Below are 57,671 nucleotides of genomic sequence, written 5' to 3' on the forward strand. Positions count from 1 at the left end.
GGAGCGGGTGCCGGGGCGGCCGGAGCGGGTGCCGGAGCGGCCGGGGCGGGGGCAGCGGCGGCGGGCGCCGGAGCCGGGGCGGCGGGGGCCGGGGCAGCCGCCGGAGCGGCACCCGGGGCGCCGATGACGGCCAGCTTGGCGCCGACCTCGGCGGTCTCGTCCTCGCCGACCGTGATCTCCAGCAGCACACCGGAGGTGGGCGCCGGGATCTCGGTGTCGACCTTGTCCGTGGAGACCTCGAGCAGCGGCTCGTCGGCCTCGACGGAGTCGCCGACCGACTTCAGCCAGCGGGTGACGGTGCCCTCGGTGACGGACTCGCCGAGCGCGGGCAGGACCACGTCCGTGCCCTCGGCGGAGCCGCCGCCGGTGGCAGCCTCGGCGGTGGGGGCCGGGGCGGGGGCGGCCTGCTCGGTGGAGGGCTGGGCGGCCGGGGCCGGCTCGGGAGCCGGCGGGGCGACCTGCTCGGCGGCCGGGGCCGGAGCGGCGGCGGGCGCGCCCGTGCCGTCGTCGATGACGGCCAGCTCGGCGCCGACCTCGACGGTCTCGTCCTCGGCGACCTTGATGGAGGCGAGGATGCCGGCGGCGGGGGAGGGGATCTCGGTGTCGACCTTGTCGGTCGAGACCTCGAGCAGCGGCTCGTCGGCCTCGACACGCTCGCCCTCGGCCTTCAGCCAGCGGGTGACAGTGCCCTCGGTGACGCTCTCACCGAGCGCCGGAAGGGTTACGGAAACCGCCATGGTTTCGGTTGCTCCTTACGAATTGCGGAAGTCTGTGTCGTCGTTCGACGTGGTACGACCGAGGGTCAGTCGTGCGCGTGCAGCGGCTTGCCCGCGAGGGCCAGGTGCGCCTCGCCGAGCGCCTCGTTCTGCGTCGGGTGGGCGTGGATGAGCTGGGCGACCTCGGCCGGCAGCGCCTCCCAGTTGTAGATCAGCTGGGCCTCGCCGACCTGCTCGCCCATGCGGTCGCCGACCATGTGGACGCCGACCACGGCACCGTCCTTGACCTGGACGAGCTTGATCTCGCCCGCGGTGTTCAGGATCTTGCTCTTGCCGTTGCCCGCCAGGTTGTACTTCAGAGCGACGACCTTGTCCGCGCCGTAGATCTCCTTGGCCTTGGCCTCGGTGATACCGACGGAGGCGACCTCCGGGTGGCAGTAGGTCACCCGCGGGACACCGTCGTAGTCGATCGGAACGGTCTTGAGGCCGGCCAGACGCTCCGCCACCAGGATGCCCTCGGCGAAGCCGACGTGCGCCAGCTGGAGGGTCGGGACGAGGTCACCGACGGCGGAGATGGTCGGGACGTTGGTGCGCATGTACTCGTCGACGAGGACGTAGCCGCGGTCCATGGCGACGCCCTGCTCCTCGTAGCCGAGACCGGCGGAGACGGGGCCGCGGCCGACGGCGACGAGGAGCACCTCGGCCTCGAACTCCTTGCCGTCGGCGAGGGTGACCTTGACACCGTCGGCGGTGTACTCGGCCTTCTGGAAGAAGGTGCCCAGGTTGAACTTGATGCCGCGCTTGCGGAAGGCGCGCTCAAGAAGCTTGGAGGAGTTCTCGTCCTCGACCGGGACGAGGTGCTTCAGGCCCTCGATGACGGTGACGTCGGCCCCGAAGGACTTCCACGCGGAGGCGAACTCGACGCCGATGACGCCGCCGCCGAGGATGATCGCGGACTTCGGCACGCGGTCCAGGACGAGGGCGTGGTCCGAGGAGATGATGCGGTTGCCGTCGATCTCCAGGCCCGGCAGCGACTTCGGCACGGAGCCGGTCGCGAGGAGGACGTGGCGGCCCTGGACGCGCTGGCCGTTCACATCGACCGAGGTCGGGGAGGACAGGCGGCCCTCACCCTCGATGTACGTCACCTTGCGGGAGGCGACGAGACCCTGGAGGCCCTTGTAGAGGCCGGCGATCACGCCGTCCTTGTACTTGTGGACCCCGGCGATGTCGATGCCCTCGAAGGTGGCCTTGACGCCGAACTGCGCGCTCTCGCGGGCCTGGTCGGCGATCTCGCCCGCGTGCAGCAGGGCCTTGGTGGGGATGCAACCCCGGTGCAGGCAGGTGCCGCCGACCTTGTCCTTCTCGATCAGGGCGACGTCCAGGCCCAGCTGCGCCCCGCGCAGGGCCGCGGCGTAACCACCGCTACCACCGCCGAGGATCACTAGGTCGAAAACGGTGCTGGCGTCGTTCGCCACGTCACGTCCTCCATGCATGTGCGCCACGCCGGTCGTCGCTGACCGGTCGGCGGCTGGTGTCCGGCCGCTGTTGCTTCGGCCCTGTGGTGGGGGCCCTGTCCTGCCGAGCCCCATCTTCGCACTAGTCAGTGGTGAACGAGACGCGGGGCCGGTGTGTGAGACGCCCCACTGCAACGCCGAAAGGGGCGCGGGGGACCGCGTGAGCGGCTCCCCACGCCCCCGCACCCGCCGTAGGACGGACGGAACGGACTCGGTGGGCGGGCGTCAGCCCAGGTCGCCCGCGGCGGTCAGCTCCGCGAGCCGCACCAGCGTCCGCACCGCGGTGCCGGTGCCGCCCTTGGGCGTGTAGCCGAACGGCCCGCCCTCGTTGAACGCCGGTCCGGCGATGTCCAGGTGGGCCCAGGTGATGCCCTCGCCCACGAACTCCTTCAGGAAGAGCCCGGCGACCAGTCCGCCGCCCATCCGCTCGCCCATGTTCGCGATGTCGGCGACGGGCGAGTCCATGCCCTTGCGCAGGTGCTCCGGCAGCGGCATCGGCCACGCGGGCTCGCCCACCTCCTCGGCGGCCTCGTGCACCGCGGAGCGGAACGCGTCGTCGTTGGCCATGATCCCGAACGTCCGGTTGCCCAGCGCCAGCATCATCGCGCCGGTGAGGGTCGCGACGTCCACGATGGCGTCCGGGTTCTCCGCGGAGGCGGCCCACAGCGCGTCGGCGAGGACCAGCCGGCCCTCGGCGTCGGTGTTGAGGACCTCGACCGTCTTGCCGCTGTACATGCGCAGCACGTCACCGGGGCGGGTGGCGGAGCCGGACGGCATGTTCTCGGCCAGCGCCAGCCAGCCGGTGACGTTGACGTCCAGGCCGAGGCGCGCGACGGCGACCACGGCCGCGAAGACCGCCGCCGCGCCGCTCATGTCGCACTTCATCGTCTCGTTGTGACCGGCCGGCTTCAGCGAGATGCCGCCCGAGTCGTAGGTGATGCCCTTGCCGACGAAGGCGAGGTGCTTCTTCGCCTTGGAGGAGGTGTACGACAGCTTCACCAGGCGCGGGGCCGACGCGGAGCCGGAGCCGACGCCCAGGATGCCGCCGTAGCCGCCCTTGGCGAGGGCCTTCTCGTCGAGCACCTGCACCTTGATGCCGTGCTCCTTGGCCGCGGCCTGCGCGATCGCGGCGAAGGCCTCGGGGTTGAGGTCGTTCGGCGGGGTGTTGACCAGGTCGCGGGCGCGGTTGAGCTCGTCGGTGACGGCGGCGGCGCGGGCCAGCGCGGCCTTGTGGGCGGCGTCGCGCGGCTTGCCGCCGAGCAGGGTCGCCTCGGCGAGCGGCGCCTTGCCGTTCTTGGCCTTGGCGTCGGAGCCGGTGCGCGCGGTGCCCTTGTAGGTGTCGAAGGAGTAGGCGCCGAGCGCCACGCCCTCGGCGACCGCGCCGATGTCTCCGGCGTCCGTCAGGGGCAGGGCGAAGGCGGCCTTCTTGGACCCGGTGAGCGCGCGGGCGGCCACGCCGGCGGCCCGGCGCAGGGCCTCGGCGTCGTACGAGGCGTCCTTCTCGGGCTCCCCGCCCAGCCCCACCGCCAGCACGAGCGGCGCCTTGAAGCCGGCCGGGGCGGGCAGCTTCGTCACCTCGCCCTCGGCGCCGGTGGCCCCGAGGGTCTCCAGGATGCCGGCGAGCCGGCCGTCGTAGGCCTTGTCCACGGCCTCGGCGCCCGGGGTGACAACCGGGCCCTGAGCGCCCTTGGCGACACCGATCACGATCGCGTCGGCCCGCAGGCCGGGCGCCGCGGCGGTGCTGAGAGTGAGAGCAGTCACGGTGGTGAAATCTCGCTTCCGATGTGAAGTTGCATGGCCGGAATGTGTGGGTCGACCGGGCCCGACAGCCGACCCTAGATCCGGGCTGGGGGTACGGTCGCTACCGGGGTCGGCCGAACCGGCGCGGCGAACCGGCACGGAGAGACCCCGGGACGAGCGTACGCGTGCCTGTGCGGTCGCTCATGCACGCGGGTTGTTCACCTCTCGGTGGCGTCGTCGCCACTTCTCGATCCTCGCACTCCATGAGGTGCGTCACAGCGGCCGGGTCCCCGCGCGGGCGGCCGGGCGGTGGCGCCGGTGCCTGGTCAGGCGCCGAGGCAGAGCAGGACGAGCGCCGTCGTCGCCGCCGTCTCCGCCAGTCCGCCGAAGACGTCGCCGGTGACGCCGCCGAAGCGGCGGACGCAGTGGCGCAGGAGGAGTTCGGCGGCGCCGAGGGCGAGGACGAGCGCGCCGGCCGCGCGCACGGCGTCCTCCGGTCCGAACGGCAGGCCCGCGGCCGCCGCCAGGAGCGCGCAGAGGGCCGTCACCGCCAGCGCGTTCCGCACCGGGACCGCTCCGGCGACCGCCGCCCCCAGCCCGTCCGGCCGGGCGGGCGGCACCCCCGCGCGGGCGGCCAGGGTGAGCGCCAGCCGGGCCGCGAGGGCCGCGACGACGGCGGCGACCGCGCCCCGCGCCCAGGAGGCGTCGTAGGCCCGCGCCAGCGCGGCGACCTGGGCGAGCAGCACGAAGACCAGGGTGAGCACGCCGAACGGCCCGATGTCCGACTGCTTCATGATCCGCAGCGCGTCCTCGGCGGGCTTCCCGCTGCCCAGCCCGTCCGCGGTGTCGGCCAGCCCGTCCAGGTGCAGGCCACGGGTGAGGACGGCGGGTACGGCGGCGGAGGCGACGGCGGCGAGCAGCGGGCCCGCGCCCAGGAACAGCGCCAGCAGGCCGAGTCCGGCCGCGCAGCCGCCGACGACCAGTCCGACCGCGGGGGCGCTCAGCATGCCGCCGCGCGCGGCCTCACGGTCCCAGCGGGTCACCCGGACGGGGAGCACGGTGAGGGTGCCGAAGGCGAAACGGAGGCCGTCGAGGGGCGAGGGCGAGGGCGTGGACACCGGCGCAGGTTACCGGGCGGTCGGACGGGCGCCCTCGGCAGCCGGGGACGAAAATGCGCATATGGGAGATTGGTGGGAGCGGAACATCGTCGAGCCGGGCAAGCTGCCGCTGCTTCTCGCCCTCACCGCCTTCGTCCTGACCTTCGTGGTCACCCGTGTCGTCACCCGGATGATCCGGGCGGGGAAGGGCCCGTTCGGCAACGTCAGCGCGGGCGGGGTGCACGTCCACCACGTCGTTCCGGGGGTCGTCCTGACCGTCCTCGGCGGCTTCGGCACGGTGGCCAGTTTCCGGCACGGCGTCGGCTCGGCCACCTTCGCGGTCGTCTTCGGCATCGGCGTGGGGCTCGTCCTGGACGAGTTCGCGCTCGTCCTGCACCTCGCTGACGTGTACTGGACGGAGGCCGGGCGCAAGAGCGTCGAGGTCGTCGTCCTCACGGCGGCCCTGGTCGGGCTGGTGCTGGTGGGCTTCTCGCCGTTCGGGGTCGACGACGTGAGCGCGGACGAGCGCCAGGACCGGGGGAGCGTCATCTCGACCGTGGCGGTCAACTTCCTGTTCGCCCTGGCCGTGCTCAGCAAGGGCAAGGCCAGGATGGCGGCCTTCAGCGTGATCGTTCCGCTGGTCGGCCTGATCGGCTTCGTCCGGCTGGCCCGCCCCGGCTCCCCGTGGGCCCGCCGCTTCTACCGCCGCCGGCCCCGCGCCCGGGCGAAGGCCGCCCTGCGCGCCTACCACCACGACCGACGGTGGGCCCGGCCGCGGCGGGTGCTGGGGGACTGGCTCGGCGGCAAGACGGACGCGGAGCTGGACGCGGCGGGCCGGAAGTGACGGAGGTGGCAGAGCGGGGCCGAGGCGGCGGCGCGCCTGCTCCTACGCCTGCTCCTCTTCCTGGCCGCCCTGGTCGCCCTGGCCGCCCTGGCCGCCCTCGTCTTCCCGCTGCTCCGGCTCCCCCTGGTCCTTCTGCTCCTCGGCGGGGGCCTTCTCCGGCAGTTCGGCGGCCAGTGCCGCCGCGGCCTGCACCAGCGGCAGTGCCAGCAGCGCGCCCGCGCCCTCGCCCACGGTCAGTCCCTGGTCCATCAGCGGCTCCAGCGCCATCCGGTCCAGCGCCTTGGCCTGCCCCGGCTCCCCGCTCTTCTGGCCGGCCAGCCACCAATCCGGCGCGCGGAAGGCGATCCGCTGCCCGACGAGCGCGCACGCCGCGACCACGACGCCGTCCAGCAGGACCGGCACCTTCCGCACCGCGCACTGCAACAGGAAACCCGTCATGGCGGCGAGATCGGCCCCGCCCACGGTCGCCAGCAGCTGCAACTGGTCCCCGAGCACCGGCCGCGCCCGCCGCAGCCCGTCGCGGATCGCCGCGCACTTGCGCATCCACGCCAGGTCGTCGATCGCCTCCCCGCCCCGCCCGGTCACCACGGACGCGTCGGTTCCGCACAGCGCCGCGATCAGCACGCCCGCCGCCGTCGTGCCGCCGACGCTGACATCGCCGAGCACGACCAGGTCCGTCCCGGAGTCGGCCTCCTCGTCGGCCACCGCGACACCCGCCCGGAAGGCCGCCTCCGCCTCCTCCAGTGTCAGCGCGTCCTCGATGTCGATACGACCGCTGCCGCGCCGCACCCGATGCCGTACGACGGCCTCCGGGAACGCGTCCGGCTCGCAGTCCAGGGACATGTCCACGACCCGCAGCGGCACCCCGAGCCGACGTGCCAGCACCGACGCCGGACGGCCGCCCTCCAGCACCTCCCGCACCAGCTCCGCCGCGCTGCCGGCGGGCCGCGCCGAGACGCCCAGCTCGGCGACGCCGTGGTCGCCGGCGAAGAGCACCACCCGAGGCCGTACGACCGGCCGCACGGGCACCGAACCCTGCGCCGCCGCCAGCCACTCACCCAGGTCGTCCAGGCGTCCCAGCGCTCCGGGCGGCACGATCTGACGTTCCCGGCGCGCCTCCGCGTCGCGGCGCACCCCACCGTCGGGGCGCTCGATCAGATCGGTGAAGTCGTCGAGATTAAGCGAGCTCATTCGCCGAACAGTACCGGCACCGATCGAACAGTTCCGCGCCACAGTTCCGCGCCACTTCCCCACCACACCCCCACGACGTCTTTGCACCCAAGATCGCGATCCCCTACGTTCCGTTTTGCCATGAATTGCCGCGCTCTGCGTGGCCCCTCCGTACCCCCCACACCGGAGCCGCTCATGCCCCCCAGGCCCATCCACGAGCCGCGCCGTGACGACTGCCCCTGGTGCGGATCGAGACGGCTGCGCACCCGTCTGCGCGCTCCGGACCTGCTGCACCACCACAAGCCCGGGACGTTCGTGGTCGACCAGTGCCGCGACTGCGCCCACGTCTTCCAGAACCCCCGCCTCACCGCGGAGGGGCTCGCGCTCTACCAACGGCACCCGGTGGGGGAGCACGGCCACGACCTCACCGCGCGCATCCTCGCCACCGGCACCCGCCGACGCCGCCTGCGCGCCACCGCCCGCGCGATGCTGCGCCTCCCGGAGCCGGAGAGCTGGCTGGACGTGGGCACCGGCCACGCGCACTTCCCGGAGGTGGCCAAGAAGCTGTTCGTGTACACGTCGTTCGACGGCCTGGACCCCACCGCGCGGGTGGAGCGGGCGCGGGAGGCGGGCCGGGTGGAGGAGGCCCACCGCGGGCACCTCACCCACCCCGCGATCGTGGCCCGGCTGCGCGCCCGCTACGACGTCGTCAGCATGCTCCACCACCTGGAGCACTCCCTCGACCCCCGCGAGGAAATCCGCGCCGCGCTCACCGTCCTGCGGCCCGGCGGCCACCTCCTCGTGGAAGTCCCCGACCCGCGCAGCGCGTTCGCCGCGCTCCTCGGCAAGTGGTGGGTGCCGCACGGCCAGCCCCGCCACCTCCACCTGATGCCCCTGGCCAACCTCCGCACCGAACTGGAGACCCAGGGCTGCACGATCGTCACCGTCGACCGCCAGGCCGCCCACATCCCCTACGACCTGGCGGCGGCCCTCTCCCTGACCCTCGCCCGGAGCATCCCCCCGACCCGCCGGCCGCTCCTGCGCGCCACCGCCCCCCTCGTCACGGCGGCCTCGGCCCTGGACCACACCCTGTCCCCGGTCCTGAGCCGCATCGGCTTCGCCAACGCGTACCGCGTCATCGCCCGCAGGAACTGACCGCCAGACCTCTCGCGGGCCGCCCTGGGCGGCGCGGGCGGGCGCGGGCGGCACCCCGTCAGCGCCGGGCCGCGCCACCCACCCCACGGCCACCCCGGCGCCCCGTCACCCCCGCAACACCACCGCCTGCCCCGCCACCACCAGCACGACCTGCTCGCACTCCGCCCCCACCGCCGCGTTCAACCGCCCCAGCTCGTCCCGGTACCGCCGCCCCGACGCCGTGGCCGGCACGATCCCCGAGCCGACCTCGTTGGAGACCAGCACCACCGTCCGCCGGGCCGCCCGCACCGCGCCCGCCAGCTCCGCGACCCGCGCGCGCAGCGCCCGCTCACCCCCGTCCGCCCACTCCGCGTCGTCCCACGCCCCGACGGAGTCCATCGCGTCCGTCAGCCACAGCGACAGACAGTCGATCAGCAGCGGCGGCCCGTCCACCCCCAGCAACGGCACCAGGTCGCACGTCTCCGCCGTACGCCACGACCCCGGCCGCCGGTCCCGGTGCGCCGCCACCCGCGCCGCCCACTCGGTGTCCCCGCCCCGCGAACCACCCGTCGCCACGTACAGCACGTCCGGGAAGGACTCCAGGCGCCGCTCCGCCTCCACCGACTTCCCCGACCTCGCCCCGCCCAGCACCAGCGTCCGCCGCGGCACGTCCGGCACGTCCTCGTACGCGCCCACCGCCAGCGTCGACCCGTCCGGCACCGCCCGCGCCCCCGCCGCCGCGAGCCGCCGCCGCAACTCCGCCCCCGGCGGCACGTCGTGGTCCAGATGGACGGCGATGACGTCCGTCGTCGGCCCCACCGCCCCCACCTCCCGCAGCCTCGCGAGCGCGTCCGGCCGCCCCACGACATCCGCGAGGACCATGTCGTACCGCTCGGCCGGCTCCGTGCCCTCCTCCAGGCCGGCCGGAGAGCCGCCCGGCGGCAGGTACAGCAGCCGCAGCCCGTCCGGCCCGGTCACCGCGTACCCGGTGCCCGGCGCGTCCATCGCCACCGCCCGCACCCGATGCCCCGTCAGCTGCGTCAACTCCCGTCCGTCCGGCACCCGTCCGGGGTGCGGCAGCCCGGCCGGCACCTCCAGGGCGGGCCCGTCGTGCGGATGCGACAGCAGTACCTGCCCCACCCCGCTCAGCGAATGGCCCGCCCGCGCCGCCGCGAAGGCCGCGCCCGGCGTCAGGTCGAGCAGCAGCGCCCCGTCCACCAGCACCGCGGTCGCCGCCCGCGCGTCCACGCCGAGCGAGGTCGCGCACACCGCGCAGGGGCAGTCGGGGCGGGGGAGTCCCGCGGGGGCACCGGTACCGAGCAGAGTCACTTCCACGGACCCGATTTTCACCTGTCCGCCCTGGTCTTGCGCGCCCGGCTAGGCTCTGAGCAGGAGCCGGACCAAGATCCGGCTCCTGCTCTGCAGGTGCGAACACGTGGGAGGCGTACATGGCGGCATGGACGTGGCGGTTCGAGAAGGCCGACGGGACGGAGGTCCAGCCCGCGGTGCAGCCCGAGGACTTCTCCACGCAGGGAGACGCGGAGTCCTGGATCGGGGAGCACTGGAAGGCCCTGCTCGAAGGCGGCGCGGACCAGGTGCGGCTGTTCGAGGACGCCACCGAGATCTACGGCCCGATGAACCTGCACGCCGAGGAGGCGTAGGCCCACCGGGCGGGGGTGGCCGTCCGCCGGTCACCCCGGCCCGTCCGCCGGTCACCCCGGCCCGCCGGCGGTCACCCCCGGCCCGTCCGGCGGCTTCTACTGCTCGCCCAGCGTCACCCGCGCCGTCCGGCGTGCGCCGTCCCGGGTGAACGTGACCGTCGTGCGCGCCCCGGGCCGTTCCTCGGCCAGCGCCTCCGCCAGTGAGGTGATGGAGGTGACGGCGGTGTCGCCCAGCCCGATGATGACGTCCCCGGCCCGCAGACCGGCCTGGTCGGCCGCGCCGCCGCTCAGTACCTCCACGACGGCGACCCCGGCCGGCTGGAACTCGGCGTCGACGACGGTCCGCCCGGTGATGCCGAGCGCCGCCCGCCCGGAGTCGGTGACCCGGCCCTCCTCGACGATCTGGTCGGCGACCGTGCGCACCGTCGACGCGGGGATCGCGAAGCCGATGCCCGGCGCCGCCGCGCCCTCTCCCAGCCCGGGGTCGATCGCGGCCAGCGTCGGGATGCCGATGACCCGTCCGTCCAGATCGACCAGCGCGCCCCCGCTGTTGCCCGGGTTGATGGCCGCGGACGTCTGCACCATGTTGACGAGCGTCGCGCCCGTCCCGCCGCCGGACCGGCTCTCGCTGACGGTCCGTCCGGTCGCCGAGACGATGCCCTGCGTCACGCTCGACGACAGCCCCAGCGGCGAGCCCATCGCCAGCACGATCTGCCCGACCTCCACCTTCGAGGAGTCCCCGAAGGCCGCCGCCTTCAGCCCGCCCGGCACCCGGTCCAGCCTGATGACGGCGAGGTCCTGCTGCGGGTACGAGTAGACGAGGGTCGCCGGGAGCACGTCCTCGCTGCCCGCGGTCGTCACCCGGAACGACCGGCCGTCCCCCACGACGTGCGCGTTGGTGACGATGTGCCCCTTGCCATCGTACACGACCCCCGACCCCAGCCCGTCGCCGGCCTGGATCTGCACCACCGACGACAGGACGTCCCGGATCACCTTCTGGTAGGCGGCCTGAAGATCATCGGCCTGCGCGACCGCCGCGGGCCGCGCGACCGCCCGGCCCTGCGCCCCCGAACCACCGCCGCCGGTACACCCCGCGACCAGGAAGCACGAAACGACCACCCAGATGCGACCCGCACGAAAAACACCCATACCGCGAGTCTCACCGCGCCCCGGGGCCCCGGCCCCTCCGACTCCGCCGAACGAGCCGCGCCCCGCCGCCGGTCGCGCCCGACGGCGGGGCGCTCAGTCCCGTGGCAGTCCTCGGTTCAGCCGCGTACGCCGCACAGGTGCAGCAGCGCCGCCACGCTCCGGTACGGGTCCGTGCGGCCCGCGCGTTCCTCCACGGCCAGCAGGGGCTCCAGGTCGGCCGGGACCTCCGCGCCGTCCGGGGCGGTGTCCGTGAAGACACGTACGCCGTACCAGGCCTGCAACGGCGCGCCGATGCCCGCCAGGGTCGCGGTCAGGGTCTCCAGACGGTCCGCGCGGACGTCCAGACCGAGCCGGTTGCGGTAGGCGACGGTGTCGAAGGCGGCCAGCGCGCCCGTCCAGTCGCCGGACAGGCCGGGGCGCATGGCCAGCGCGTCGGCGTTGCGGACCAGGAGGGACAGCAGCCCGCCCGGGGCCAGCACGCGCGCGAGACCCGCCAGCAGGGGGTCCGGCTCCTCGACATACATGAGTACGCCGTGGCACAGCACCACGTCGAAGCTGCCCGGCAGGAAGTGCACGCCGGTGTCCCGGCCGTCGCCCTCGATGATCCGCATCCGCTCCCGGATGCCCTCCGGCTCCCCGGACAGCGCCTCACGGGCCGCGGCGATCATCGTCGCGTCCCGTTCGAGCCCGGTCACCTGGTGGCCGAGCCGGGCCAGCCGCAGCGCCTGCGTGCCCTGGCCCATCCCCACGTCGAGCACCCGCAGCCGCTGCCCCACCGGGTACCGCCCGGCTATCTGCTCGTCGAGCTGCCGGGCCACCAGCTCCTGCCGTACGACATCACGCAGCCCGCCCAGCCGGTTCAGCCAGGCCTTCGCCGCACCCCCGGAGAAAGAAGCAGTGCTCAGGGCCGCTCTCCGCGCTTGACCTGCGGCTTGGGCAGCCGGAGCCGACGCATCTGGAGGGAGCGCATCAGCGCGTAGGCCACCGCGCCCCGCCGGTTGTGGTCGGGGAAGCGCTCGGCCAGCCGCTTCTTCAGGCGGAACCCGGAGACGACCGAGTCCAGCACGATGAGCACGATGACGAAGAGCCACAGCAGCAGCGCGGCGTTCTGCAGCGAGGCCACCCGGATCATGCTCATCACGAGGATGATCACGGCCATCGGCAGGAAGAACTCCGCCACGTTGAACCGCGAGTCGACGAAGTCGCGCGCGAACTTGCGGACCGGACCCTTGTCACGGGCCGGCAGGAACCGCTCGTCGCCGCCGGCCAGGGCCTGGCGCTGGCGCTCCAGCTGGGCACGGCGCTCGTCGCGCTGACGCTTGGCGGCCTCCTTGCGCGTCGTCGGCGTGTTGGCCACGCTGCGACGCTGGGACCGGGCCTCACTGCGCTTGGGCGTGGGCCGGCCCTTGGGGGCCTGCGGGTCACGGGGCTGATGGGAGTCGGTCACCGGCGTCTTGTCGACGCTCGGGGCCTTCTCTTCCTTGGCACGGCTACGGAACACAAAACCCAAGGGTAAGCGCTCCCCGGGCATGGACCCCAGTCCCGCGGGGAACGATCCGGCAACACCAGTCGTCTGTAGTGAGGACAGACCCGGGACAGACCGGTGAAGAGGGGACACCCGGTGACCTAGTGCTCACCCTGAGAGTCACCTACTCCTCACGCCGGAGCAAGGCCTTGGTCAGTCGTCCTTGGGGAGGAGCGCATCCCTCCCCGAACAGTGCGTCAATGGATGCAGGGCCCGTACTGTGGGTTCTGTCGCAGAGCTGGAGCCGGAGTCCGTCAGAAGGGGGCGCGCGAAGCCCATGAGCGGTGTCATGAAGCGTATGGGGATGATCTTCCGCGCGAAGGCGAACAAGGCCCTTGACCGGGCCGAGGACCCGCGCGAGACCCTCGATTACTCGTACCAGAAGCAGCTGGAACTCCTCCAGAAGGTCCGCCGCGGCGTCGCGGACGTGGCCACCTCGCGCAAGCGCCTGGAACTCCAGCTCAACCAGTTGCAGTCGCAGTCCTCCAAGCTGGAGGACCAGGGCCGCAAGGCGCTCGCCCTCGGCCGTGAGGACCTCGCCCGCGAGGCGCTCTCCCGCCGCGCCGCCCTCCAGCAGCAGGTCACCGACCTCGAGACGCAGCACGCGACGCTCCAGGGCGAGGAGGAGAAGCTCACCCTCGCGGCCCAGCGCCTCCAGGCCAAGGTCGACGCCTTCCGTACCAAGAAGGAGACCATCAAGGCCACCTACACCGCCGCCCAGGCCCAGACCCGTATCGGCGAGGCCTTCTCCGGCATCTCCGAGGAGATGGGCGACGTCGGCCTGGCCATCCAGCGCGCCGAGGACAAGACCGCGCAGCTCCAGGCCCGCGCCGGCGCCCTCGACGAACTCCTCGCCTCCGGCGCCCTCGACGACCCCACCGGCATGGCCAAGGACGACCTCCAGGCCGAGCTGGACCGGCTCTCCGGTGGTACGGATGTAGAGCTGGAACTGCAGCGCATGAAGGCCGAGCTCGCCGGAGGCGACTCCTCCGGGCAGCAGGCCATCGAAGGCGGCACGAGCCGGCCGCAGAACCAGCAGCAGCCACAGGACACCCCCCGCTTCGACAAGCAGTAGGGCCCACGCCGAGGAGGGCGACATGATCGTACGGATCATGGGGGAGGGGCAGGTGGAGCTGGACGACTCCCACTTCACCGAACTGAACACGCTGGACGACGACCTGCTGGCGGAGATGGAGAGCGGCGACGCCGACGGCTTCCGCCGGACGCTCACCGCCCTGCTGGACGCCGTCCGCCGGCTCGGCACCCCCCTGCCCGACGACAGCCTCGAACCCTCCGAGCTGATCCTGCCGTCGCCGGACGCGACGCTGGAGGAGGTCCGGGAGATGCTCAGCGACGACGGGCTGATCCCGAGCTGACGGCCGAGGCCGGGGAATCAGCCGGTCCGGGGGCGGCAGCCTCCGGCCGACGGCACGGAAAGCGACGGTAACTGGAAGGTGACCCCCCTCGCCCGAGCCCGGTGTCGGCTGCAAGCCCATCCGCTGGCGCTGGACGCCGCCATCGCCGCCGTCGTACTCGTGTGCATGCTGGCCGGCTCCTTCGTCGACCCGCACGGCAAACAGGGCGTCAGCTGGAGCCTGCGCACCCCCGACCCGCTGAGCCTGCTGCTGATGACCCTGGGCGCCGCCGCCCTCGTCTTCCGCCGCAGCGCCCCCATGCGGGTGCTGGTGGTGACCGGCACCGTCGCCCTGGTCGAGTGCCTCACCGGCGACCCCCGCGCCCCCGTCGCGATGGGCGCCGTCGTCGCCCTCTACACGGTCGCCTCCACCACCGACCGCCCCACCACCCTGCGGGCCGGGCTGATCACCATGACGGTCCTCACCGCCGCCGCGATGCTCGCCGGGGAACTGCCCTGGTACGCCCAGGAGAACCTCGCGATCTTCGCGTGGACCGGCATCGGCGCCACCGCGGGCGACGCGGTCCGCAGCCGCCGGGCCGTCGTCCAGGCCATCCGGGAGCGCGCCGAGCGCGCGGAACGCACCCGCGAGGAGGAGGCCCGCCGCCGGGTCGCCGAGGAACGGCTGCGCATCGCCCGCGACCTGCACGACGTGGTCGCCCACCACATCGCTCTGGTCAACGTCCAGGCCGGGGTCGCCGCCCATGTCATGGACAAGCGGCCCGACCAGGCCAAGGAGGCCCTCGCCCACGTCCGCGAGGCCAGCCGCTCCGCGCTCAACGAACTCCGCGCCACCGTCGGCCTGCTGCGCCAGTCCGACGACCCGGAGGCCCCGACCGAGCCCGCCCCCGGCCTCGCCCGCCTCGACGAACTCGCCGACACCTTCCGCAACGCCGGCCTGCACATCGAGGTCGCCCGCGCCGACCACGGCACCGAACTGCCCGCCGCCGTCGACCTCGCCGCCTACCGGGTCATCCAGGAGGCCCTGACCAATGTGCGCAAGCACGCGGGACCGGACGCCAAGGCCGAGGTCAGCGTCGTCCGCGTGGGACCCCACATCGAGGTCACCGTCCTCGACGACGGCACCGGCGAGCACACCGGCCCGCACGACGGCGGCGGCCACGGCCTGCTCGGCATGCGCGAACGCGTCACGGCCCTGCGCGGCACCCTCACCACCGGTCCCCGCTACGGGGGCGGCTTCCGCGTCCATGCGATCCTGCCGGTCGAGAACCGCACCGCCGCACCGGGGGAGAGTGCATGACCATCCGCGTCCTGCTCGCCGACGACCAGGCGCTGCTGCGCAGCGCGTTCCGGGTGCTCGTCGACTCCGAGCCCGACATGGAGGTGGTCGGTGAGGCGTTCGACGGCGCGGAGGCGGTGCGGCTGGCGAAGGAGGAACGCGCCGACGTCGTCCTGATGGACATCCGCATGCCCGGCACCGACGGCCTCGCCGCGACCCGGCTGATCAGCGCCGACCCGGCCCTCGCGCACGTCCGCGTGGTCATCCTGACCACGTTCGAGGTCGACGACTACGTGGTGCAGTCGCTGCGCGCGGGCGCCTCCGGGTTCCTCGGCAAGGGCAGCGAGCCGGAGGAACTGCTGAACGCCATCCGGGTCGCCGCCGGCGGCGAGGCACTGCTCTCCCCGGCCGCCACCAAGGGCCTGATCGCCCGCTTCCTCGCCCAGGGCGGCACGGGCGACGACCGCGACCCCCTCCACGGCGAGCGGCTGGAGGCACTCACCGTGCGCGAGCGCGAGGTCCTCGTCCAGGTCGCCGGCGGCCACTCCAACGACGAGATCGCCGAGCGTCTGGAGGTCAGCCCGCTGACCGTGAAGACACACGTCAACCGGGCCATGGCCAAACTGGGCGCCCGCGACCGCGCCCAACTCGTCGTCATCGCGTACGAGTCCGGGCTGGTCCGCCCAAGGGTGGACTGAACACCACCCGGCCGTACTGCGGCCGGAGTATGCGCCGCATAAGGAAATCGACCTGGGGCCTGGGGATCGGTCCGGTCCGATGGCTCAGGGTGTAGGGGCGGGCGCTCATGTGCCCGGCACGCGCTTCTGCCGCTCACAGAAGAGAGACCCTGAACCCATGTCCTGGCTGTCGAGATTCAGCCTCGCGCAACGGGCCCTGATAGGCCTCATGTCCATCATCGCGCTGGTGTTCGGCGCGATCGCGATCCCCCAGCTCAAACAGCAACTGCTGCCCACCATCGAACTGCCGGTGGTGTCCGTGCTCGCGCCGTACCAGGGCGCCTCCCCGGACGTCGTCGAGAAGCAGGTCGTCGAGCCCATCGAGGACAGCCTGGAGGGCGTCGACGGCATCACCGGCGTCACCTCCACGGCGAGCGAGGGCAACGCCCTGATCATGGCGTCCTTCGACTACGGCAACGACACCAAGCAGCTCGTCGCCGACGTCCAGCAGGCCGTCAACCGGGCCCGCGTCCAGCTCCCGGACTCGGTGGACCCGCAGGTCGTCGCCGGATCCACGGACGACATCCCGACCGTGGTCCTCGCCGTCACCTCCGGCCAGGACCAGCAGGCCCTCGCCGACCAGCTCGACAAGACCGTCGTCCCGGCGCTGAAGGACATCGGCGGCGTCGGCCAGGTCACCGTCGACGGTGTGCGCGACCTCCGGGTCTCCGTCACCCCCGACGACGCGAAGCTGGCGCGGGCCGGGCTGACCGGGCCGGCCCTCGCCCAGGCCCTCCAGGCGGGCGGCGCGACCGTCCCGGCGGGCTCCTTCGACGAGGCCGGCGCCAACCGCACGGTCCAGGTCGGCGGCGGCTACACCTCCGTGCGGCAGATCCAGGACCTGATGATCCCCGGCCAGGCCGGGAAGAAGCCCGTCCGCCTCGGTGACGTCGCCACGGTGCGGCAGGAGGAGGCCCCGGCCGACTCCATCACCCGCACCGACGGCAAGCCCAGCCTCGCCGTCTCCGTCACCATGGACCACGACGGCAGCGCGGTCGCCATCTCCGACGCCGTCGAGGACAAGCTGCCCGCGCTGCGCGAGGACCTCGGCTCCGGCGCGGCGATCACGGTCGTCAGCGACCAGGGCCCGGCGGTGAAGAAGTCCATCGAGGGCCTGACCACCGAGGGCGCGCTCGGTCTGCTCTTCGCGGTCCTGGTCATCCTGGTCTTCCTGGCGTCGCTGCGTTCCACGCTGGTGACGGCGGTGTCCATCCCGCTGTCGGTCGTCCTCGCCCTGATCGTGCTGTGGACGCGCGACCTGTCGCTGAACATGCTGACGCTGGGCGCCCTGACCATCGCCATCGGCCGGGTCGTCGACGACTCGATCGTCGTCCTGGAGAACATCAAGCGCCACCTCGGCTACGGCGAGGAGCGCCGGACCGCGATCCTCACCGCGGTGCGCGAGGTGGCCGGCGCGGTCACCTCCTCCACTCTCACCACGGTCGCCGTGTTCCTGCCGATCGGTCTGGTCGGCGGCATGGTGGGCGCCCTGTTCGGCGCCTTCAGCCTCACCGTGACGGCGGCCCTGCTGGCCTCCCTGCTGGTGTCGCTGACCGTCGTGCCGGTCCTGTCGTACTGGTTCCTGCGCGCCCCGAAGGGCACCCCCGAGGACGCCGAGGAGGCCCGCCGCAAGGCCGAGGAGAAGGAGGCGAAGAGCCGCCTCCAGCGCCTCTACGTGCCCGTCCTGCGCTTCGCGACCCGGCGCCGGCTGACCAGCGTGGCGATCGCGGTCGTCGTCCTGATCGGCACCTTCGGCATGGCCCCGCTGCTGAAGACGAACTTCTTCGACCCGGGCGAGCAGCAGGTCCTGACGGTCAAGCAGAAACTGGCGCCGGGCACCAGCCTCGCCGCCACCGACGCCCAGGCCAGGAAGGTCGAGCAACTGCTCGGCGACACCGAGGGCGTGAAGGACTACCAGGTCACCGTCGGCTCCTCCGGCTTCCTCGCGGCCTTCGGCGGCGGCACCGACTCCAACCAGGCCTCCTACCAGGTGATGCTGGAGGACTCGGCGTCGTCCGAGGACGTCCAGGACCGTATCGAGGCCGGCCTGAAGAAGCTGGACGGCGTCGGCACCACCACCGTCGCGGTCGGTGACGGCTTCGGCAGCCAGGACCTGAGCGTCGTGGTGAAGGCCGCCGACAGCGGGGCGCTGCGCACGGCGGCCGAGCAGGTCCGCGAGGCCGTGGCCGGCCTGGACGACGTCACCGACGTCACCAGCGACCTCTCGCAGAGCGTGCCGCGCATCTCGGTCAAGGCCGACGCCAAGGCCGCGGCGGCCGGGTTCGACCAGCAGACGCTCGGCGCGGCGGTGGCGCAGGCGGTGCGCGGGACGACGGCCGCGAAGGTGATCCTCGACGACACCGAGCGCGACGTCGTCATCACCTCGGCGAAGCCGGCCCGCACCCTCGCGGAGCTGAAGGCCCTGCCGCTCGGCCCGGTGAAGCTCGGTGACATCGCGACCGTCCAGCTGGTGGACGGGCCCGTGTCGATGACCCGGATCGACGGTCAGCGGGCGGCGACCGTCACCGCCCGGCCGACCGGCGACAACACGGGCGCGGTCAGCGCCGACCTCCAGGCGAAGATCGACGCGCTGAAGCTCCCGGCGGGCGCGACGGCCGAGATCGGCGGAGTCAGCCAGGACCAGGACGACGCGTTCAAGAACCTCGGCCTGGCGATGCTCGCGGCGATCGCGATCGTCTTCATGCTGCTGGTGGCGACCTTCCGGTCGCTGGTGCAGCCGCTGATCCTGCTGGTCTCCATCCCGTTCGCGGCGACCGGCGCGATCGGTCTGCTGGTCGCCACCGGCACGCCGATGGGCGTCCCGGCGATGATCGGCATGTTGATGCTGATCGGCATCGTGGTGACCAACGCGATCGTGCTGATCGACCTGATCAACCAGTACCGCCGCCAGGGGTACGGCGTCGTGGAGGCGGTCGTGGAAGGCGGCCGGCACCGGCTGCGCCCCATCCTCATGACGGCTCTGGCGACCATCTTCGCGCTGCTCCCGATGGCGCTGGGCATCACCGGCGAGGGCGGCTTCATCGCCCAGCCGCTGGCGGTGGTCGTCATCGGAGGTCTGATCACGTCGACCCTGCTCACCCTGCTCCTGGTGCCGACGCTCTACGCGATGCTCGAACTGCGCAAGGAGCGCCGGGCGAAGAAGCGGGCGGCGAAGAAGCGGACCGAGCCGGAGCAGGTTCCGGAGCCGGCCGGCGTGTGAGCCGCCGCGCCGGTGTCCCTTCCCCCGCGGGGTTTTCATATCCTGTGATCTCGAACTGCTCTGCGGGGGAGGTGGATCGGGGCGGTGCCGCTGAACAAGGACGACCCGCGGTCGCTGGGTGGGTACCGGATCGTCGACCGGCTCGGTGCCGGCGGCATGGGCGTCGTCTACCGGGCCAGATCAAGATCCGGCCGTGAGGTCGCCGTCAAGGTGGTGCACGCCCAGTACGCCGAGGACGGGGTCTTCCGCACCCGCTTCCGGCAGGAGATCGAGGCCGCGCGCAGGGTGAGCGGCGCCTTCACGGCGCCGGTCGTCGACGCCGACCCGGAGGCCGTACGGCCGTGGATGGCCACCCAGTACGTGCCCGCGCCCTCCCTGGCCGCCCGGATCCGGGCCGACGGCCCGCTGCGGGGCGTGGAGTTGCGGCGCCTCGCGCTGGGCCTGGTGGAGGCGCTGCGGGACATCCACCGGGCCGGGGTCGTCCACCGCGACCTGAAACCGGGCAACGTCCTGATGGCCGAGGACGGCCCCCGGGTCATCGACTTCGGCATCTCCCGGGCGACGGAGAACCAGACGCTGACCGAGACCGGCCACGCCATCGGCACCCCGCCGTTCATGTCGCCGGAGCAGTTCGCCGATGCCCGCTCGGTGGGCCCGGCCTCCGACGTCTTCTCCCTGGGCGCGCTCCTGGTGTTCGCCGCGACCGGACGCGGCCCGTTCGACGCCGACAGCCCCTATCTGACGGCGTACCGGGTGATCAACGAGGAGCCGGCGCTGGACGCGGTGGCGGAGCCGCTGCGCGGCATCCTGGCCCGCTGTCTGGCCAAGGAGCCCGCCGAGCGGCCCGGACTGGAGGAGCTGGGGCGGGAGTTCGTCGAGGTCCTGCCCGAGCCGGCCCCGGACGACGCGCACACGGTGACGCTACGGCTGCCCGCCCCGGACGCCACCCGTTCGGCGACCTTCGCGGACCCGGAGTCCGTCTCGATGGCCCGCCGCTCGCGTCCGCGCAGGCTGCCGGTGCTGGTCGGGGCGGCCGGTGTGCTGGCCGTCGCCCTCGCGGTGTACCTCGTCCTGGGCCCGCTCAAGGGTGGCGGGCGCGCGGAGACGGGCCGCTCGGCGACCCCTTCGGCGACGCAGACCTCCCGCTGGGGCACGCCGCCCGCCGGCTGGCGGCCCTGGCAGACGACGGTGAACGCACCGGCCGCGCGCGGCGAGAAGCCGCTCCGCACCAACGGGACCGGGACACCGGAGTGCAAGCTGAGCGAGGGCGCCCTGTACTGCGGAGGCGACGGCGTGCTCCCGGTCCGGCTGGACGCGCTGACCGGGAAGGCGGTGTGGCGTGCCGCCTCGATGCCGGCCGGCGCGGACGCCGACCGGTACGCGTCCTGGATCCTCGGGGTCCACGACGGCAGGGTGCTCGTGTACCAGACCATCAGCAGCGAGTCGGGCGACAGCGACACGACCGCTCTGATCGCCCTCGACGCCGGGACCGGCGACCGGGCGTGGTCGCGCGCGGTCGACGACGAGAACGCCGACCTGGCCGTCGCCGGGGACCTGGTCCTGACCCCCGACAGCGGCGCCTCGATCACCGCCCGCTCCCCGCGCGACGGCAAGAAGCGCTGGACGGCGACCCTGCCGCGCAACCACTACTGCTCGTTCTCCGAGTTCGGCGGCCGCCCCTACGCCGACTGCTCCTCCTACGACGAGGACGGCGCCTCCGTGGCCTTCGCCCTCGATCCGGCCGACGGCAGGAGGAAGGACCTGCCGCCCCTGCCGTCGCACGCCGATCCCGTCGGTGAGCTCGGAGGCCGGATGATCTTCGCGCAGTGGCGCGAGGAGTCGTCGTCGCTGGAGTCGCCCTACACCGGTGTGGTGTCCGTCGACCCGGACACCGGGGCGCGGCGGACGACGAAGTTCCAGCAGGAACTGCGCGGGACGGCGTCCCTGACGCACGGCATGCTCTGCTTCGCCGGTTCCAGCGGCCAGGTGACCTGTGTGTCGCCCACGACGGGCAAGGTGCTGTGGCAGACCGCCACGACCCTGGAGCAGCCGGGCGAGCCGATCGCCGACCCGCAGGGCCGCACGGTGTTCGTGGCCAGCGCCAGCGGGCGGGTGGCGGCGCTGGACGCCCGGACGGGCACGCTGCTGTGGGAGTCCTACCCGCGCGCCGACGTGGTGAACGGCGGCTTCGACTCGCCCGATGTGTTCGTGCTCCGGGGCACGCTCGTGGTGGCGACCCCGGACGGCACGGTCTTCGGCATGGATCCCGCCCGTCCCGACCGGAAGCCGGCGTCGGGGTGATCCCCGGCGCCGGCTCCCCGGCCCGCGGTGCCTACGGCAGCGCGAGCATCCGCTCCAGCGCCAGCTTGGCGAACGCCTCGGTCTCCTCGTCGACCTCGATGCGGTTGACGAGCTTGCCCTCGGCGAGCGACTCCAGCGCCCAGACCAGGTGCGGGAGGTCGATGCGGTTCATCGTGGAGCAGAAGCAGACCGTGCGGTCGAGGAACACGATCTCCTTGCCCTCGGGCGCGAAACGGTTCGCCAGCCGGCGCACGAGGTTCAGCTCGGTGCCGATGGCCCACTTCGAGCCGGCCGGGGCGGCCTCCAGGGCCTTGATGATGTACTCGGTCGACCCGACGTAGTCCGCCGCCGCCACGACCTCGTGCCGGCACTCCGGGTGGACCAGCACGTTCACCCCGGGGATGCGGGCGCGCACGTCCTCCACGGACTGGAGGTTGAAGCGGCCGTGCACCGAGCAGTGGCCGCGCCACAGGATCATCTTCGCGTCGCGCAGCTGCTCGGCGGTCAGCCCGCCGCCCGGCTTGTGCGGGTTGTAGACGACGCAGTCCTCCAGGGACATGCCCATGTCCCGCACCGCCGTGTTCCGGCCAAGGTGCTGGTCCGGCAGGAACAGCACCTTCTCACCCTGCTGGAAGGCCCACTCCAGGGCCCGCTTCGCGTTCGACGAGGTGCAGATGGTGCCGCCGTGCTTGCCGGTGAAGGCCTTGATGTCGGCGGAGGAGTTCATGTACGAGACGGGTACGACCTGCTCGGCGATCCCGGCCTCGGTCAGCACGTCCCAGCACTCGGCGACCTGCTCGGCCGTCGCCATGTCGGCCATCGAGCAGCCGGCGGCGAGGTCGGGCAGGACGACCTTCTGGGCGTTCGAGGTCAGGATGTCCGCGGACTCCGCCATGAAGTGCACACCGCAGAACACGATGTACTCGGCCTCCGGGCGCGCGGCCGCGTCCCGGGCCAGCTTGAAGGAGTCGCCCGTGACATCGGCGAACTGGATGACCTCGTCGCGCTGGTAGTGGTGGCCGAGCACGAAGACCTTGTCCCCGAGCCTCTCCTTGGCCGCGCGGGCCCGCTCCACCAGGTCGGGGTCGGAGGGGGACGGCAGGTCGCCGGGGCACTCGACGCCCCGCTCGCTCTTCGGGTCGGCCTCACGGCCGAGCAGCAACAGGGCGAGCGGAGTCGGCTGTACGTCGAGCTCCGTGGTCTGGGCGGTGGTCACTACACGCACCCTTTCTGCTTTTCGTCGAACTGACGCTATTTATCATAACCCGCTTCACGTCACTTTGACGATGGTCATTGCGTCGATGTGACATGAATCCCTGACGGGTCTGCCAGGCCGTCCGAACGGTCGCTGTTCGCCGCCTCATGCGTGTGCGAGCATGAAGGGCAGAAAGAGGAAAGAAGTGGAAACACGGTCCTCGGCCCGGAATGAATCCGCGGCCCCGCCGGTTCTAACCGTCGGCAAGCAGTCTCCGTACAACCCGGGAGAGATGTAGATGTCCGTATCGGACGAGACCACCACCGTCACCGACGGCATCATCCTGACCGACGCCGCCGCGTCCAAGGTCAAGGCCCTGCTCGACCAGGAAGGCCGTGACGACCTCGCGCTGCGCGTGGCCGTCCAGCCCGGTGGCTGCTCCGGCCTGCGCTACCAGCTCTTCTTCGACGAGCGCTCGCTCGACGGCGACGTGGAGAAGGACTTCGACGGCGTCAAGGTCGTCACCGACCGCATGAGCGCCCCGTACCTGGGCGGCGCCACGATCGACTTCGTCGACACCATCGAGAAGCAGGGCTTCACGATCGACAACCCGAACGCGACGGGCTCCTGCGCGTGCGGCGACTCCTTCAGCTGAGTCGTTCCAGGACGACGCGAAGGCGGCGGCCCCCGTCCTGGGGCCGCCGCCTTCGTCATGGGCCGGCCGGGCTCACCGCGGCTGCGGCTGCGGCAGCCGCGCCCCCGGCTTCTCCAGCGGGACCTCACGGTTGTCCGCGCCGACCACGCTCCGGCCGCCGAGCGGCTCGTCCAACTGCACCGTCCGGTGGTGCACCTTCGCGATCATCACGCAGATCCTGTCCGGCCACGGCGTCGCGGTCACGGTCACCTTCACCTGGTTCCCGCTCTCCACGGCCGTCACCTCGTAGTCGGCGCACACTCCCGCGGTGAAGCTCACGGTCAGCTCGTCGCCCTCCGCCGTGTAGCCGTCGACCTGCACGTTCTCCGGCTTGGTGGCCGAGGTCGGCGCGTCGGAGGGGGTGTCCGCGGCGGGGGCGCGCAGATACTCCGGCTCGATCGCCGGATACGCCACCGTGTACGTGTTCCCGGCACCCGGCGCCCGCACCTCGAACAGCCAGGACGGCACCAGCAGCGGCCGTCCGCCCGAGGCGTGCGGGGCGAGCCCGAACTCCGCGTCCTCCACGGTCAGCGACTGCTTCTTCGGCGGGGCCGTCGACGCCGCGCACAGGCTCTCCTGCCGGTCCTTCGTCGGCACCGGCGTGGCGCATCCGCCGATCCCCATCCGGTGCTTCCCGGGCGCCGCGTTCAGCAGCTCCAGTGCCTTCTCCGCGCCGAGCACCGGATACGTCTCACCCTTCGCCGGCGTCTCCATCCGGCCGCTCCCGGCGACGACCTCGCCCTGCGGGCTGACGCTGAGGTCGGTCGTCCAGCCGAACGTGGGCACACCGCCCACCTCGTCGTCGGCGTTCACCAGCCGCTGGGCGCCCAGGACCTGGCTCGCGTCGATCTCGGCGTCGTCCTGGCCGAGGGCCTTCAGGACCGGCGCGGCCGCCTTCTTCGCCGCCGCCTCGCTCACCGGGTCGGTGACCGGGGACGTGGAGCCCTGCGTGCAGACGGCGACCCCGCCCTCACAGGCGTCGGTGCCGGCCGCGTACCGGACGAACGTCCACATGCCCGGGGCCTGCTGGTTCACCCGCAGCACCGGACCCGAGCCGTCGTTGCCCGCGCCGACCCGCCAGGCGTCCCCGTCGGCCACCGGCGTGCCGCCGACGCCGAGCGCGGCCGCGAGCCGGGCCACCTCCTCCTTGGTGACCGCGCCCTTCGCCCAGTACACGGGCGCCGAGTCGGGTCCGTCCGGGAACGCGCCGTCGGCCTTGTAGACCACGCCGTAGGGGTTGGGCTCGCCGGGGGCGACACCGTTCGTGCCGCCCTCGGAGGAGCCGCCGGGCGCGGTGTGGTCGTCCAGGACGAGCGGCGGGGGAGTGCCGTCCCCGGCGGGCGCCCCGGCCGTCGCCCCTCGGCCCGACCCGCCCGTCGCGTCGGCGGCGAGGTAGGCCCCGCCGCCCCCCACGAGCAGCACGGCGGCGGCGACGGAGGCGACGAGGACGGCCGACCGGTGCCGGGGAACGGGGGCGGTGTCGTCGTCGGCCGGGCCGCTCGCGCGGGAGACGTCCCCGGCGGGGCGGTCGTCCGCGGCGGCGTCCTCGGAGGGCGCGGCAACGGCGTCCTCCGCCTCACCCGCGTGACCCGCGTCGTCCTCCGGACGGGTCTCAGCCGCCCGAGTTTCTTCCGCGCGGGTCTCCTCCGGAGGAGCCTCCTCGCGCGTCTCCTCCGAACGGGCTTCCTCCGGACGGGCTTCGTCCGGACGGGTCTCTTCCGGGCGGGTCTCTTCCGGGCGGGTCTCCTCCGCGCGCGTCTCGTCCGGACGGGCGTCCTCCGGACGAGTCTCCTCCGTCTCGTCCGGACGGGTCTCCTCCGCCGTGTCCCGGTCCTCCGGCCCGCGCGCGGTGTCGTCGTTGTCGGGTCGCTCGGTGTTCACCGCATCGCTCCTTCGGCTGCCCTGCTGTCGTACTCGGCATCCCCTCGAAGGGGGACAGCAATGGGACGCGGCGGGGGAGCGCACGGTTCCCCGCCGGGCGCCCCACCCGAGGAGCGGACGGGAGCGGCCGGCCTAGTTGCCGTAGTCCGGCATCGCCTCGAGGAGCCGGGCCGAGGTCGCCGGGACGGTCACACCGTGGATCAGGGACGGCGGCACCGGACGCGGGGCGATCTTCTCCGGAGCCGCCCAGTGCGGGGCCATCCGGGCGCAGTCCCCGCGCAGCGACGCCAGGTCGCCCTCGAGGTCGACCGGAGCGGGGGAGCGGAACTTGAGGTTCGTCATAGCGGCACCGTACGCATCCTCCAGCCCGCGAAGAAAGATCTACTATCGGGTAGTTTCGCCTGCTTCAGTGCCGCCCCGCGACCGGGTAGCGTGAACTGTCAACTCACCCTCCCACAGGAGCGTCCACGCCGTGCGCATCGCAGTCACCGGCTCCATCGCGACCGACCACCTCATGACCTTCCCCGGCCGCTTCGCCGACCAGCTCGTCGCGGACCAGCTGCACACGGTCTCGCTCTCCTTCCTGGTCGACAAGCTGGACGTACGCCGCGGTGGCGTGGGCGCGAACATCGCCTTCGGGATGGGCCAGCTCGGCACCCGGCCGATCCTGGTCGGCGCCGCCGGCGCCGACTTCGACGAGTACCGGGCCTGGCTGGACCGGCACGGCGTCGACACCGCCTCGGTGCGCATCTCCGAGACGCTGCACACCGCCCGCTTCGTGTGCACCACGGACGCCGACCACAACCAGATCGGCTCCTTCTACACCGGCGCGATGAGCGAGGCCCGTCTCATCGAGCTGAAGACCGTCGCCGACCGCGTCGGCGGCCTCGACCTGGTCCTGATCGGCGCCGACGACCCGGAGGCGATGCTCCGGCACACCGAGGAGTGCCGGACCCGCTCGATCCCCTTCGCCGCCGACTTCTCCCAGCAGATCGCCCGGATGGAGGGCGAGGAGATCCGCATCCTGCTCGACGGGGCGACCTATCTCTTCTCCAACGAGTACGAGAAGGGCCTCATCGAGTCCAAGACCGGCTGGAGCGACGAGGAGATCCTCGGCAAGGTCGGCCACCGCGTCACCACTCTCGGCTCGCGCGGCGTGCGCATCGAGCGGGCCGGCGAGGACCCGATCGAGGTCGGCTGCCCCGAGGAGGAGCGCAAGGCCGACCCGACCGGCGTCGGCGACGCCTTCCGCGCCGGCTTCCTGTCGGGACTGGCCTGGGGCGTCTCCCTGGAGCGCGCCGCCCAGATCGGCTGCATGCTCGCCACCCTCGTCATCGAGACGGTCGGCACCCAGGAGTACCAGCTGCGCCGCGTCCACTTCATGGACCGCTTCACCAAGGCCTACGGCCACGACGCCGCCGCCGAGGTCAAGAAGCACCTCGCCTGACGCCGGCCCTCTCACGCCGTCCGGCGGACCAGGTACGCCGTGCCCCGGTCCGCCGGTTCCTCTCCGACGTACTCCTGCCCCCGCATCTCGCACCAGGCGGGGATGTCCAGCCGCGCCGCCTCGTCGTCGGCCAGGACGCGGACCGTGCCGCCCACCGGCACATCGCCGATGACCTTCGCCAGCTCGATCACCGGGATCGGGCAGCGCCTGCCGAGAGCGTCCACGACCAGCACGTCGTCCCCCGTGGCGGCCACGGGCGTGGACGCGGGCGCCCCGAGCTTCTCGCGCACCCCGGCCACCACCCCCGGCAGCACCGCCAGGAACCGCTCCACGTCCTCCGCCACCGTCCCCGGCGGCAGCGACACCCGCACGTTCCCCTCGCTCAGCACCCCCATCGCCCGCAGCACATGGCTCGGCGTCAGCGTGCTGCTCGTGCACGAGGAACCGGACGAGACCGAGAAGCCCTCCCGGTCCAGCTCGTGCAGCAGGGTCTCCCCGTCGACATAGAGGCACGAGAAGGTCACGATCCCGGGCAGCCGCCGCTCCGCGTCCCCGACCACCTCCACATCGGGCACCAGCCCGGGCACCCGCGCCCGGATCCGCTCCGTCAGCTCCCGCAGCCGCACCGCCTCGGCCGCCGCCTGGGCCCGCACCGCCCGCAGCGAGGCCGCCGCCGCCACGATCGCCGGCAGGTTCTCGAACCCGGCCGCCCGCCCCGACTCCCGCTCGTCCACCGGCCCTTGGACCGCGAACCGCACCCCCTTGCGCACGGCCAGCAGCCCCACCCCCGACGGGCCGCCCCACTTGTGCGCGCTCGCCGCCAGCAGCGACCAGGGCCCCTCCACCGGCCCCCACCCGAGCGTCTGGGCCGCGTCCACCAGCAACGGCACCCCCGCCTCCCGGCACACCTCGGCCACCGCCGCCACCGGCTGCTCGGTGCCCACCTCGTGGTTGGCGGACTGAAGACAGGCCAGCGCGGTGTCCGGGCGCAGGGCCTCCTCGTACGCCTCGACCGTCACCGCGCCCGTCCGCAGCACCGGCACCCGCGTCACCGTCCCGCCCTCCGCCTCGAACGTCTCGGCCGAATGGAGCACCGAGGAGTGTTCGACGGATGACACGATCAGGTGGCGTCCGACCCGCCGCCGCCCCGCCAGCGCCCCCGCGATCCCGGAGTGCACGGCCCGCGTCCCCGACGAGGTGAAGACCAGCTCGTCCGGACGGCACCCCACGGCCTCCGCCGCCGCCTCCCGGGCCGCGTCGAGCAGCATCCGCGCCCGCCGCCCCTCCCGGTACAGCCGCGAGGGATCCGCCCACCCCTCGTCCAGAGCGGCCGACAGGGCCTGACGGGCGACGGGATGAAGGGGAGCGGCGGAGGCGGCATCGAAGTAGGACACACCTCAACGCTAGAACGTGCGGCCGCGAGGGCGCCCCACAGGGGCGCGGGGAACCGCGGGACAACGCCCCACGCACACGCAGCCGCCAAACAAGCGAACCACCCGAGCCACTAGGCACCCCTCCCCGCGAACCCCCGAAGGGCGTCGGCTAGGGTTTGGTCCGCATAAACATCCAAACCCCTGCCCGACGCAGGGCGGCGACCGACCAGCGAGAAGGCCGCAGCCGATCCGCGCGGGCGAGACTCTCGGGAAGGCGCTACGTGAGTCCCAACGGCTCCGACCGCTCGCCGCGGCGCCCGATGCGGCGGAAGCTGCTGCAGGCATTGACCGCGGGCCTGGTCCTGGCGACCGCCACCGGTTGCACATACGAGGACTTCCCCCGCCTCGGTATGCCCACCCCGACCACGGAAGAGGCTCCGCGGATCCTCTCCCTGTGGCAGGGCTCCTGGGCTGCCGCGCTGGCCACCGGCGTGCTGGTGTGGGGCCTGATCCTGTGGAGTGCTTTCTTCCACCGGCGCAGCCGCACGAAGGTCGAAGTTCCTCCGCAGACCCGGTACAACATGCCCATCGAGGCGCTGTACACGGTCGTTCCGATCATCATCGTCTCGGTGCTGTTCTACTTCACGGCACGTGACGAGTCGAAGCTGCTCAGTCTGGAGAAGAAGCCCGACGTCACGGTCAACGTGGTCGGCTTCCAGTGGAGCTGGTGCTTCAACTACATCGAGAACGTCGACGGTTCCAGCGGCGACGCGAAGACCGACAAGAAGCTGGACGCGATCCCGGAACGGTACAAGAAGGACTTCCCGGCCGACGCCGGCGGCGTCTACACCTGCGGCGTCCCCGGTGAGCGGAACCCGCAGACGGGCAACCCCGGCCCGACCCTCTGGCTCCCCGAGGGCAAGACGGTCCGCTTCGTCCTCACCTCGCGTGACGTCATCCACTCCTTCTGGGTGGTGCCGTTCCTGATGAAGCAGGACGTCATCCCGGGCCACACCAACGCCTTCCAGGTGACCCCCAACAAGGAGGGCACCTTCCTGGGCAAGTGCGCCGAGCTCTGCGGCGTCGACCACTCGCGCATGCTGTTCAACGTGAAGGTCGTCTCTCCCGAGCGTTACGAGCAGCACCTCAAGGACCTCGCCAAGAAGGGGCAGACCGGTTACGTTCCCGCTGGCATCGAGCAGACGAGCCACGAGAAGGAACGGGAGTCGAACATCCTGTGAGCATCCTCAACGAACCCCAGGGTGCCGCGGCAGCAGGGTCCCACTATGAGGACGAGCTGCCGGTGCGGCGCCAGCGGCGCGGTGAAGTCGTCGTCAAGTGGCTGACCACCACCGACCACAAGACGATCGGCACGCTGTACCTCGTCACGTCCTTCGCGTTCTTCGTCATCGGTGGCGTGATGGCGCTCTTCATGCGCGCCGAGCTGGCCCGTCCGGGCCTGCAGATCATGTCGAACGAGCAGTTCAACCAGGCGTTCACGATGCACGGCACGATCATGCTGCTGATGTTCGCGACGCCGCTGTTCGCCGGTTTCGCGAACTGGATCATGCCGCTGCAGATCGGCGCGCCCGACGTGGCGTTCCCGCGGCTGAACATGTTCGCCTACTGGCTCTACCTGTTCGGCTCGCTCATCGCCGTCGGCGGCTTCCTCACCCCCAACGGCGCTGCCGACTTCGGCTGGTTCGCCTACTCCCCGCTGTCGGACGCGGTCCGCAGCCCGGGCATCGGCGCCGACATGTGGATCATGGGTCTGGCCTTCTCCGGCTTCGGCACCATCCTCGGCTCGGTCAACTTCATCACCACGATCATCTGCATGCGCGCACCGGGCATGACCATGTTCCGCATGCCGATCTTCGTGTGGAACGTCCTGCTGACGGCCGTCCTGGTCCTGCTGGCCTTCCCGGTCCTCGCGGCCGCGCTGTTCGCCCTGGAGGCGGACCGCAAGTTCGGCGCCCATGTCTTCGACGCGGCCAACGGCGGCGCGTTGCTGTGGCAACACCTCTTCTGGTTCTTCGGCCACCCAGAGGTGTACATCATCGCCCTGCCGTTCTTCGGCATCATCAGTGAGATCATCCCGGTCTTCTCCCGCAAGCCGATGTTCGGCTACATGGGCCTGATCGCCGCGACGATCGCCATCGCCGGTCTGTCCGTGACCGTGTGGGCGCACCACATGTACGTCACAGGCGGTGTACTGCTGCCGTTCTTCTCCTTCATGACGTTCCTCATCGCCGTCCCGACCGGTGTGAAGTTCTTCAACTGGATCGGCACGATGTGGAAGGGCTCGTTGTCCTTCGAGACCCCGATGCTCTGGGCGACCGGCTTCCTGATCACCTTCACCTTCGGTGGTCTGACCGGTGTCATCCTGGCCTCGCCGCCGATGGACTTCCACGTCTCGGACTCGTACTTCGTGGTGGCGCACTTCCACTACGTGGTGTTCGGCACCGTCGTCTTCGCGATGTTCGCCGGCTTCCACTTCTGGTGGCCGAAGATGACCGGCAAGCTGCTCGACGAGCGCCTCGGCAAGATCACCTTCTGGACGCTGTTCATCGGCTTCCACGGCACGTTCCTGGTCCAGCACTGGCTGGGCGCCGAGGGCATGCCGCGCCGCTACGCGGACTACCTGGCCGCCGACGGCTTCACCGCCCTGAACACGATCTCGACGATCAGCTCGTTCGTGCTCGGCCTGTCGATCCTGCCGTTCTTCTACAACATCTGGAAGACGGCCAAGTACGGCAAGCCGGTCGGCGTCGACGACCCGTGGGGCTACGGCCGCTCCCTGGAGTGGGCGACCTCCTGCCCGCCGCCGCGGCACAACTTCCTCACCCTGCCGCGGATCCGCAGCGAATCCCCGGCGTTCGACCTGCACCATCCCGAGATCGCCGCGCTCGAGCAGCTCGAGCACGCCGGTGCCGGTGCCATCGCGGGCAGCAAGGAGGCCGGCAAGTGAAGATCCAGGGCAAGATGTTCATCTGGCTGAGCGTCTTCGTCCTCGCCATGGCGATCGTCTATGGCGTGTGGTCGAAGGAGCCGGCCGGCACCACGGCCCTCTTCCTGGCCTTCGGCCTGTGCATCATGGTCGGCTTCTACCTGGGCTTCACCGCCCGGCGGGTCGACACCGGTGCCCAGGACAACAAGGAGGCGGACGTCGCGGATGACGCCGGCGAGCTGGGCTTCTTCAGCCCGCACAGCTGGCAGCCGCTGTCCCTGGCCGTCGGTGGCGCCCTCTCCTTCCTGGCGGTCGCGGTCGGCTGGTGGCTGCTCTACTTCTCCGCCCCGCTGATCATGATCGGCCTCTGGGGCTGGGTCTTCGAGTACTACCGCGGTGAGAACCGCACCCAGTAACACGCGCTGAACACGGCAGAGCCCGGACACTCCGTCAGGAGCGTCCGGGCTCCCGCTTTTGGCGTAACGCCCGTCCTCCGTACGGGTCTCCCGGCGCGCCACCGTTGACAGGGCTTCCTAGCGTGAACTCCATGAGCCACGCTGAGTCTCCCCGCCCCCGCCCCGTCGTCGGCCGCACCCTCCTGGGGCTCGCCCTCATAGTCGGCGCGACGGCGTGCGGCGCGGACGGCAACCCCCTGGCCGCACGCCCCTACGACGCGACCGACCAGATCTCCTTCAAGGGCCCCACGGGCGAAGGCCGCAAGGCCGACCCGGACAAGCCCCTGGAGATCACCGCGGCGGACTCGGGCGGCCGCATCACGGACGTCACCGCGGTGGACGCCGCGGGCCGCTGGGTGGCGGGCGAACTCTCCGCCGACGGCGCCCGCTGGCACAGCACCGAGCCGCTGGCCGCGGACGCCCGCTACACGGTGCGCGTGAGCACCGAGGACGAGGACGGCGCCCCCGGCCGCCGCGTGCTGACCTTCGACACGGGCAAGCCCACCGGCAAGAAGCGCCTGACGGTGGCGTTCGGCCCCAAGACGGGCACCTACGGCGTCGGCCAGCCCGTCACCGCGGAACTGAGCCAGCCCGTCAAGGACCCCGCCCAGCGGGCCGTCATCGAACGCGCCCTGAAGGTCGACGCCAAGCCCTTCGCGCAGGGCGCCTGGCACTGGGTGGACGACAAGAAGCTCCACTACCGCCCGAAGGACTACTGGCCCGCCCACGCCGAGGTCCACGTCCACAGCAACCTGGAGGGCATAAAGATCGGCGACCGGCTGTGGGGCGGCAGGAGCAAGGACCTGCGCTTCACCATCGGCGACCGCGTCATCGCCGTCACGGACGCCGCGTCCCACTCGCTGGCCTTCTACAAGAACGGCGAGGAGATCAAACGGATCCCCGTCACCACCGGCAAGCCCGGCTTCGAGACCCGCAACGGCGTCAAGGTCATCCTGGGCAAGGAGTACTTCGTACGCATGCGCGGCACCACCGTCGGCATCGCCGAGGGCTCCGCGGACTCCTACGACCTGCCCGTCTACTACGCGGCCCGCGTCACCTGGAGCGGCGAGTACGTGCACGCCGCCCCCTGGTCCGTCGGCTCCCAGGGCCACGCCAACGTCAGCCACGGCTGCACCGGCATGAGCACCGAGAACGCCCAGTGGTTCTTCGACAACGTCCGCGAGGGCGACGTCGTGCAGGTCGTCAACAGCCAGGGCCACACGATGGAGACCTTCGGCAACGGCTTCGGCGAGTGGAACCTCGACTGGACGAAGTGGAGCGCGGGCAGCGCCCTGACCGGCGGCGGGCAGAAGACACCGCAGGACACGTCGAGGCTCCGGCCGGCGGCCGTGTGACGGACGCTCCTAGACGCTCAGAGCCGTCTTCCCGCGCAGCAGGGAGGCCAGCGCCCCGGCGAACTCCACCGGCTCCACCGGCAGCGTCACCGCCGCGTCGGCCCGGCTCCAGGTCGCCAGCCAGGCGTCCTGCGGCCGTCCGATCAGCAGCAGCACCGGCGGGCACCGGAAGACCTCGTCCTTGATCTGCCGGCACAGCCCCATGCCGCCCATGGGCACGGCCTCGCCGTCCAGGACGACGGCGTCGATGCCGCCCTTGTCGAGTTCCTTGACGACGGCGGCCGGCGTCGCGCACTCCAGGAACTCCACCACGGGGGCGTCCGGAGCGGGCCTGCGCCCGGTCGCGAGCCGTACCTGCTCTCGCGTGTTGGAGTCGTCGCTGTAGACCAGCACCGTGGCGGTCGGCTGCATTGTTCCTCCGAAGACGTCAGCGTCGTACGGACAGGCCCGTGGGGCGGATGTTACTCCCCTGAACACCCTGTCAACAGCTGTCCGACCACGGCCGGGATGGGCCATCCGGGCACTACACCACGGGTGGACACTCCGAACGGCACCCCCCGGAGTGAGGGCGGGATAAGCGACCGACATAATGTCGGTCGTGGCGACAGCAACGACAGTAGACAAGGGTCACGCGCACCCGTCGGTCAATCGACCGAACCTCACCAGCGTCGGAACCATCATCTGGCTGAGTTCCGAGCTGATGTTCTTCGCGGCCCTCTTCGCGATGTACTTCACCCTGCGATCGGTGACGGGTCCGGACTTCTGGCACGAGAAGGCGGACGCCCTGAACTTCCCGTTCTCGGCGACGAACACCACGATCCTGGTGCTCTCCTCCCTCACCTGCCAGCTCGGCGTGTTCGCCGCCGAGCGCGGGGACGTGAAGAAGCTCCGGGGCTGGTTCATCGTCACCTTCATCATGGGTGCGATCTTCATCGGCGGTCAGGTGTACGAGTACACCGAGCTGGTCAAGCACGAGGGCCTCTCGCTCTCCTCCGACCCCTACGGCTCGGTCTTCTACCTGACCACCGGCTTCCACGGACTGCACGTGACGGGCGGACTCATCGCCTTCCTGCTGGTCCTCGGGCGCACCTACGCGGCCAGGAGGTTCACCCACGAGCAGGCGACCGCCGCGATCGTCGTGTCCTACTACTGGCACTTCGTCGATGTCGTCTGGATCGGCCTCTTCGCCACGATCTACATGATCAAGTAGCCGGGCCCGCTCCCGCACCCATCCCAGAAGCATCGACGCAGAAGATCCTGACACCGGGGTAATCCGTGAAAAAGCTCTCCGCACGACGACGCCATCCGCTGGCGGCGGTCGTCGTCCTACTCCTCGCGCTGGCGGCCACTGGGGGGCTGTTCGCCTGGCTCGCCCCCGCGAGCCAGGCGAAGGCAGACGAAACCGCCCAGTCCCTCGCCATCGAAGAGGGCAAGAAGCTCTACGCCGTCGGCTGCGCCAGCTGCCACGGCACCGGCGGTCAGGGCAGCTCCGACGGTCCCAGCCTGGTCGGCGTGGGCGCCGCGGCCGTCGACTTCCAGGTCGGCACCGGCCGTATGCCGGCGGCGACCTCCCAGGGCGCCCAGGTGCCGCGGAAGAAGGTCATCTACACGCAGGCGCAGATCGACCAGCTCGCCGCGTACATCTCCTCCCTCGGTGCCGGCCCGTCCATTCCGACGGAGGCCCAGTACGGCCCGGAGGGCGCGGACATCGCCAAGGGCGGTGACCTGTTCCGCACCAACTGCGCGCAGTGCCACAACTTCACCGGCAAGGGCGGCGCCCTCACCAACGGCAAGTACGCGCCCACGCTCGAGGACGTGGACCCCAAGCACATCTACGAGGCCATGCAGACCGGCCCGCAGAACATGCCCTCCTTCCCCGACACCACGCTGTCCGAGCAGAACAAGAAGGACATCATCGCCTACCTGAACGCGGTCGACGGCAAGGAGACGGCCAGCTACGGCGGTCTTGAGCTGGGTGGCATCGGACCGGTCGCCGAGGGTCTGTTCGGCTGGATCTTCGGTCTGGGCGGGCTGATCGCCGTCGCCGTTTGGGTTGCCGCTCGGACCGCAAAGGCCAAGAAGTCATGAGTAGCCAAGACATTCCAGAAGAGAACCTGCCCGCTGAGCAGGACCACGCGCACGGCGCGGTGGGCGTGGCGGACGAGAAGCACCTGTTCGCCGACCCCGGCCTGCCGCCCCACGAGCACCGGATGCAGGACATCGACGAGCGGGCCGCCAAGCGGTCCGAGCGTACGGTCGCCCTCCTGTTCACGGTGTCGATGCTGGCCACCGTCGCCTTCATCGCCTCGTACGTGGCGATCCCGCACGACAAGACGACCTACATCTGGCCGCTCGGCCGCATCAGCGCGCTGAACTTCGCACTCGGTCTGACTCTGGGCCTGTCCCTGTTCTGCATCGGCGCGGCCGCCGTCCACTGGGCCCGCACCCTGATGTCCGACGTGGAGATCGCCGACGAGCGGCACCCGATCGAGGCGGCGCCCGAGGTCAAGGCCAAGGTCATGGCCGACTTCAGGCAGGGCGCCAAGGAGTCCGCGCTCGGCCGTCGCAAGCTGCTCCGCACCACGATGTTCGGCGCGCTGGCCCTCTTCCCGCTCTCCGGCGTCGTTCTGCTGCGCGACCTGGGGCCGCTGCCCGAGGAGAAGCTGCGCCACACGCTGTGGGCCAAGGGCAAGCTGCTCGTCAACATGAACACCAACGAGCCGCTGCGTCCCTCGGACGTCGCGGTCGGCTCCCTCACCTTCGCCAAGCCGGAGGGCCTGGAGGAGCACGACCACGACTTCCAGACCGAGATCGCCAAGGCGGCCCTGATGATCGTCCGGATCCAGCCGGACAACATCAAGGACAAGCGCGAGCTCGAGTGGTCGCACGAGGGCATCGTGGCGTACTCGAAGATCTGCACCCACGTCGGTTGCCCGATCTCCCTGTACGAGCAGCAGACGCACCACGTGCTGTGCCCCTGCCACCAGTCCACCTTCGACCTGTCCGACGGTGCCCGAGTGATCTTCGGCCCGGCCGGTCACGCCCTGCCGCAGCTGCGCATCGGCGTGAACGACGAGGGCTACCTCGAGGCGCTCGGCGACTTCGAAGAGCCCGTCGGTCCTGCCTTCTGGGAGCGCGGATGAGCAACAACGACGACCGCCGCAAGGCACCCGCGGGCGAGCGGGTCGCCGACTGGGCCGACGGCCGGCTGGGGATCTACTCCCTGGCCAAGGCCAACATGCGCAAGATCTTCCCGGACCACTGGTCCTTCATGCTGGGTGAGATCTGCCTCTACAGCTTCATCATCATCATCCTCACCGGTGTGTACCTGACGCTGTTCTTCCACCCGTCGATGAACGAGGTGGAGTACCACGGCAGCTACGTCCCGTTGCAGGGTCAGCTGATGTCCGAGGCGTTCAGCTCGACGCTGCACATCTCGTTCGACGTGCGCGGTGGTCTGCTCATCCGGCAGATCCACCACTGGGCGGCGGTCATCTTCCTCGCCGGCATGTTCGTGCACATGATGCGTGTCTTCTTCACCGGCGCCTTCCGCAAGCCGCGCGAGATCAACTGGCTGTTCGGCTTCCTGCTGTTCGTCCTCGGCATGTTCACCGGTTTCACCGGCTACTCGCTCCCGGACGACCTGCTCTCCGGCACCGGTGTCCGCTTCACGCAGGGCGCGATCCTGTCCGTGCCGATCGTCGGCACGTACATCTCGATGTTCATGTTCGGCGGGGAGTTCCCGGGCGGCGACTTCGTCGCGCGGTTCTACTCGGTCCACATCCTGCTGCTGCCGGGCATCATGCTCGGTCTGGTGGTCGGCCACCTGATCCTGGTCTTCTACCACAAGCACACGCAGTTCCCGGGCCCCGGCCGCACCAACAAGAACGTCGTCGGCATGCCGCTGCTGCCGGTGTACATGGCCAAGGCCGGAGGCTTCTTCTTCCTGGTCTTCGGTTTCATCGCGATCCTCGCCGGCATCGCCTCGATCAACCCGATCTGGGTCCTGGGCCCCTACCGTCCGGACCAGGTGTCGACGGGCGCCCAGCCCGACTGGTACATGGGCTTCGCCGAGGGTCTGGTCCGCGCCATGCCGGGCTGGGAGATCAACTTCTGGGGTCACACGCTGGTCCTGGGCGTGTTCATCCCGCTGGTGCTCTTCGGTCTCTTCCTCGGTGTGATCGCGCTGTACCCGTTCATCGAGTCCTGGATCACGGGCGACAAGCGCGAGCACCACATCCTGGACCGCCCGCGCAACGCCCCGACCCGTACGGCCTTCGGTGTCGCCTGGGTCACCGGCTACATGATCATGCTGGTGGGTGGTGGCAACGACATCATCGCCACCCACTTCCACCTGTCGATCAACGCGGTCACCTGGTTCGTCCGGATCGGCTTCTTCGTCGGACCGGTCCTGGCCTTCGTCGTCACCAAGCGGATCTGCCTCGGCCTCCAGCGCCGCGACAAGGACAAGGTGCTGCACGGTCGTGAGACCGGCACCATCAAGCGCCTGCCGCACGGTGAGTTCATCGAGGTCCACGAGCCGCTCAGCCAGGAGCAGCTGTACACGCTCACCGCGCACGAGCAGTACGAGCCGTTCGAGATCGGCCCGACGGTCGACGAGAACGGTGTCGAGCGCAAGGTGAAGCGTTCCGAGAAGGTCCGCGCCAAGCTGAGCAAGGCGTACTACGGCGAGGACAGCCAGATCCCGAAGCCCACCGTCGAGGAGTACAGGGAGATCACGAGCGGCCACGGCCACCACTGATCGCTGCGTCGCCACGCAACGGCCGAAGGGCCCCGTCCGGTGTACGGACGGGGCCCTTCGCCGTGCCCCTGGCTGGATAGGGTGGAGCCGTCGAGACATGTGTCCCGTGGGCGGGACCCAACTGACCCAGGAGCGGCTTATGAGCGCTGTGACCCCCGCTGGAGGCGACACCGCGGCGGGCCGTTCCTGGCCCGAGGTGCTGAACGCCCTGCTGTACGGCCGTGACCAGAGCGCCGACGCGACGGCCTGGGCGATGGACCGGATCATGCGCGGCGAGGCCACCGACGCGCAGATCGCCGGATTCGTGGTGGCGCTGCGCGCCAAGGGCGAGACCGTCGAGGAGATCAACGGTCTGGTGCGGACGATGTACGAGCACGCCAACGTGATCGAGGTGTCGGGCCGCACGGTCGACATCGTCGGCACCGGCGGCGACGGCGCGAAGACGGTGAACATCTCCACGATGTCCGCGCTGGTGGTGGCCGGCACGGGCGCGAAGGTCGTCAAGCACGGCAACCGCGCGGCCTCGTCGGCGTCGGGCTCCTCGGACGTGCTGGAGAAGCTGGGCGTCAACCTGGACCTGAGCCCGCGGCGGGTGGCCGAGGTGGCCGAGGAGGCCGGGATCACCTTCTGCTTCGCCATCAAGTTCCACCCGGCGCTGCGTCACGCGGGCGCCGCGCGCGGGCAGTTGGGCATCCGGACGGTGTTCAACGCGCTGGGCCCGCTGACCAACCCGGCCAGGGTGCGCGCCCAGGCCGTCGGGGTCGCCGACCCGCGCATGGCCCCGATCATCGCGGGCGTCTTCGCCGAACGCGGCAACTCCTCGCTGGTGTTCCGCGGCGACGACGGCCTCGACGAGCTGACGACGACATCCACCTCCCGCGTCTGGATCGTCCGGGACGGCAAGGTCTCCGAGGAGGCCTTCGACCCGCGGGACGTCGGCATCGAGCTGGTGCCGGTGGAGGCCCTGCGCGGCGGCGACCCGTCGTACAACGCGGAGGTGGCGCGCCGGCTCCTCGACGGCGAGACGGGCCCGGTGCGGGACGCGGTCCTGCTGAACTCGGCGGCCGCGCTGGTCGCCCTGGACCCGACGGACGGCCCGCTCGCCGGGCAGCTCCGCGCCGGTATGGAGAAGGCGGCGCGGTCCATCGACTCGGGGGCCGCCAAGCGGACCCTGGAGCGCTGGGTGGCCGCCAGCAACGCCTGACGCCGTGAGGGCGCGGTCCCGCGATCCGGACACGAGTTGCGGGACCGCGATCACTTCACGTACGTTCCTGTGCAGGTCATGAGTGACAGTCATGAGGCCCCGGCCGACTGTCCGGCAACCCTCCGTCCGTGGCGGGGTGCCCCGGGTGAAGACCAGGCCGTGGGCAGCGAGGTCCACGGCAAGCGCGGACCCCTCGCACACCAGGGGTCCTGGTCGTCGAGGAGTCTTCCGTGAGCAAGCGAATGCGCTAGGGCCGCAGAGCCCCGCCTCCGCGTTCCCTTTATCGCCTTACCCCCTTTTTCACTTTCCTCCGTGCTTGAGCCGCGTCCGCTCGCACGGTGACTCCGCCTTGCTTCTCACGGGAGTTGAGCCATGTCCGTCTCCACCGCTGCCGCCGCCCAGTCCGTTTGTGCCCCGCTGCCCGTTCTGGGCCGTGATGTCACCGTCCCGCTCGTCACGGGCGGCGAAGTCACCTACGCGGCGCTCGACTACGCGGCCAGCGCCCCCGCGCTCCAGCGCGTCTGGGACGACGTCGCGGCCTACGCGCCCTACTACGGCAGCGTCCACCGCGGCGCCGGCTACCTCTCGCAGCTCTCCACCGACCTGTTCGAGAACGCCCGCCGCACGGTCGCCGAGTTCCTCGACTGCCGCGCCGACGACCAGCTGGTCTTCACCCGCTCCACCACCGACTCCCTCAACCTCCTCGCCGCCGCGCTCCCCGCCGACTGCCAGGTCTTCGTCTTCGAGACCGAGCACCACGCCTCGCTGCTGCCGTGGAAGGACGCCCACGTCACCTACCTCGACGCCCCGCGCACCCCCGGGCAGGCCGTCGAGACCCTGGAGCGCGCCCTCGCCGACCGCGACCCCCACGGCCCGGCCCTGGTCTGCGTCACCGGCGCCTCCAACGTCACCGGCGAGCTGTGGCCCGTCCGGGAGCTGGCGGCCGCGGCGCACGCGCACGGCGCCCGTATCGTCCTGGACGCCGCCCAGCTCGCCCCGCACCACCCGGTCTCCGTCCGCGACCTCGACGTCGACTGGGTCGCCTTCTCCGGGCACAAGCTGTACGCGCCGTTCGGCTCCGGGGTGCTGGCCGGCCGTGCCGACTGGCTGCGCGCGGCCGAGCCGTACCTCGCGGGCGGCGGCGCCAGCCGCAAGGTCACCCGGCGCGAGGACGGGGGAGTGGACGTCGAGTGGCACGACAGCGCCGCACGCCACGAGGCCGGCTCCCCGAACGTCATCGGGGCCTACGCCATCGCCTCGGCCTGCAAGGCGCTGACCGAGGCCGGCTTCGACAGCCTCGTCGCCCGTGAGCGGCATCTGATCGCCACGGTCCGCGCGGGCCTGGCCGAGGTGCCCGAGGTGCGGATCCTGTCCCTCTTCGGCGACGACGCCCCGCGCGTCGGCGTGATCTCCTTCGTCGTGGACGGCTGGAACAGCTCCCACTTCGCCGCCGCCCTCTCCGCGGAGTACGGCATCGGCGTCCGCGACGGCCTGTTCTGCGCCCACCCCCTGGTCCGCACCCTGCTGGGCAGCGACCCGCAGACCCAGGGCGAGTGCGGCGCCCCCGAGGCCGCCCCCGGGGAGAAGTCCCTCAACGCCATCCGGGTCAGCTTCGGCGCGGGCACGCCGGACGAGCACGTGGAGCGCTTCGTCGCGGCCGTGCGGGAGCTGGTGAGCGACGGCGCGCGGTGGACGTACCGGACGCAGGACGGCCGCTGCGTCCCGGCGGTGTGAGGCCGGCCGGCCTCGGCGGTCTCAGGAGTCCAGGCCGATGGCGAACGCGGCCTCCAGGTCGTGCTGCGAGTACGTCCGGAACGCCACGTGCGTGTCCGTCGCCTCCACCCCGGGGATCTTGCTGATCCGTCCGGGGATGACCTCGGCCAGGTCCTCGTGCTGCCGGACCCGGACCATCGCGATCAGGTCGTACGTCCCCGTGACGGAGAAGACCTCGCTCACGGAGTCCAGCGAAGCGATCCGCTCCGCGATCTCGGGGATCCGGTCCACGCTGGTCTTGATGAGGACGATCGCGGTGATCACGGCTGGTTCTCTCCCTCGGAGGCCGGAGCTGGGGCGGCCCTCACTCTAGTCGTCCCGCCGAAGCGGGCCCACGCGTAGGCGAAGCCCAGGCCGAAGCCCAGCAGGTGCGCCAGGTAGGCCACGCCGGGCCCCGGCCCGGCCCGGCCGGCGGCCACCCACTGGAGGGCGACCCAGAAGGGCAGCACCACCCAGGCCGGGAAGCGCAGCGGCAGGAAGAACAGGAACGGCAGGAGACTGGTCACGCGCGCCCTGGGGAAGAGGAACAGGAACGCCCCGAGGACCGCCGAGATCGCCCCGGACGCGCCGACCAGGGCCTGTCCGGAGCCGGCGTTGGCGGCGGCGTAGCCCAGCAGGGTCAGATAGCCGCAGCCGAGGTGGAAGAGGGCGAACCGGACGCGACCCATCCGGTGCTCGGTCATCCCGCCGAAGACGTAGAGGAAGAGCATGTTGCCCAGCAGATGCACCCAGCTGCCGTGGACGAACAGGGCCGTCGCCGGGGTGAGGGCGGCGCCCGGGAAGCCCTCGAACAGCTCGGCGGGGATCACGCCCCAGCGCCGGAAATAGGCCCGCTGCGCGGCGGCGAGCGCGTCCCCGGAGCCGTACGCGGGATTGAGACCCGAGGCCGGGCCGATCACGAAGATCAGGCAGCACAGCGTGATCAGTCCGTACGTCACCGGCGCCGTGGGGTGCCGGAGGGCTCGGCCCACGGGCCCGCTCCAGTTGCCGATCATGGACACAGAGCATGACGTAACCGGACACACTCGCCCGGATCGCCTCGCCGCCGTGGACGGACGGGCGGCGACTACCCGCCAGGCCGTAGGGTTACGAGCCACACGCACCGGGGAGCCTTGGGCGCGACCCGGCCGGAAGAACGACACTGGAAGAAAGCGGACAGTCACCATGACGGTTCCCCTGCCGACCGCCACCACGCGGTGGCGCTGCACCCTCTGCGGCAACCTCACCCGGTTCGACGTGACGCGCTCGTCGAAGGTCGTCGAGTACGTCCACCTCGATCTCGCCGGTGAGCCGACGGTCGAGGAGCGGCAGGTGGTCAGTGAGACCATCGAGTCGGTGCGGTGCCGTTGGTGCAACGCCGTGGACCAGGTGGAACTCGTGGACAGGCCGGGTGCCGGCTCCTGAACCGGGAGCGGTGCCCGCACAGCTAGTGGGGTGTGACGGATGGTGGAGACCACGGGCGGGGGGCCGGGCGACGGCGCCGCCGAGGTGCTCGACCGTCCGCTGCCCGACGGCGTGCGCCGCCGGGTCGTCCAGATCGTCTCGGACGGTTTCGGCGGTCTGACCGTCGCCGAACTGCCCGCGCAGCTACGGCAGTACGCCCGGTTCGCGCCGAACCGGCGGGCCAAGTTCGCGGGCAACGCGATGGCGGCGGCGCTGGAGACCGATCCGCTGTTCCGGCAGCGCATCGCCGAGAAGTTCAGAGAGGCGCAGCCGGAACTGGCCGGCGCCCTCGACTCCGGATCACCGCCCCCGGCCGCGGACCCGCTGGACGTGGCGGCCGCGGCCTACGTACTGCGGCCCACCGGCTGGGTGAAGCTGGTGACCGCGGCAGGCGAGGAGGCGCAGCGCGCGGACGCCGAGCGCGCCGACGAGGAGAGCCGCGCGGAGCTGGAGCGGCTGCGCGAGGAACTCGCTCACGCCCGCGACCACACCCGGGCCGAGACCGAGCGGCTGCGCGCCGAGCTGGACGCGGCGAGGAAGGAAGCGGAATCGCTTCACCGGAAGCTGCGTTCGGCCCTCAGTGACGTCAAGCGCGGCGAGGCCGCGCTGCGCAAGATGCAGGGCGAGATCGAGGCCGTGCGCTCCGAGGGACAGGCGCAGGTCTCCGCCGCCGAGAGCGAGACCCGGCGGCTCAAGGCGCGTCTGGGGGAGGCGGAGGCGGCCCTGGAGGCCACCCGTCGGGCGGCCCGTGAGGGGCGCAGCGTCGAGGACATGCGGGTACGGCTGCTGCTGGACACCGTGCTGGACGCGGCCCAGGGGCTGCGCCGGGAGCTGGCCCTGCCGCCGGTGTCCGTGCGGCCGGCGGAGACCGTCGACGCGGTCGAGCCGGGCCGGATGACCCCGAAGGACATCGCCGCCCGCGCGCTGTCCGAGAACGACCCGGCGATCCTGGACCAGTTGCTGGCGCTGCCGCAGGCGCATCTGGTCGTCGACGGCTACAACGTCACCAAGACCGGCTATCCGCAGATGCCGCTGGAGAAGCAGCGGCTGCGGCTGCTCGGGCAGCTCTCGCAGCTCGCCGCGCAGACCGGCGCCGAGGTGACCTGTGTCTTCGACGGCGCCGAACTCGCCGCGCCGGTGCTGCTGGCGCCGCCGCGCGGGGTGCGGGTGCTGTTCTCCAAGCCGGGGGTCACCGCCGACGAGCTGATCCGCCAGCTGGTGCGCGCCGAGCCGCCGGGCCGGCCCGTCATCGTCGCCTCCACCGACCGGGAGGTGGCCGACGGGGTCGCCAGGGCGGGGGCGAGGCCTGTCGCTTCTGCGGTACTTCTGAGACGACTGACCTGAAGATCGGTGTAAAGGCTCAATGCCCGAATTGGCGGCGAATCAGCGGAAGTGTCACGCAACGTAGCGTCAACTCGGCATCACCGCAGGTGTGTTCCTGCAAAGAATGCGTTGCGCAGCCGGGTTTTTTCGGCAGAGGATTTGAAGTGATCACGGGCGGGTCACTAGGGTCTGCCTTCGAACCTCCACACGAGTGATCACTCACAAGAAGGAGCTCGTTCTCCGTGGCGTCCCACCGTCGACCCAAGCAGCCCAGTCGCACACGCGTGACCGTGCTGACCACCGCGGCCGCCGCCGCTGTCGCCCTCAGCTCCCAGGCCGCCAACGCCGCCCCGAGCGAGAAGCCCAGCAAGGACGAGGTCAAGTCGAAGGTCGACAAGCTCTACGAGCAGGCCGAGCAGGCCACCGAGAAGTACAACGGGGCCAAGGAGAAGCAGGAGAAGCTCCAGAAGGAGATCTCCACCATCCAGGACAACGTCGCCCGGGGCCAGGAAGAGCTCAACGAGCTGCGCGACGGCATCGGCCTGGCGGCCGCCGCCCAGTACCGCACCGGCACCATCGACTCCTCCCTCCAGCTCTTCCTGTCGTCGAACCCGGACGACTACCTGGACAAGGCGTCCACCGCCGACCAGCTCAGCGCCCAGCAGGTGGAGTCGCTGAAGAAGATCCAGGAGAAGCAGCGCGAGCTGGCCCAGGACCGCTCCGAGGCCTCCGCCAAGCTCAAGGACCTCGCCGCCACCCGCACCGAACTGGGCAAGAAGAAGAAGGAAGTCCAGGCGAAGCTGGCCGAGGCCCAGAAGCTGCTCAACACCCTGACGGCGAAGGAGAAGGCCGAGCTGGCCGCCGCCGACGCCCGCGCCAGCCGCGACTCCGGCGAGCGCGTCGACCTCGGCAACACCGCCCCCGCCTCCGGCCGCGCCCTCGCCGCCTTCCATGCCGCCCAGAGCAAGATCGGCTCGCCCTACGTCTACGGCGCCTCCGGCCCGAACTCCTTCGACTGCTCGGGCCTGACCTCCTGGGCCTTCGCCCAGGCCGGGGTCCAGATCCCGCGCATCTCGCAGGACCAGGCCAACGCGGGCACCCGCATCTACTCCCAGTCCGACCTCAAGGTCGGCGACCTGGTCATCTTCTACGGCGACCTGCACCACGTCGCCTTCTACGCGGGCAACGGCCAGGTGCTGCACGCCCCGCGCACCGGCACCGTCGTGCGCTACGAGTCGATCAACAACATGCCGTTCCAGTTCGGCGTCCGGATCTGAGCGACCGCGAGAGCGCCTCTCGGCGCCCGCAAGATCACGACACCCGACCGCCCGAACGGGCGAATCACACCGACGTGAACTGACCCCGCGCCCCGCCCATGACCTGCGTCAGAGGCGGGGCGTCACATTTGTGCGACCGCGCGGGTCTTTGGTGGGCCCCTCGTCGCGGGGCTACTGTCTGCCGCGTTTCCTCGTCCGCCAGCGGAAGGAGCACGGCTTCCCGTGGGGTCCCATCGCCGCCTTGCACAGCCAGGGTTTGACCGGGGGGCGGCCAGCGCCCGCAGAGCTTTCGGTGTGCTGTCCGTCGCAGCCGCCGCTCTCGGCGCCCTGTCCGCCGCCGTACCGGCCGAGGCCGCGCCGCCGGGCGACACCCGCTCCGAGGTCGACCGCCTCTACGAGGAGGCCGAGAAGGCCACCGAGGCCTACAACAAGGCCGGGGAACGCGCCGGGACGCTGCGCCGGCAGGTCGGTGACGCGCAGGACCGCATCGCCCGCCAGCAGGAGCACATCAACGGCCTGCGCGAGCAGCTCGGCGCGCTGGCCGGCGCCCAGTACCGCTCCGGCGGCCTCGACCCGTCCCTGGCGCTGTTGTTCTCCGACGACCCCGACGACTACCTCGACAAGGCCTCCGTCCTCGACCGCATCACCACCCACCAGGCCGGCGAACTGAAGGAACTTCAGGCCGCCATGCGCCAACTCGCCCAGGACCGCGCCGAGGCGACCCGCAGGCTCGGCGAGCTGGAGAAGAGCCGCAAGGCCGTCGCCCAGCACAAGAAGACCGTCGAGCAGAAGCTCGCCAAGGCGCGGGAGCTGCTGAACTCCCTGCCGTCCGCGGCGCGCGCCGCCTACGACCGGGCCTCGCGCTCGGGCCGGGGCGACTTGCCCGACCCCGGGGGCGCCGTCGCGCCGTCGGGCCGCGCGGCCGCCGCGGTCGCCGCCGCCCGTTCCGTGCTCGGCAAGCCGTACGTCTGGGGCGCCAACGGCCCCGCCGGGTTCGACTGTTCGGGCCTGATGCAGTGGTCGTACGCGCAGGCCGGGGTCTCCCTGCCGCGCACCTCGCAGGCCCAGGCGCACGCGGGCCGGCAGGTCCCGCTCTCCCAGGCGCGGCCCGGTGACCTCGTCACCTACCGCTCCGACGCCAGTCATGTCGGTATGTACGTGGGCAACGGCCAGGTCATCCACGCCCCTTACCCGGGCGCGCCGGTGCGCTACGACCCGGTCGGCATGATGCCGGTGTCGGCGGTCACCCGACCCTGAGCCGACCGGGTTCCGCCGCGGGCGCGGCACCGTACGATCGGGGGAATGGCTGGTCGAAGGCGGGCGCGCGGATCCGGGGTCGGGGTCTGCTGTCTGCTGCTCGCCCTGCTCTCGGCCTCGCTGGTGGCGTGCGGCGGGCGGCCGGCCACCGACGGCGCGCGGGCGCAGGTGCAGGCGGTGCTCGACCGGCGGGCGGCCGCGGTCCTCGCCCACGACGAGCGCGCCTTCGCCGCCACCGGCAGTCCCGCCGGCTACGGCAGGCTGCGGGCCGTGCCGCTGGCCGCCTGGTCGTACCGGGTGACCGCCGTCCACCGCGCGGACGACACCGCCACCGCCGACGCCGAACTCAGCTACCGCCTCCAGGGCTACGACCAGGCCCCGGTGACCGCGGGCCGCGTCCTGCGCCTGACCCGCGACGGGCGCGGCGGCTGGTCCGTGCTGTCCGAGGGGCCCGCGAAGAAGGCCGGCGCGCAGTTGTGGGACCAGGGCACGGTGACCGCCGTGCGGGGCGCGCACAGTCTCGTCCTGGGCGTCGGGCACTCCGCTGAACGGCTCAGGGGCTACGCCGGCCTCGCCGACCGTGCCGTCCCGGCGGTCTCGCGGGAGTGGGGCACGGACTGGGCCCGGCGGGTCGTCGTCCTCGTACCGAGGTCGCTGAACGGGATGGCGGCGCTGCTCGCCTCGCCCGCCTCCTCCTACCGGGGCATCGCCGCCGTCACCACGGGGGAGACGGGCGGCGCGGCGAAGGCGCCCGCCGACCGGGTGATCGTCAACCCGGAGGCGTACGGCGCGCTCGGCCCGGTGGGCCGGCAGGTGGTGCTCACCCACGAGACCACGCACGTCGCGACCCGCGCGCACACCAACGGGGCCACTCCGCTGTGGCTGTCGGAGGGGTACGCCGACTGGGTCGGCTACCGCGGCACCACCCGCACCCCGGCCCAGGTGGCCCCCGAGCTGGAGCGGGCCGTCGCCGACGGGCAGGTCCCGGCGGCGCTGCCCACCGACGAGGACTTCGGCTTCGCCGGGGACGCGAACCGGCTGGCGCGGGCGTACGAGGGCGGCTGGATGGCCTGCCGGATGATCGCCGAACGGTGGGGCGAGGAGCGGCTGGAGCAGTTCTACCGGGCCGTGGGCGGGCACGGGGAGCGGGAAGGGTCCGTGGAGGGCGCGCTGAAGAGCGTGCTGGGCACGACTCTGGAGACCTTCACCGCCGACTGGCGCGCCTACCTCGCGACCGGACTCGGCTGAGCCGGACCTGACGTAATTCTCCTTGCGGTTCACCGTGTCGCACTGCTACCTCTTATCGAGCTATCTCGATTAGAGGTAGCTCGTTTCGTGGTAGGGGCCGCCTTCGTGGTGGCTCCCTTCGTGGTAGGTCGCCGAGGGGGATCCGTCTGATGAACGCTCACCGCCGACAGCTCATGGCGCTCGCCCATCCCGTCTACCTCTCGCTCCTCGCCTCCGTCGCCGCCGGACTCATCAACACCGTGTGGGTGTCCCGGCTCGGCGGCCCCGCCGTCGCCGCCGTCGCGGTCGCCACCAACACCGAGAACGTGCTGCTCGGCGTGGCGCTGGTGTTCGCCTCCGGCACGACCGTCCTGGTCGCCGAGGCACGCGGCGCGCGCGATCCGGGAGCCGTCCGGGCGGCCGTGCGCGGCGGCTGGGCGCTGTGCGCGCTGGTCACCCCGGTGGTCGCGGTGGGCGGGTTCCTGCTGCGCGAACCGCTGTCCCGGCTGGTGCTCGGCGACGACGGCCCCGCCCTGCCCCTCGCCGCCGCCTACTTCGCCGTCTCCATGCCGGGCCTGGCCGTGTTCTTCGCGCAGAACCTCGTCGACGGGCTCCTCAAGGGCACCGGCGACACCCGCACCCCGATGCGGCTGGCCCTCCTCGCCAACGCCCTGATCCTCGCCCTCGACCCGCTCTTCATCCACCTCTACGGCGTCCCGGGCGCCGCCGCCGCCACGGTGCTGAGCCGGAGCGTGGCCCTGGGCCTCGGACTGCTCGCGCTGCGCCGCAACGCCCTGCTGAGGAAGGCCGCCACCACCCCGCCCGCCGCCTCCACCCGCGCCGCCCTGCGCCGCGCGCTGCGCACCGGGCTGCCGATGTCCCTCGACTTCACCGTGCGCCAGGCCGGCACGCTCGGACTGGTCGCGGTCGTCGCGCGGCTCGGGGTGACGGCCGTCGCCGCGTACGCGATCGCCTACAAGGTGCTGTACGTCGCGACGATGGCCTTCTACGCGGTGCGCCAGGCCGCCTCCATCCACACCGCGCACACCCGGGGCGCCGGACAGGACGCGCGGCGGGCGATCGGCCGGCAGGCGCTGCTCGTCTCCGGGACGGTCGGACTGGCGGCCGCACTGCTGCTGGCCGCCGCGGCCCCCTGGATCATGGCCGCGTTCGCCGCCGGCCCCGCCGTGGCCCACGAGGGCGTGCTGTTCCTGCGCTGTGTCGGCCCCTACCTGCTGCTGATGGCGGGCTTCATCGCCCTCGGCGGCGTCTTCGAGGGCAGCGGGGGGTCACCGCTGCTGCTGCGGGTGACCCTGCTCGGCACCGCGCTCCAACTGCCGCTCGCCCATGTCCTGTCGGGGCTGGGCCTGCCCGGCGTGGCCCTGGCCCTCGCGCTGGCGATGGGGGTGCAGTGCGCGGTGGTCGCAGTGCTGACGCGGCGGTCGTGGGGTCGGGAGGAGGCCGAGGCGCCCTGGGCGAGGGCGGCCTGATCCGGGCGGGAGGACCCCGGGCCGCCGCCCGGCACCGTCGCGCCCCACAGGCGTACGGCCGCCGTCAGGGCCGCCGCCACCAGCAGGCCGTCGCTCAGGAAACTCCAGGACCGTCACCGGACACGCGGGTGGTGGTGAACAGCGGCACCGCCGTGAACGCGGCGTCCGTGCGGGCGTGCGGGGCGAGCCGCCCGGCCGCAGCCGCCACAGCACCAGCCACCCCGGCGCGAGGGCGCGGCGGCACGTCGCCCCGCTGGCCGCTGTGCGCGAGCCGTGAGGCGCGGCCGGGCGCACCGGTGAGGACGGTTTGGATAAGGTCGGCGGCGATGCACAAGACCCTGATCGTGACCAACGACTTCCCGCCCCGCCCGGGCGGCATCCAGGCGTTCCTGCACAACATGGCGCTACGGCTGGACCCCGAGCGCCTCGTCGTCTACGCCTCCACCTGGAAGCGGAGCCGGGAGGGCGTGGAGGCGACGGCCGCCTTCGACGCCGAGCAGCCCTTCACCGTCGTCCGGGACACGACGACCATGCTGCTGCCGACGCCGGGCGCCACCCGGCGGGCCGTGGGGCTGCTGCGGGAGCACGGGTGCACGTCCGTGTGGTTCGGGGCGGCGGCGCCGCTCGGGCTGATGGCGCCCGCGCTGAGGCGGGCCGGCGCCCGGCGGCTGGTGGCCACCACCCACGGTCACGAGGCCGGCTGGGCGCAGCTGCCCGCCGCCCGGCAGCTGCTCGGGCGGATCGGCGAGACCACGGACACGATCACCTACCTCGGCGAGTACACCCGCTCGCGGATCGCCACCGCGCTGAGCGCCGAGGCGGCCGGGCGGATGGCGCAGCTGCCGCCGGGCGTCGACGAGAAGACCTTCCACCCGGGCTCCGGCGGCGACGAGGTCCGCGCGCGCCTCGGGCTCACCGACCGGCCGGTGGTCGTCTGCGTCTCCCGGCTGGTGCCGCGCAAGGGCCAGGACACGCTGATCCGGGCCATGCCCCGGATCCTCGCCGCCGAGCCGGAGACCGTGCTGCTGATCGTCGGCGGCGGGCCGTACGGCGGGGACCTGCGGCGGCTCGCCCGGGAGACCGGGGTCGCGGACTCGGTGCGGTTCACCGGGGCGGTTCCCTGGGAGGAGCTGCCCGCGCACTACGGCGCCGGAGACGTCTTCGCCATGCCGTGCCGCACCCGCCGAGGCGGGCTGGACGTCGAAGGGCTCGGGATCGTCTACCTGGAGGCCTCCGCGACCGGGCTGCCCGTCGTCGCCGGCGACTCCGGTGGCGCCCCCGACGCGGTCCTCGACGGCGAGACCGGCTGGGTCGTGCGCGGCGGCTCCCCCGAGGACACCGCCGACCGTGTCGTCGCCCTCCTCCAGGACGCCGAACTGCGCCACCGGATGGGGGAGCGGGGCCGCCGGTGGGTGGAGGAGAAGTGGCGCTGGGACCTGCTCGCCGAGAAGCTCAAGGCCCTTCTGTGAGCGGATCCGCGAAAGGTCTGGGCTCGGCCCGTCGCGGAACCTAGGCGGAGCGGGAAAATCCGCCCATGCTGCCCACATGACAGCAAACCTGATGCAGCGTCAGCTGACCAGACGTCACATCCTCGGTATGGCCGCCCTCCAGACGGCGGCCGCCTACGGTTTCACCCGCGTCGGACTCGGCTCCGCCCACGCCGCCGAACCCGACGCGGTCGACTCCGCCCCCGCCGTCGTCGTCGGCTCCGGATACGGCGGTGCCGTCGCCGCCCTCCGCCTCGGCCAGGCCGGCATCCGCACCCTCGTCCTGGAGATGGGCGGGCTGTGGAACACACCCGGCCCCGACGGCAAGGTCTTCTGCTCCACCAACGCCCCCGACCACCGCTCCATGTGGTTCCGCACCCGCACCGAGGCGCCCCTGGCCACCTTCCTCTGGCTGGACGTCGTCAACAGGGACATCGGCCTCCACCCCGGAGTCCTGGACCGCGTGCACTTCGCCGACATGTCCGTGTACGTCGGGCGCGGGGTGGGCGGCGGCTCACTGGTCAACGGCGGCATGGCGGTCACCCCGCCGGCCTCCTACTTCGCCGAGCAGTTCCCGACCGTGGACGTCACCGAGATGTACCGGACCTACTTCCCGCGCGCCCGTTCGATGCTCGGCGTCAACAACGTCGACCCGGCCTGGTTCGAGTCGACGGACTGGTACCGCTTCACCCGGGTCTCCCGCGCGCACGCCCAGAAGGCCGGCCTGCGGACCACCTTCGTGCCCAACGTCTACGACTTCGGGTACATGCGGCGCGAGGAGGCCGGCACGGCGACGAAGTCCGCGCTCGCCGGCGAGGTCATCTACGGCAACAACCACGGCAAGCGCAGCCTCGACAAGACCTACCTCGCCGCCGCGCTCGGCACCGGCAACGTCACCATCCACACCCTGGAGAAGGTGCGCGCGATCAGCCGCGCCCCCGACGGCACGTACGTCCTGACCGCCGACCGCATCGACACCACCGGCAAGGTCGTCGGGACCAAGCAGTACGGCTGCACGTATCTGTTCCTCGGCGGCGGCAGCCTCGGCACCAGCGAACTCCTCGTCCGCGCCCGGGAGACGGGCACCCTGCCCGCCCTGGACGCGAGCGTCGGGGCCGGCTGGGGGACCAACGGCAATGTGATGCTCGGGCGGGCCAACCACCTGTGGGACACCGTGGGCGCCCACCAGTCGACCATGCCGGTCATGGGCATCGACGACTGGGCCAACACCGCCAACCCGGTCTTCGCGGAGATCGCCCCGCTGCCGACGGGACTGGAGCACTGGGTCAGCCTCTACCTCGCGATCACCAAGAACCCGCAGCGGGCGTCCTTCACCTACGACAGCGCCACCGGCGGGGTGCGGCTCGGCTGGACGGCCGCGCAGAGCGCCGTCTCCGTCGCCATGGCGAAGAAGCTGTTCGACCGGATCAACGCGGCGAACGCGACGATCTACCGGTACGACCTGTTCGGCTCCTCCAGCAAGGTCTTCGCCGACGACTTCACGTACCACCCGCTCGGCGGCTGTGTGCTGGGCAGGGCGACCGACGACTACGGCCGGGTGAAGGGCTGCCCACGGCTCTACGTCGTCGACGGCTCGCTGGTGCCCGGGTCGATCGGCGTGAACCCGTTCGTCACCATCACCGCGCTCGCCGAACGCACGATGGCGCGGGTCCTCGCCGAGGACACCGCGCCATGAGCCGACTCGGGCACTACTTCCCGTAGATCGCCTCGATCTCCGTCGCGTAGTCCTTCGCCACCACGTTGCGCTTGAGCTTCAGCGACGGGGTGAGATGGCCCGAGTCCTCCGTGAACTGGGAGGACAGAATGCGGAACTTCCGCACCGATTCCGCCTTCGACACCGCGGCGTTGCCGTCGTCGATCGCCGACTGGATCGCGGCCAGCAGGTCCGCGTCCTCACGCAGCGACGCCGCGGTGGAGCCCGCCGGCTTGCCGTGCTCGGCGGCCCAACGGGCCAGGAACTCCTCGTCGATGGTGACCAGCGCGCCCACGAACGGCCGCCCGTCGCCCACCACCATGCACTCCGCGACCAGCGCGTGCGCCCGGATACGGTCCTCGATCACGGCCGGGGCGACGTTCTTGCCGCCCGCGGTGACGATGATCTCCTTCTTGCGGCCCGTGATGCTGAGGTAGCCGTCCTCGTCGAGGGTGCCGATGTCACCGGTGTGGAACCAGCCGTCGGCCAGCGCCTCCGCCGTCGCGCCCGGGTTGTTCCAGTACTCCTTGAACAGGTGCTCGCCGTGCAGCAGCACCTCGCCGTCGTCCGCGATGCGCACCACCGAGCCCGGCAGCGGCTGACCGACCGTGCCGATCTTCTGCCGGTCCCAGGGGTTGAACGCGGTGGCGGCACAGGACTCCGTCAGGCCGTAGCCCTCCAGCACGGTGAAGCCGATGCCGCGGAAGAAGTGGCCCAGCCGCTCGCCCAGCGGGGCACCGCCGGAGATCGCGTACTCGCCGCGCCCGCCGAGCACCGCGCGCAGCTTGCTGTAGACCAGCCTGTCGAAGACCTTGTGCTTGATCTTCAGCCCGATCGACGGGCCCGACGGGGTGTCCAGCGCCCTGCTGTACGCGATCGCGGTGTCCGCCGCCTTGTCGAAGATCGCGCCCTTGCCGTCGGCCTGCGCCTTGGCGCGCGCCGAGTTGTAGACCTTCTCGAAGACGCGCGGCACGCCCAGGATCAGCGTCGGCCGGAAGGCCGCCAGCTCGTCGGTGAGGTTCTTGATGTCCGGGACCGTGCCCAGCTTGATCGGCGCCATCATCGGGGCGATCTGCACCAGCCGGCCGAAGACGTGCGCGAGGGGCAGGAAGAGCAGCACGCTGCACTCGCCGGTGCGGAACAGCGGCCGCAGCCGCTCCACCACGTTCCCGCACTCGGCGAAGAAGCTGCGATGGGTGAGGACGCAGCCCTTGGGCCGGCCGGTCGTGCCGGAGGTGTAGACGATGGTCGCCGGGTCGTCGGCCTTGGCGAGCGAGCCGCGCTCCTCGACCGTCTGGTCGGAGACGTCCTGGCCGAGCCGCCCGAGCTCCTCGACGCCACCGCCCTCGATCTGCCACACGTGCTTGAGGGCCGGCAGGGTGTCGCGCACCGACTCGACGGCGGCGGCGTGGCTCTCCAGCTCCACCACGACGGCGGTCGCGCCCGAGTCGGAGAGGATCCACTGCACCTGCTCCGGCGAACTGGTCTCGTACACCGGCACGGTGACACCGCCCGCGCACCAGATCGCGAAGTCCAGCAGCGTCCACTCGTAACGGGTGCGCGACATCAGGCCCACCCGGTCACCGGGCTGCACACCGGAGGCGATGAGGCCCTTGGCGGCGGAGCGCACCTCGGCGAGGAAGGCGGTGGCGGTGACGTCCTGCCAGGCGCCGCCCACCTTGCGGGCGATGACGGCGACGTCAGGGTGCTGCGCGGCGTTTCTGCGGACGATGTCGGTCAGATTGCCGTCCGCGGGGACCTCGTACAAAGCCGGAAGGCTGAACTCGCGCAAGACTGCTGCTCCTCATAGGGCGCCGGCGCCACGACGTTGTGTGATGCGACGGTGCGGTCCAAGGGTCGGGCGGGCACTCAGGCCTTCGGTGGTTGAAATCCTGAGCACGACTGGACTGCCCGGACGTTACCCGCCGGTATGGCTTCTTCGACAGGGGGTCCCGGCGAGATGTTCGCTGCGTCACACAGATTGGTGTTTCCTCGCGCACAGTAGTCCACCCCTTGACTGACTGGCCAGTAACCGTAAGGACCGCCGCCACTGTTCACCTCTGCCGCACAGGCCTACCCTTGATCGCCATGGCATCCACACCGCCCGGAAATAGCAGGACACGCGTCCACGTGGTCAGCGACGTACACGGCAACGCCCGGGACCTCGCCCGGGCCGGAGAGGGTGCGGACGCCCTCATCTGCCTCGGCGACCTCGTTCTGTTCCTGGACTACGCCGACCACTCCCGCGGCATCTTCCCCGACCTCTTCGGCGTGGAGAACGCGGACCGGATCGTGGCACTGCGCACCGCCCGCCGCTTCGAGGAGGCGAGCGAGTTCGGCAGGCGGCTGTGGGCGGGCGTCGCCGAGGACCGCGCCGCGGTGATCGAGAAGGCGGTGCGCAAACAGTACGCCGAACTGTTCGCGGCCTTCCCGACCCCTACGTACGCCACCTACGGCAACGTCGACATGCCCGCCCTGTGGCCGGAGTACGCCGGCGTCGGCACCACCGTCCTCGACGGCGAGCGGGTGGAGATCGGCGGCCGGGTCTTCGGCTTCGTCGGCGGCGGACTGCGCACCCCGATGCGGACGCCGTACGAGATCGGCGACGAGGAGTACGCGGCGAAGATCGAGGCGGTCGGCGAGGTGGACGTGCTGTGCACACACATCCCGCCGGAGGTTCCGGAGCTGGTCTACGACACCGTCGCGCGCCGCTTCGAACGGGGCAGCCGGGCACTGCTGGACGCGATCCGGCGCACCCGGCCCCGGTACGCGCTGTTCGGACACGTCCACCAGCCGCTGGCCCGCCGGATGCGGATCGGGGCGACCGAGTGCGTGAACGTCGGACACTTCGCGGGCAGCGGGAAGCCATGGGCGCTGGAGTGGTGAGGGCACGCCCCGACGCGGGTGAAGGCGGCCGGTCGGCCGCGCGGTAGCCTTCACGCTGCACACACGTGCGCACGCAGCGCACGGTGACCTCTCTCTACCGGCCCGCATCTGGAGGAGCCACGGCGATGGCGGAATACACCAGCTCGAGCATCACGATCGAGGCGGCACCGGCCGACGTCATGGCGGTCATCGCCGACTTCGCCCGCTACCCGGACTGGACCGGTGAGGTGAAGGAGGCGGAGGTCCTCGCGACCGACGCGGCGGGCCGCGCCGAGCAGGTCCGGCTGGTCATGGACGCGGGCGCGATCAAGGACGACCAGACGCTGGCGTACACCTGGACCGGTGAGCACGAGGTCTCCTGGACGCTGGTGAAGTCCCAGATGCTGCGCTCCCTGGACGGCTCCTACCTCCTCAAGCCGGCCGCGGGCGGCGGCACCGAGGTCACCTACCAGCTGACCGTCGACGTCAAGATCCCCATGCTGGGCATGATCAAGCGCAAGGCGGAGAAGGTCATCATCGACCGCGCGCTGGCGGGCCTGAAGAAGCGGGTGGAGTCGGGCAAGTAAGGGGTCACCGGGGTTCGCCGGGCCGCGGGCACGCGGGCCGCCCGGCCGCGGCAGCACGGGTGGGCGCTGGAGGTACCCCCGGGGATGCACCCCGCCGGCGCCGGGCCGCGCGACGCACCCCCGGCGCCGGCCCGCGGTCACCGCGGGACGGACGGCCACGGCCGCGTCCGTTACCGTTCACCCTCATGCGCACCCTCCTGATCACCGGCCCCGGCGGCAGCGGCCGTACGACCGTCGCCGCGGCGACCGCCCTCCGCGAGGCCGCCGGAGGCACCCGCACGCTCGTGCTCAGTGCCGACCGCACCGACACCCTCGGCGCGGCGCTCGGCGTCCGCACGGGCGCGCGGCCCGTGCGGATCACCCCCGCCCTCACCGCCTGGCGCCCCGACGCGGGCGCCGGCTTCCGGGACGACCTCGCCGGCTTCCAGGACCGCGCCTCCACCGTCCTCGACCTGCTCGGCGCCTCCCGGCTCGACCCCGAGGAGGTCACCCCCCTCCCCGGCGCCGAGGAACTCACCCTGCTGCGCGCCCTGCGCGACGCCGCCCTCAGCGACGCCCACGACCTCCTCGTCGTCGACCTGCCCCCCACCGCGCAGGCCCTCGCCCTCCTCTCCCTCCCCGAGGGGCTCCGCCGCTACCTGCGCCGACTGCTCCCCCCGGAACGGCAGGCCGCCCGCGCGCTGCGCCCCGTCCTCGGCCGACTGGCCGGCGTCCCGCTGCCCGCCGAGTGGCTGTACGACACGACCGCCCGCTGGGACGTGGAGCTGGCCGCCGTGGAGGCCGTCCTCGCCGACCCCGACACCGCCGTACGCCTGGTCGCCGAACCCGGACCGGCCGGCGCCGACGCCGTGCGCGACGCCCGCCTCGGCCTCGCCCTGCGCGGCCTGCCCATCGAGGCGCTCGTCGCCAACCGCGTCCTGCCCGAGGACCCCGAGGACACCGACGGCGGCGGCCCGCTCGCCTCGCTCGTCGCCCAGCAGCGGAAGTACCTGGGGGAGTGGGGACCGGCGCACACCCTCGCCCACCTCGGCCACGACCCCCGCGGCGAGGACGACCTCACCGCGCTCGCCGTCCCCGGCGTCAACCCGGCCACCGCCCCCGTCGAGTGGCCCGTGGCCGACCGGCTGGCGGACGACGGCGTGCTCGTGTGGCACCTTCCGCTGCCCGGCGCGATACGCGACGAACTCGACCTGATCCGGCGCGGTGACGAACTCGTCGTCACCGCCGGGGCGTTCCGCCGGATCGTCCCGCTGCCCTCCGCCCTGCGCCGCTGCACCGTCGAGGGCGCCGCCCTGCGCGACGGCGAGCTGCGCGTGCGGTTCGCGCCGGATCCCGCGCTGTGGCCGCGGACGCGGTGACCGAACGCACCGCCGTTCGGGTAACGTCGTAAGGACGAGACGTAGTCAGGAGTCCGTCATGAGCGAAGAGCGACCCGCACCCGACGCCGCCGGGGAGGACGCCGTCGTCCAGGGACCGCGCGCCACCGACGCCGACGCCTGGTCCACCGCCTGCGCCGAGGACCTCGAGGCCGAGAAGGCCCGCCGCCGCGACCGGCACGGCCCGCCGCCCGGCTCGGCCGCCGAGGAACTGCGCCGGCTCGTCGACACGGTCGCCGACAAGCTCTCCGGCCTTCAGTCCCCGCTGTTCGGCGCGGTCGCCGGGCCCGCCGCCCAGCAGGTGATGCGCCAGGTGGTGCAGCAGGCCAGGGCCGCCGTCGAACCCGTCATCGAGCGCAACCCCGACGTCTTCGACCACCTGGCCGCCGCGGGCAACGAGCTGCTCGCCGCCTACCGCTCCGCCGTTCAGCAGCAGGAGCAGCGCTGGACGGCCCGGACCGACGATCTCCGCAAGGACCTCGACGACCGCGGCGACCGCCCCGACGGCGACGAGGGCACCGGCCCCGGCCAGCGCATCGACTTGGACTGACGGTCCCCTCGGGTACGGTTGGCCGTAGCGGGGCTCGACCGAAACTGAGGGATTCATGGGACTCACCATCGGCGTCGACATCGGCGGCACGAAGATCGCGGCCGGCGTGGTCGACGAGGAAGGCAACATCCTCTCGACCTTCAAGGTGCCGACCCCCACCACGCCCGAGGCCATCGTGGACGCCATCGCCTCGGCGGTTGAGGGTGCGCGCGCCGGACACGACATCGTCGGCGTGGGCATCGGCGCCGCCGGCTATGTCAACCGGCAGCGCTCGACGGTCTACTTCGCGCCCAACATCGACTGGCGGCAGGAGCCGCTCAAGGAGAAGGTCGAAGCACGCGTCCACCTCCCGGTCGTCGTGGAGAACGACGCCAACGCGGCCGCGTGGGGCGAGTACAAGTTCGGCGCGGGCAAGGGCCACCGCAACGTCATCTGCATCACGCTCGGCACCGGCCTCGGCGGCGGCATCATCATCGGCAACAAGCTGCGTCGCGGCCACTTCGGGGTGGCCGCCGAGTTCGGCCACA

The 57,671-nt window shown here is 72.0% G+C and carries 51 protein-coding genes and 1 riboswitch (1 of these 52 running past the window's edge); of the genes, 34 read left to right on the forward strand and 17 right to left on the reverse strand.

Going from position 1 to position 57,671, the window contains the following annotated elements; translation table 11 throughout:
- From ALMP_RS22955 to ALMP_RS22970, 4 genes are all read right to left on the reverse strand, one after another.
- A partial coding sequence (locus tag ALMP_RS22955; RefSeq protein ID WP_309299522.1) for a biotin/lipoyl-containing protein occupies positions 1-737 on the reverse strand: 737 nt, incomplete at its 3' end.
- 65 nt (positions 738-802) lie between these two features.
- Positions 803-2,191 (reverse strand): dihydrolipoyl dehydrogenase, encoded by a 1,389-nt coding sequence (lpdA, locus tag ALMP_RS22960; protein WP_264931230.1) that lies wholly within the window; start codon positions 2,189-2,191, stop codon positions 803-805.
- A 264-nt stretch (positions 2,192-2,455) separates the two neighbouring features.
- Positions 2,456-3,991 carry a leucyl aminopeptidase gene (locus tag ALMP_RS22965; RefSeq protein WP_264931232.1) on the reverse strand — a complete coding sequence of 512 codons (1,536 nt, stop codon included), beginning with the start codon at positions 3,989-3,991 and terminating at the stop codon, positions 2,456-2,458.
- Positions 3,992-4,296: 305 nt separating this feature from the next.
- Complete coding sequence (locus ALMP_RS22970) at positions 4,297-5,088, reverse strand: adenosylcobinamide-GDP ribazoletransferase (RefSeq protein ID WP_264931233.1); 792 nt, start codon at positions 5,086-5,088, stop codon at positions 4,297-4,299.
- A 61-nt stretch (positions 5,089-5,149) separates the two neighbouring features.
- Here ALMP_RS22970 and ALMP_RS22975 point away from each other — a divergent pair, with 61 nt between their 5' ends.
- Positions 5,150-5,911 (forward strand): hypothetical protein, encoded by a 762-nt coding sequence (locus ALMP_RS22975; protein WP_264931235.1) that lies wholly within the window; start codon positions 5,150-5,152, stop codon positions 5,909-5,911.
- Positions 5,912-5,953: 42 nt separating this feature from the next.
- Here the strand turns inward: ALMP_RS22975 and cobT are convergent, their stop codons facing one another.
- On the reverse strand, positions 5,954-7,102 hold the full coding sequence (cobT, locus tag ALMP_RS22980) for a nicotinate-nucleotide--dimethylbenzimidazole phosphoribosyltransferase (RefSeq protein WP_264931237.1): 1,149 nt from the start codon (positions 7,100-7,102) through the stop codon (positions 5,954-5,956).
- Between the two features lie 174 nt (positions 7,103-7,276).
- Here cobT and ALMP_RS22985 point away from each other — a divergent pair, with 174 nt between their 5' ends.
- Complete coding sequence (locus ALMP_RS22985) at positions 7,277-8,236, forward strand: class I SAM-dependent methyltransferase (protein ID WP_264931239.1); 960 nt, start codon at positions 7,277-7,279, stop codon at positions 8,234-8,236.
- Positions 8,237-8,341: 105 nt separating this feature from the next.
- On the opposite strand, the gene ALMP_RS22990 is transcribed toward ALMP_RS22985, so the two are convergent.
- On the reverse strand, positions 8,342-9,550 hold the full coding sequence (locus ALMP_RS22990; protein ID WP_264931241.1) for a bifunctional adenosylcobinamide kinase/adenosylcobinamide-phosphate guanylyltransferase: 1,209 nt from the start codon (positions 9,548-9,550) through the stop codon (positions 8,342-8,344).
- A gap of 113 nt (positions 9,551-9,663) precedes the next feature.
- Between ALMP_RS22990 and ALMP_RS22995 the strand changes: the two genes are divergently transcribed.
- Positions 9,664-9,876 (forward strand): hypothetical protein, encoded by a 213-nt coding sequence (locus ALMP_RS22995; protein WP_264931243.1) that lies wholly within the window; start codon positions 9,664-9,666, stop codon positions 9,874-9,876.
- 96 nt (positions 9,877-9,972) lie between these two features.
- On the opposite strand, the gene ALMP_RS23000 is transcribed toward ALMP_RS22995, so the two are convergent.
- The 3 genes from ALMP_RS23000 to ALMP_RS23010 all read right to left on the reverse strand — a co-directional run bounded on the left by ALMP_RS23000 (position 9,973) and on the right by ALMP_RS23010 (position 12,556).
- Positions 9,973-11,025 (reverse strand): S1C family serine protease, encoded by a 1,053-nt coding sequence (locus tag ALMP_RS23000; protein WP_264931245.1) that lies wholly within the window; start codon positions 11,023-11,025, stop codon positions 9,973-9,975.
- 116 nt (positions 11,026-11,141) lie between these two features.
- Positions 11,142-11,843 carry a methyltransferase domain-containing protein gene (locus tag ALMP_RS23005; protein WP_264931247.1) on the reverse strand — a complete coding sequence of 234 codons (702 nt, stop codon included), beginning with the start codon at positions 11,841-11,843 and terminating at the stop codon, positions 11,142-11,144.
- Between the two features lie 83 nt (positions 11,844-11,926).
- Complete coding sequence (locus ALMP_RS23010) at positions 11,927-12,556, reverse strand: DUF3043 domain-containing protein (protein ID WP_264931249.1); 630 nt, start codon at positions 12,554-12,556, stop codon at positions 11,927-11,929.
- A 298-nt stretch (positions 12,557-12,854) separates the two neighbouring features.
- On the opposite strand from ALMP_RS23010, the gene ALMP_RS23015 reads away from it, so the two are divergent.
- From ALMP_RS23015 to ALMP_RS23040, 6 genes are all read left to right on the forward strand, one after another.
- Positions 12,855-13,625 carry a PspA/IM30 family protein gene (locus ALMP_RS23015; protein ID WP_264931945.1) on the forward strand — a complete coding sequence of 257 codons (771 nt, stop codon included), beginning with the start codon at positions 12,855-12,857 and terminating at the stop codon, positions 13,623-13,625.
- A gap of 22 nt (positions 13,626-13,647) precedes the next feature.
- Positions 13,648-13,926 carry a hypothetical protein gene (locus tag ALMP_RS23020; protein WP_264931251.1) on the forward strand — a complete coding sequence of 93 codons (279 nt, stop codon included), beginning with the start codon at positions 13,648-13,650 and terminating at the stop codon, positions 13,924-13,926.
- Between the two features lie 78 nt (positions 13,927-14,004).
- Positions 14,005-15,225, forward strand: a complete 1,221-nt coding sequence (locus tag ALMP_RS23025; protein ID WP_264931253.1) for a sensor histidine kinase — start codon at positions 14,005-14,007, stop codon at positions 15,223-15,225.
- Positions 15,222-15,902: a response regulator transcription factor gene (locus ALMP_RS23030; protein ID WP_264931255.1), complete on the forward strand. Its 681-nt coding sequence runs from the start codon at positions 15,222-15,224 to the stop codon at positions 15,900-15,902. The genes ALMP_RS23025 and ALMP_RS23030 overlap by 4 nt, the downstream gene beginning before the upstream one ends.
- Positions 15,903-16,059: 157 nt before the next feature.
- Positions 16,060-19,161 carry an efflux RND transporter permease subunit gene (locus tag ALMP_RS23035; protein WP_264931257.1) on the forward strand — a complete coding sequence of 1,034 codons (3,102 nt, stop codon included), beginning with the start codon at positions 16,060-16,062 and terminating at the stop codon, positions 19,159-19,161.
- Positions 19,162-19,245: 84 nt separating this feature from the next.
- Positions 19,246-21,462, forward strand: a complete 2,217-nt coding sequence (locus tag ALMP_RS23040; RefSeq protein ID WP_264931259.1) for a serine/threonine-protein kinase — start codon at positions 19,246-19,248, stop codon at positions 21,460-21,462.
- 31 nt (positions 21,463-21,493) lie between these two features.
- Here ALMP_RS23040 and nadA read toward each other — a convergent pair whose 3' ends face one another.
- Positions 21,494-22,678 (reverse strand): quinolinate synthase NadA, encoded by a 1,185-nt coding sequence (gene nadA / locus ALMP_RS23045; RefSeq protein ID WP_264931261.1) that lies wholly within the window; start codon positions 22,676-22,678, stop codon positions 21,494-21,496.
- A 277-nt stretch (positions 22,679-22,955) separates the two neighbouring features.
- Here nadA and erpA point away from each other — a divergent pair, with 277 nt between their 5' ends.
- Positions 22,956-23,312 carry an iron-sulfur cluster insertion protein ErpA gene (erpA, locus tag ALMP_RS23050; protein WP_100572291.1) on the forward strand — a complete coding sequence of 119 codons (357 nt, stop codon included), beginning with the start codon at positions 22,956-22,958 and terminating at the stop codon, positions 23,310-23,312.
- Positions 23,313-23,384: 72 nt separating this feature from the next.
- On the opposite strand, the gene ALMP_RS23055 is transcribed toward erpA, so the two are convergent.
- Positions 23,385-25,232, reverse strand: a complete 1,848-nt coding sequence (locus tag ALMP_RS23055) for a hypothetical protein (RefSeq protein WP_264931264.1) — start codon at positions 25,230-25,232, stop codon at positions 23,385-23,387.
- A gap of 132 nt (positions 25,233-25,364) precedes the next feature.
- Complete coding sequence (locus ALMP_RS23060) at positions 25,365-25,574, reverse strand: hypothetical protein (RefSeq protein WP_264931266.1); 210 nt, start codon at positions 25,572-25,574, stop codon at positions 25,365-25,367.
- 130 nt (positions 25,575-25,704) lie between these two features.
- Here ALMP_RS23060 and ALMP_RS23065 point away from each other — a divergent pair, with 130 nt between their 5' ends.
- The gene (locus ALMP_RS23065; protein WP_264931268.1) at positions 25,705-26,679 is read left to right on the forward strand and encodes a carbohydrate kinase family protein; all 975 of its coding nucleotides are present in this window, start codon (positions 25,705-25,707) and stop codon (positions 26,677-26,679) included.
- 11 nt (positions 26,680-26,690) lie between these two features.
- Here the strand turns inward: ALMP_RS23065 and ALMP_RS23070 are convergent, their stop codons facing one another.
- Positions 26,691-28,073, reverse strand: coding sequence for a cysteine desulfurase/sulfurtransferase TusA family protein (locus ALMP_RS23070; protein WP_264931269.1), 1,383 nt, complete (start codon positions 28,071-28,073; stop codon positions 26,691-26,693).
- A 260-nt stretch (positions 28,074-28,333) separates the two neighbouring features.
- On the opposite strand from ALMP_RS23070, the gene coxB reads away from it, so the two are divergent.
- The 4 genes from coxB (at position 28,334) to ALMP_RS23090 (ending at position 32,809) form a co-directional block, all read left to right on the forward strand.
- Entirely contained in the window at positions 28,334-29,293 is a 960-nt protein-coding gene (gene coxB, locus ALMP_RS23075) for a cytochrome c oxidase subunit II (protein WP_264931270.1), read from the forward strand.
- Positions 29,290-31,020, forward strand: coding sequence for a cytochrome c oxidase subunit I (gene ctaD, locus ALMP_RS23080; protein ID WP_264931272.1), 1,731 nt, complete (start codon positions 29,290-29,292; stop codon positions 31,018-31,020). Before coxB ends, ctaD begins: the two co-directional genes overlap by 4 nt.
- A complete protein-coding gene (locus ALMP_RS23085; protein WP_264931274.1) occupies positions 31,017-31,415 on the forward strand; it encodes a cytochrome c oxidase subunit 4 in 399 nt (132 codons plus the stop codon). Before ctaD ends, ALMP_RS23085 begins: the two co-directional genes overlap by 4 nt.
- Positions 31,416-31,546: 131 nt before the next feature.
- A complete protein-coding gene (locus tag ALMP_RS23090; protein WP_264931276.1) occupies positions 31,547-32,809 on the forward strand; it encodes an Ig-like domain-containing protein in 1,263 nt (420 codons plus the stop codon).
- A 9-nt stretch (positions 32,810-32,818) separates the two neighbouring features.
- Here the strand turns inward: ALMP_RS23090 and ALMP_RS23095 are convergent, their stop codons facing one another.
- Positions 32,819-33,220 carry a hypothetical protein gene (locus ALMP_RS23095; RefSeq protein WP_264931278.1) on the reverse strand — a complete coding sequence of 134 codons (402 nt, stop codon included), beginning with the start codon at positions 33,218-33,220 and terminating at the stop codon, positions 32,819-32,821.
- Between the two features lie 178 nt (positions 33,221-33,398).
- Between ALMP_RS23095 and ALMP_RS23100 the strand changes: the two genes are divergently transcribed.
- The 6 genes from ALMP_RS23100 (at position 33,399) to ALMP_RS23125 (ending at position 40,509) form a co-directional block, all read left to right on the forward strand.
- Complete coding sequence (locus tag ALMP_RS23100) at positions 33,399-34,019, forward strand: heme-copper oxidase subunit III (RefSeq protein WP_264931280.1); 621 nt, start codon at positions 33,399-33,401, stop codon at positions 34,017-34,019.
- 65 nt (positions 34,020-34,084) lie between these two features.
- Complete coding sequence (locus ALMP_RS23105; RefSeq protein WP_264931282.1) at positions 34,085-34,897, forward strand: c-type cytochrome; 813 nt, start codon at positions 34,085-34,087, stop codon at positions 34,895-34,897.
- Entirely contained in the window at positions 34,894-35,952 is a 1,059-nt protein-coding gene (locus tag ALMP_RS23110) for a ubiquinol-cytochrome c reductase iron-sulfur subunit (protein WP_264931284.1), read from the forward strand. The genes ALMP_RS23105 and ALMP_RS23110 overlap by 4 nt, the downstream gene beginning before the upstream one ends.
- On the forward strand, positions 35,949-37,571 hold the full coding sequence (locus ALMP_RS23115; protein ID WP_264931286.1) for a cytochrome bc complex cytochrome b subunit: 1,623 nt from the start codon (positions 35,949-35,951) through the stop codon (positions 37,569-37,571). The genes ALMP_RS23110 and ALMP_RS23115 overlap by 4 nt, the downstream gene beginning before the upstream one ends.
- A gap of 139 nt (positions 37,572-37,710) precedes the next feature.
- On the forward strand, positions 37,711-38,775 hold the full coding sequence (trpD, locus tag ALMP_RS23120; RefSeq protein ID WP_264931288.1) for an anthranilate phosphoribosyltransferase: 1,065 nt from the start codon (positions 37,711-37,713) through the stop codon (positions 38,773-38,775).
- Between the two features lie 74 nt (positions 38,776-38,849).
- Positions 38,850-38,966: riboswitch (SAM riboswitch) on the forward strand.
- Positions 38,967-39,147: 181 nt separating this feature from the next.
- Positions 39,148-40,509: an aminotransferase class V-fold PLP-dependent enzyme gene (locus ALMP_RS23125; RefSeq protein WP_264931290.1), complete on the forward strand. Its 1,362-nt coding sequence runs from the start codon at positions 39,148-39,150 to the stop codon at positions 40,507-40,509.
- A gap of 21 nt (positions 40,510-40,530) precedes the next feature.
- Here ALMP_RS23125 and ALMP_RS23130 read toward each other — a convergent pair whose 3' ends face one another.
- Together ALMP_RS23130 and ALMP_RS23135 are read right to left on the reverse strand one after the other, a co-directional pair.
- A complete protein-coding gene (locus ALMP_RS23130; RefSeq protein WP_073952588.1) occupies positions 40,531-40,812 on the reverse strand; it encodes an Lrp/AsnC family transcriptional regulator in 282 nt (93 codons plus the stop codon).
- Positions 40,809-41,543 carry a rhomboid family intramembrane serine protease gene (locus ALMP_RS23135; protein ID WP_264931295.1) on the reverse strand — a complete coding sequence of 245 codons (735 nt, stop codon included), beginning with the start codon at positions 41,541-41,543 and terminating at the stop codon, positions 40,809-40,811. The genes ALMP_RS23130 and ALMP_RS23135 overlap by 4 nt, the downstream gene beginning before the upstream one ends.
- 169 nt (positions 41,544-41,712) lie before the next feature.
- Between ALMP_RS23135 and ALMP_RS23140 the strand changes: the two genes are divergently transcribed.
- The 8 genes from ALMP_RS23140 (at position 41,713) to ALMP_RS23175 (ending at position 51,748) form a co-directional block, all read left to right on the forward strand.
- On the forward strand, positions 41,713-41,952 hold the full coding sequence (locus ALMP_RS23140) for a hypothetical protein (protein ID WP_146468537.1): 240 nt from the start codon (positions 41,713-41,715) through the stop codon (positions 41,950-41,952).
- Positions 41,953-41,991: 39 nt separating this feature from the next.
- Positions 41,992-43,335 carry an NYN domain-containing protein gene (locus tag ALMP_RS23145; RefSeq protein WP_264931297.1) on the forward strand — a complete coding sequence of 448 codons (1,344 nt, stop codon included), beginning with the start codon at positions 41,992-41,994 and terminating at the stop codon, positions 43,333-43,335.
- Between the two features lie 221 nt (positions 43,336-43,556).
- On the forward strand, positions 43,557-44,591 hold the full coding sequence (locus ALMP_RS23150; RefSeq protein WP_264931298.1) for an NlpC/P60 family protein: 1,035 nt from the start codon (positions 43,557-43,559) through the stop codon (positions 44,589-44,591).
- A gap of 222 nt (positions 44,592-44,813) precedes the next feature.
- The gene (locus tag ALMP_RS23155; RefSeq protein WP_264931299.1) at positions 44,814-45,848 is read left to right on the forward strand and encodes a C40 family peptidase; all 1,035 of its coding nucleotides are present in this window, start codon (positions 44,814-44,816) and stop codon (positions 45,846-45,848) included.
- Between the two features lie 45 nt (positions 45,849-45,893).
- Positions 45,894-47,096: a hypothetical protein gene (locus ALMP_RS23160; RefSeq protein WP_264931302.1), complete on the forward strand. Its 1,203-nt coding sequence runs from the start codon at positions 45,894-45,896 to the stop codon at positions 47,094-47,096.
- A gap of 149 nt (positions 47,097-47,245) precedes the next feature.
- A complete protein-coding gene (locus ALMP_RS23165; RefSeq protein ID WP_264931304.1) occupies positions 47,246-48,565 on the forward strand; it encodes an MATE family efflux transporter in 1,320 nt (439 codons plus the stop codon).
- A 326-nt stretch (positions 48,566-48,891) separates the two neighbouring features.
- Entirely contained in the window at positions 48,892-50,034 is a 1,143-nt protein-coding gene (locus ALMP_RS23170) for a glycosyltransferase family 4 protein (RefSeq protein WP_264931306.1), read from the forward strand.
- A gap of 127 nt (positions 50,035-50,161) precedes the next feature.
- Positions 50,162-51,748, forward strand: a complete 1,587-nt coding sequence (locus ALMP_RS23175) for a GMC oxidoreductase (protein WP_264931947.1) — start codon at positions 50,162-50,164, stop codon at positions 51,746-51,748.
- Positions 51,749-51,761: 13 nt separating this feature from the next.
- On the opposite strand, the gene ALMP_RS23180 is transcribed toward ALMP_RS23175, so the two are convergent.
- Positions 51,762-53,558: a long-chain fatty acid--CoA ligase gene (locus ALMP_RS23180; protein WP_264931308.1), complete on the reverse strand. Its 1,797-nt coding sequence runs from the start codon at positions 53,556-53,558 to the stop codon at positions 51,762-51,764.
- A gap of 338 nt (positions 53,559-53,896) precedes the next feature.
- Between ALMP_RS23180 and ALMP_RS23185 the strand changes: the two genes are divergently transcribed.
- The 5 genes from ALMP_RS23185 to ALMP_RS23205 form a co-directional block, all read left to right on the forward strand.
- Complete coding sequence (locus ALMP_RS23185) at positions 53,897-54,652, forward strand: metallophosphoesterase (RefSeq protein ID WP_264931310.1); 756 nt, start codon at positions 53,897-53,899, stop codon at positions 54,650-54,652.
- A gap of 125 nt (positions 54,653-54,777) precedes the next feature.
- A complete protein-coding gene (locus ALMP_RS23190; protein WP_264931312.1) occupies positions 54,778-55,218 on the forward strand; it encodes an SRPBCC family protein in 441 nt (146 codons plus the stop codon).
- A 185-nt stretch (positions 55,219-55,403) separates the two neighbouring features.
- Positions 55,404-56,576 (forward strand): ArsA family ATPase, encoded by a 1,173-nt coding sequence (locus tag ALMP_RS23195; protein WP_264931314.1) that lies wholly within the window; start codon positions 55,404-55,406, stop codon positions 56,574-56,576.
- Positions 56,577-56,634: 58 nt separating this feature from the next.
- Entirely contained in the window at positions 56,635-57,144 is a 510-nt protein-coding gene (locus ALMP_RS23200; protein ID WP_264931317.1) for a DUF5304 domain-containing protein, read from the forward strand.
- 55 nt (positions 57,145-57,199) lie between these two features.
- Positions 57,200-57,671: the 5' end (the start) of an ROK family glucokinase gene (locus tag ALMP_RS23205; RefSeq protein ID WP_264931319.1), read on the forward strand. 482 nt of this gene lie beyond the right edge of the window; the window shows 472 of its 954 coding nt (coding positions 1-472); its start codon is at positions 57,200-57,202; its stop codon lies off the right edge, out of view.

Source organism: Streptomyces sp. A012304, from assembly GCF_026008495.1.
Taxonomy (GTDB): domain Bacteria; phylum Actinomycetota; class Actinomycetes; order Streptomycetales; family Streptomycetaceae; genus Streptomyces.

Excerpts from the sequence above, each read along its gene's own strand:
- ALMP_RS23000 (WP_264931245.1), bottom strand. The coding sequence starts at position 11,025 with ATGGGTGTTTTTCGTGCGGGTCGCATCTGGGTGGTCGTTTCGTGCTTC.
- ALMP_RS23140 (WP_146468537.1), top strand. The coding sequence starts at position 41,713 with ATGACGGTTCCCCTGCCGACCGCCACCACGCGGTGGCGCTGCACCCTC.
- erpA (WP_100572291.1), top strand. The coding sequence starts at position 22,956 with ATGTCCGTATCGGACGAGACCACCACCGTCACCGACGGCATCATCCTG.
- ALMP_RS23125 (WP_264931290.1), top strand. The coding sequence starts at position 39,148 with ATGTCCGTCTCCACCGCTGCCGCCGCCCAGTCCGTTTGTGCCCCGCTG.
- ALMP_RS23090 (WP_264931276.1), top strand. The coding sequence starts at position 31,547 with ATGAGCCACGCTGAGTCTCCCCGCCCCCGCCCCGTCGTCGGCCGCACC.
- ALMP_RS23110 (WP_264931284.1), top strand. The coding sequence starts at position 34,894 with ATGAGTAGCCAAGACATTCCAGAAGAGAACCTGCCCGCTGAGCAGGAC.
- ALMP_RS23010 (WP_264931249.1), bottom strand. The coding sequence starts at position 12,556 with ATGCCCGGGGAGCGCTTACCCTTGGGTTTTGTGTTCCGTAGCCGTGCC.
- ALMP_RS23035 (WP_264931257.1), top strand. The coding sequence starts at position 16,060 with ATGTCCTGGCTGTCGAGATTCAGCCTCGCGCAACGGGCCCTGATAGGC.
- ALMP_RS23115 (WP_264931286.1), top strand. The coding sequence starts at position 35,949 with ATGAGCAACAACGACGACCGCCGCAAGGCACCCGCGGGCGAGCGGGTC.
- ALMP_RS23030 (WP_264931255.1), top strand. The coding sequence starts at position 15,222 with ATGACCATCCGCGTCCTGCTCGCCGACGACCAGGCGCTGCTGCGCAGC.
- ALMP_RS23200 (WP_264931317.1), top strand. The coding sequence starts at position 56,635 with ATGAGCGAAGAGCGACCCGCACCCGACGCCGCCGGGGAGGACGCCGTC.
- ALMP_RS23135 (WP_264931295.1), bottom strand. The coding sequence starts at position 41,543 with ATGATCGGCAACTGGAGCGGGCCCGTGGGCCGAGCCCTCCGGCACCCC.
- ALMP_RS22995 (WP_264931243.1), top strand. The coding sequence starts at position 9,664 with ATGGCGGCATGGACGTGGCGGTTCGAGAAGGCCGACGGGACGGAGGTC.
- ALMP_RS22975 (WP_264931235.1), top strand. The coding sequence starts at position 5,150 with ATGGGAGATTGGTGGGAGCGGAACATCGTCGAGCCGGGCAAGCTGCCG.
- ALMP_RS23160 (WP_264931302.1), top strand. The coding sequence starts at position 45,894 with ATGGCTGGTCGAAGGCGGGCGCGCGGATCCGGGGTCGGGGTCTGCTGT.
- trpD (WP_264931288.1), top strand. The coding sequence starts at position 37,711 with ATGAGCGCTGTGACCCCCGCTGGAGGCGACACCGCGGCGGGCCGTTCC.
- ALMP_RS23190 (WP_264931312.1), top strand. The coding sequence starts at position 54,778 with ATGGCGGAATACACCAGCTCGAGCATCACGATCGAGGCGGCACCGGCC.
- ALMP_RS23175 (WP_264931947.1), top strand. The coding sequence starts at position 50,162 with ATGGCCGCCCTCCAGACGGCGGCCGCCTACGGTTTCACCCGCGTCGGA.
- ALMP_RS23195 (WP_264931314.1), top strand. The coding sequence starts at position 55,404 with ATGCGCACCCTCCTGATCACCGGCCCCGGCGGCAGCGGCCGTACGACC.
- ALMP_RS23170 (WP_264931306.1), top strand. The coding sequence starts at position 48,892 with ATGCACAAGACCCTGATCGTGACCAACGACTTCCCGCCCCGCCCGGGC.
- ALMP_RS22985 (WP_264931239.1), top strand. The coding sequence starts at position 7,277 with ATGCCCCCCAGGCCCATCCACGAGCCGCGCCGTGACGACTGCCCCTGG.
- ALMP_RS23145 (WP_264931297.1), top strand. The coding sequence starts at position 41,992 with ATGGTGGAGACCACGGGCGGGGGGCCGGGCGACGGCGCCGCCGAGGTG.
- ALMP_RS23060 (WP_264931266.1), bottom strand. The coding sequence starts at position 25,574 with ATGACGAACCTCAAGTTCCGCTCCCCCGCTCCGGTCGACCTCGAGGGC.
- ALMP_RS23020 (WP_264931251.1), top strand. The coding sequence starts at position 13,648 with ATGATCGTACGGATCATGGGGGAGGGGCAGGTGGAGCTGGACGACTCC.
- ALMP_RS23165 (WP_264931304.1), top strand. The coding sequence starts at position 47,246 with ATGAACGCTCACCGCCGACAGCTCATGGCGCTCGCCCATCCCGTCTAC.
- ALMP_RS23100 (WP_264931280.1), top strand. The coding sequence starts at position 33,399 with ATGTCGGTCGTGGCGACAGCAACGACAGTAGACAAGGGTCACGCGCAC.
- cobT (WP_264931237.1), bottom strand. The coding sequence starts at position 7,102 with ATGAGCTCGCTTAATCTCGACGACTTCACCGATCTGATCGAGCGCCCC.
- ALMP_RS23095 (WP_264931278.1), bottom strand. The coding sequence starts at position 33,220 with ATGCAGCCGACCGCCACGGTGCTGGTCTACAGCGACGACTCCAACACG.
- ALMP_RS23015 (WP_264931945.1), top strand. The coding sequence starts at position 12,855 with ATGATCTTCCGCGCGAAGGCGAACAAGGCCCTTGACCGGGCCGAGGAC.